The sequence below is a fragment of the Streptomyces sp. NPDC048416 genome (genome assembly GCF_043200435.1).
Classification (GTDB): Bacteria; Actinomycetota; Actinomycetes; order Streptomycetales; family Streptomycetaceae; genus Streptomyces.
Map to the genome: position 1 here is coordinate 113,741 of NZ_JBICXU010000012.1, position 54,990 is coordinate 168,730.

At 70.4% G+C, this 54,990-nt stretch carries 55 protein-coding genes and 2 pseudogenes (2 of these 57 only partly in view); 37 read left to right on the plus strand and 20 right to left on the minus strand.

Going from position 1 to position 54,990, the window contains the following annotated elements:
- Both ACGFW5_RS17910 and ACGFW5_RS17915 read left to right on the plus strand, forming a co-directional pair.
- On the plus strand, positions 1–375 hold the 3' portion of the coding sequence (locus ACGFW5_RS17910) for a carboxymuconolactone decarboxylase family protein (protein WP_393835182.1). Its footprint begins 231 nt before the window's first position; the window shows 375 of its 606 coding nt (coding positions 232–606); the start codon falls outside the window, past its left edge; the stop codon is at positions 373–375.
- 156 nt (positions 376–531) lie between these two features.
- Positions 532–1,068, plus strand: a complete 537-nt coding sequence (locus tag ACGFW5_RS17915) for an isochorismatase family cysteine hydrolase (RefSeq protein ID WP_393835183.1) — start codon at positions 532–534, stop codon at positions 1,066–1,068.
- A 114-nt stretch (positions 1,069–1,182) separates the two neighbouring features.
- Here the strand turns inward: ACGFW5_RS17915 and ACGFW5_RS17920 are convergent, their stop codons facing one another.
- Positions 1,183–1,878 carry an SDR family NAD(P)-dependent oxidoreductase gene (locus tag ACGFW5_RS17920; protein WP_393835184.1) on the minus strand — a complete coding sequence of 232 codons (696 nt, stop codon included), beginning with the start codon at positions 1,876–1,878 and terminating at the stop codon, positions 1,183–1,185.
- A gap of 207 nt (positions 1,879–2,085) precedes the next feature.
- On the opposite strand from ACGFW5_RS17920, the gene ACGFW5_RS17925 reads away from it, so the two are divergent.
- The 3 genes from ACGFW5_RS17925 to ACGFW5_RS17935 all read left to right on the plus strand — a co-directional run bounded on the left by ACGFW5_RS17925 (position 2,086) and on the right by ACGFW5_RS17935 (position 4,168).
- Positions 2,086–2,685: a TetR/AcrR family transcriptional regulator gene (locus ACGFW5_RS17925; protein WP_393835185.1), complete on the plus strand. Its 600-nt coding sequence runs from the start codon at positions 2,086–2,088 to the stop codon at positions 2,683–2,685.
- A 121-nt stretch (positions 2,686–2,806) separates the two neighbouring features.
- Positions 2,807–3,745, plus strand: coding sequence for an immunity 49 family protein (locus ACGFW5_RS17930; protein ID WP_393835186.1), 939 nt, complete (start codon positions 2,807–2,809; stop codon positions 3,743–3,745).
- 84 nt (positions 3,746–3,829) lie between these two features.
- Complete coding sequence (locus tag ACGFW5_RS17935; RefSeq protein WP_393835187.1) at positions 3,830–4,168, plus strand: cyclic-phosphate processing receiver domain-containing protein; 339 nt, start codon at positions 3,830–3,832, stop codon at positions 4,166–4,168.
- A 175-nt stretch (positions 4,169–4,343) separates the two neighbouring features.
- On the opposite strand, the gene ACGFW5_RS17940 is transcribed toward ACGFW5_RS17935, so the two are convergent.
- From ACGFW5_RS17940 to ACGFW5_RS17950, 3 genes are all read right to left on the minus strand, one after another.
- Positions 4,344–5,534 (minus strand): MFS transporter, encoded by a 1,191-nt coding sequence (locus ACGFW5_RS17940; RefSeq protein ID WP_393835188.1) that lies wholly within the window; start codon positions 5,532–5,534, stop codon positions 4,344–4,346.
- An 84-nt stretch (positions 5,535–5,618) separates the two neighbouring features.
- Positions 5,619–7,196, minus strand: coding sequence for a glycine betaine/L-proline transporter ProP (proP, locus tag ACGFW5_RS17945; RefSeq protein ID WP_393835272.1), 1,578 nt, complete (start codon positions 7,194–7,196; stop codon positions 5,619–5,621).
- A gap of 361 nt (positions 7,197–7,557) precedes the next feature.
- On the minus strand, positions 7,558–8,409 hold the full coding sequence (locus ACGFW5_RS17950; RefSeq protein WP_393835189.1) for a LysR family transcriptional regulator: 852 nt from the start codon (positions 8,407–8,409) through the stop codon (positions 7,558–7,560).
- A gap of 80 nt (positions 8,410–8,489) precedes the next feature.
- Between ACGFW5_RS17950 and ACGFW5_RS17955 the strand changes: the two genes are divergently transcribed.
- Positions 8,490–9,014: a cupin domain-containing protein gene (locus tag ACGFW5_RS17955; RefSeq protein ID WP_393835190.1), complete on the plus strand. Its 525-nt coding sequence runs from the start codon at positions 8,490–8,492 to the stop codon at positions 9,012–9,014.
- A 139-nt stretch (positions 9,015–9,153) separates the two neighbouring features.
- The gene (locus ACGFW5_RS17960) at positions 9,154–9,516 is read left to right on the plus strand and encodes a DoxX family protein (RefSeq protein ID WP_393835191.1); all 363 of its coding nucleotides are present in this window, start codon (positions 9,154–9,156) and stop codon (positions 9,514–9,516) included.
- A 202-nt stretch (positions 9,517–9,718) separates the two neighbouring features.
- Here the strand turns inward: ACGFW5_RS17960 and ACGFW5_RS17965 are convergent.
- The 3 genes and pseudogenes from ACGFW5_RS17965 to ACGFW5_RS17975 all read right to left on the minus strand — a co-directional run bounded on the left by ACGFW5_RS17965 (position 9,719) and on the right by ACGFW5_RS17975 (position 12,759).
- Positions 9,719–10,362 (minus strand): annotated as a pseudogene (locus tag ACGFW5_RS17965) (dihydrofolate reductase family protein).
- A 271-nt stretch (positions 10,363–10,633) separates the two neighbouring features.
- Positions 10,634–11,518, minus strand: a complete 885-nt coding sequence (locus ACGFW5_RS17970) for an NAD(P)H-binding protein (RefSeq protein WP_393835273.1) — start codon at positions 11,516–11,518, stop codon at positions 10,634–10,636.
- Positions 11,519–11,703: 185 nt separating this feature from the next.
- Complete coding sequence (locus tag ACGFW5_RS17975; RefSeq protein WP_393835192.1) at positions 11,704–12,759, minus strand: YncE family protein; 1,056 nt, start codon at positions 12,757–12,759, stop codon at positions 11,704–11,706.
- A gap of 142 nt (positions 12,760–12,901) precedes the next feature.
- Between ACGFW5_RS17975 and ACGFW5_RS17980 the strand changes: the two genes are divergently transcribed.
- The 4 genes from ACGFW5_RS17980 to ACGFW5_RS17995 all read left to right on the plus strand — a co-directional run bounded on the left by ACGFW5_RS17980 (position 12,902) and on the right by ACGFW5_RS17995 (position 16,671).
- A complete protein-coding gene (locus tag ACGFW5_RS17980; RefSeq protein ID WP_393835193.1) occupies positions 12,902–13,792 on the plus strand; it encodes a LysR family transcriptional regulator in 891 nt (296 codons plus the stop codon).
- Positions 13,793–14,015: 223 nt separating this feature from the next.
- Positions 14,016–14,756: a class I SAM-dependent methyltransferase gene (locus tag ACGFW5_RS17985; RefSeq protein WP_393835194.1), complete on the plus strand. Its 741-nt coding sequence runs from the start codon at positions 14,016–14,018 to the stop codon at positions 14,754–14,756.
- Between the two features lie 185 nt (positions 14,757–14,941).
- Complete coding sequence (locus tag ACGFW5_RS17990) at positions 14,942–15,811, plus strand: 4Fe-4S domain-containing protein (protein WP_393835195.1); 870 nt, start codon at positions 14,942–14,944, stop codon at positions 15,809–15,811.
- Between the two features lie 98 nt (positions 15,812–15,909).
- Entirely contained in the window at positions 15,910–16,671 is a 762-nt protein-coding gene (locus ACGFW5_RS17995; protein WP_393835196.1) for a maleylpyruvate isomerase family mycothiol-dependent enzyme, read from the plus strand.
- 53 nt (positions 16,672–16,724) lie between these two features.
- Here ACGFW5_RS17995 and ACGFW5_RS18000 read toward each other — a convergent pair whose 3' ends face one another.
- Positions 16,725–17,627: an NADP-dependent oxidoreductase gene (locus ACGFW5_RS18000; RefSeq protein ID WP_393835197.1), complete on the minus strand. Its 903-nt coding sequence runs from the start codon at positions 17,625–17,627 to the stop codon at positions 16,725–16,727.
- Between the two features lie 489 nt (positions 17,628–18,116).
- Between ACGFW5_RS18000 and ACGFW5_RS18005 the strand changes: the two genes are divergently transcribed.
- From ACGFW5_RS18005 to ACGFW5_RS18015, 3 genes are all read left to right on the plus strand, one after another.
- Positions 18,117–18,395, plus strand: a complete 279-nt coding sequence (locus tag ACGFW5_RS18005; protein ID WP_393835198.1) for a polyprenyl synthetase — start codon at positions 18,117–18,119, stop codon at positions 18,393–18,395.
- Positions 18,388–19,440: a polyprenyl synthetase family protein gene (locus ACGFW5_RS18010; protein ID WP_393835199.1), complete on the plus strand. Its 1,053-nt coding sequence runs from the start codon at positions 18,388–18,390 to the stop codon at positions 19,438–19,440. Before ACGFW5_RS18005 ends, ACGFW5_RS18010 begins: the two co-directional genes overlap by 8 nt.
- Positions 19,441–19,557: 117 nt before the next feature.
- Complete coding sequence (locus tag ACGFW5_RS18015) at positions 19,558–20,718, plus strand: oxygenase MpaB family protein (RefSeq protein WP_393835200.1); 1,161 nt, start codon at positions 19,558–19,560, stop codon at positions 20,716–20,718.
- A gap of 104 nt (positions 20,719–20,822) precedes the next feature.
- Here ACGFW5_RS18015 and ACGFW5_RS18020 read toward each other — a convergent pair.
- Positions 20,823–21,410 (minus strand): annotated as a pseudogene (locus ACGFW5_RS18020) (histidine phosphatase family protein).
- 162 nt (positions 21,411–21,572) lie between these two features.
- Here ACGFW5_RS18020 and ACGFW5_RS18025 point away from each other — a divergent pair.
- Positions 21,573–21,896, plus strand: coding sequence for a hypothetical protein (locus ACGFW5_RS18025; RefSeq protein ID WP_393835201.1), 324 nt, complete (start codon positions 21,573–21,575; stop codon positions 21,894–21,896).
- 85 nt (positions 21,897–21,981) lie between these two features.
- Here ACGFW5_RS18025 and ACGFW5_RS18030 read toward each other — a convergent pair whose 3' ends face one another.
- Positions 21,982–22,869 (minus strand): helix-turn-helix transcriptional regulator, encoded by an 888-nt coding sequence (locus ACGFW5_RS18030; protein WP_393835202.1) that lies wholly within the window; start codon positions 22,867–22,869, stop codon positions 21,982–21,984.
- A gap of 139 nt (positions 22,870–23,008) precedes the next feature.
- Here ACGFW5_RS18030 and ACGFW5_RS18035 point away from each other — a divergent pair, with 139 nt between their 5' ends.
- Positions 23,009–23,788: an NAD(P)H-dependent oxidoreductase gene (locus ACGFW5_RS18035; RefSeq protein WP_393835203.1), complete on the plus strand. Its 780-nt coding sequence runs from the start codon at positions 23,009–23,011 to the stop codon at positions 23,786–23,788.
- 367 nt (positions 23,789–24,155) lie between these two features.
- Positions 24,156–24,599, plus strand: a complete 444-nt coding sequence (locus tag ACGFW5_RS18040; RefSeq protein ID WP_393835204.1) for a hypothetical protein — start codon at positions 24,156–24,158, stop codon at positions 24,597–24,599.
- Between the two features lie 315 nt (positions 24,600–24,914).
- Here the strand turns inward: ACGFW5_RS18040 and ACGFW5_RS18045 are convergent, their stop codons facing one another.
- Both ACGFW5_RS18045 and ACGFW5_RS18050 read right to left on the minus strand, forming a co-directional pair.
- Entirely contained in the window at positions 24,915–25,715 is an 801-nt protein-coding gene (locus ACGFW5_RS18045) for an inositol monophosphatase family protein (protein WP_393835205.1), read from the minus strand.
- Between the two features lie 172 nt (positions 25,716–25,887).
- Positions 25,888–26,373, minus strand: coding sequence for a hypothetical protein (locus ACGFW5_RS18050; RefSeq protein WP_393835206.1), 486 nt, complete (start codon positions 26,371–26,373; stop codon positions 25,888–25,890).
- A gap of 355 nt (positions 26,374–26,728) precedes the next feature.
- On the opposite strand from ACGFW5_RS18050, the gene ACGFW5_RS18055 reads away from it, so the two are divergent.
- Positions 26,729–28,354, plus strand: coding sequence for an alpha/beta hydrolase (locus ACGFW5_RS18055; RefSeq protein WP_393835207.1), 1,626 nt, complete (start codon positions 26,729–26,731; stop codon positions 28,352–28,354).
- Between the two features lie 296 nt (positions 28,355–28,650).
- On the opposite strand, the gene ACGFW5_RS18060 is transcribed toward ACGFW5_RS18055, so the two are convergent.
- Positions 28,651–29,433: a methyltransferase domain-containing protein gene (locus ACGFW5_RS18060; protein WP_393835208.1), complete on the minus strand. Its 783-nt coding sequence runs from the start codon at positions 29,431–29,433 to the stop codon at positions 28,651–28,653.
- 350 nt (positions 29,434–29,783) lie between these two features.
- Between ACGFW5_RS18060 and ACGFW5_RS18065 the strand changes: the two genes are divergently transcribed.
- From ACGFW5_RS18065 to ACGFW5_RS18095, 7 genes are all read left to right on the plus strand, one after another.
- Positions 29,784–30,227 (plus strand): hypothetical protein, encoded by a 444-nt coding sequence (locus ACGFW5_RS18065; protein WP_393835209.1) that lies wholly within the window; start codon positions 29,784–29,786, stop codon positions 30,225–30,227.
- A gap of 503 nt (positions 30,228–30,730) precedes the next feature.
- Positions 30,731–32,143 (plus strand): family 2B encapsulin nanocompartment shell protein, encoded by a 1,413-nt coding sequence (locus ACGFW5_RS18070; protein WP_393835210.1) that lies wholly within the window; start codon positions 30,731–30,733, stop codon positions 32,141–32,143.
- Positions 32,144–32,730: 587 nt separating this feature from the next.
- Entirely contained in the window at positions 32,731–34,080 is a 1,350-nt protein-coding gene (locus ACGFW5_RS18075) for a family 2 encapsulin nanocompartment cargo protein terpene cyclase (protein ID WP_393835211.1), read from the plus strand.
- 16 nt (positions 34,081–34,096) lie between these two features.
- Positions 34,097–34,975 carry a geranyl diphosphate 2-C-methyltransferase gene (locus tag ACGFW5_RS18080; RefSeq protein WP_393835212.1) on the plus strand — a complete coding sequence of 293 codons (879 nt, stop codon included), beginning with the start codon at positions 34,097–34,099 and terminating at the stop codon, positions 34,973–34,975.
- A 369-nt stretch (positions 34,976–35,344) separates the two neighbouring features.
- A complete protein-coding gene (locus tag ACGFW5_RS18085; protein ID WP_393835213.1) occupies positions 35,345–36,151 on the plus strand; it encodes a SigB/SigF/SigG family RNA polymerase sigma factor in 807 nt (268 codons plus the stop codon).
- 113 nt (positions 36,152–36,264) lie between these two features.
- Positions 36,265–36,909 (plus strand): GNAT family N-acetyltransferase, encoded by a 645-nt coding sequence (locus ACGFW5_RS18090; protein WP_393835214.1) that lies wholly within the window; start codon positions 36,265–36,267, stop codon positions 36,907–36,909.
- A gap of 106 nt (positions 36,910–37,015) precedes the next feature.
- The gene (locus tag ACGFW5_RS18095; protein ID WP_393835215.1) at positions 37,016–38,044 is read left to right on the plus strand and encodes a ScbA/BarX family gamma-butyrolactone biosynthesis protein; all 1,029 of its coding nucleotides are present in this window, start codon (positions 37,016–37,018) and stop codon (positions 38,042–38,044) included.
- A gap of 56 nt (positions 38,045–38,100) precedes the next feature.
- Here the strand turns inward: ACGFW5_RS18095 and ACGFW5_RS18100 are convergent, their stop codons facing one another.
- A complete protein-coding gene (locus ACGFW5_RS18100) occupies positions 38,101–38,970 on the minus strand; it encodes an NAD(P)H-binding protein (RefSeq protein WP_393835274.1) in 870 nt (289 codons plus the stop codon).
- A 170-nt stretch (positions 38,971–39,140) separates the two neighbouring features.
- Between ACGFW5_RS18100 and ACGFW5_RS18105 the strand changes: the two genes are divergently transcribed.
- From ACGFW5_RS18105 to ACGFW5_RS18115, 3 genes are all read left to right on the plus strand, one after another.
- Complete coding sequence (locus tag ACGFW5_RS18105; protein WP_393835216.1) at positions 39,141–39,842, plus strand: ScbR family autoregulator-binding transcription factor; 702 nt, start codon at positions 39,141–39,143, stop codon at positions 39,840–39,842.
- Between the two features lie 177 nt (positions 39,843–40,019).
- On the plus strand, positions 40,020–40,775 hold the full coding sequence (locus tag ACGFW5_RS18110; RefSeq protein ID WP_393835217.1) for a TetR/AcrR family transcriptional regulator: 756 nt from the start codon (positions 40,020–40,022) through the stop codon (positions 40,773–40,775).
- Between the two features lie 301 nt (positions 40,776–41,076).
- Entirely contained in the window at positions 41,077–41,703 is a 627-nt protein-coding gene (locus tag ACGFW5_RS18115; protein ID WP_393835218.1) for a ScbR family autoregulator-binding transcription factor, read from the plus strand.
- 75 nt (positions 41,704–41,778) lie between these two features.
- Here ACGFW5_RS18115 and ACGFW5_RS18120 read toward each other — a convergent pair whose 3' ends face one another.
- From ACGFW5_RS18120 to ACGFW5_RS18135, 4 genes are all read right to left on the minus strand, one after another.
- Positions 41,779–42,426: a ScbR family autoregulator-binding transcription factor gene (locus ACGFW5_RS18120; RefSeq protein ID WP_393835219.1), complete on the minus strand. Its 648-nt coding sequence runs from the start codon at positions 42,424–42,426 to the stop codon at positions 41,779–41,781.
- A 219-nt stretch (positions 42,427–42,645) separates the two neighbouring features.
- Positions 42,646–43,137 carry a hypothetical protein gene (locus ACGFW5_RS18125; RefSeq protein WP_393835220.1) on the minus strand — a complete coding sequence of 164 codons (492 nt, stop codon included), beginning with the start codon at positions 43,135–43,137 and terminating at the stop codon, positions 42,646–42,648.
- Positions 43,134–45,620, minus strand: a complete 2,487-nt coding sequence (locus tag ACGFW5_RS18130) for a molybdopterin oxidoreductase family protein (protein ID WP_393835221.1) — start codon at positions 45,618–45,620, stop codon at positions 43,134–43,136. Before ACGFW5_RS18130 ends, ACGFW5_RS18125 begins: the two co-directional genes overlap by 4 nt.
- 192 nt (positions 45,621–45,812) lie before the next feature.
- Complete coding sequence (locus tag ACGFW5_RS18135) at positions 45,813–46,172, minus strand: DUF6479 family protein (RefSeq protein WP_393835222.1); 360 nt, start codon at positions 46,170–46,172, stop codon at positions 45,813–45,815.
- 385 nt (positions 46,173–46,557) lie between these two features.
- On the opposite strand from ACGFW5_RS18135, the gene ACGFW5_RS18140 reads away from it, so the two are divergent.
- Positions 46,558–47,058 (plus strand): ATP-binding protein, encoded by a 501-nt coding sequence (locus tag ACGFW5_RS18140; RefSeq protein WP_393835223.1) that lies wholly within the window; start codon positions 46,558–46,560, stop codon positions 47,056–47,058.
- A gap of 148 nt (positions 47,059–47,206) precedes the next feature.
- Here ACGFW5_RS18140 and ACGFW5_RS18145 read toward each other — a convergent pair whose 3' ends face one another.
- Positions 47,207–48,085 (minus strand): SigB/SigF/SigG family RNA polymerase sigma factor, encoded by an 879-nt coding sequence (locus ACGFW5_RS18145; RefSeq protein ID WP_393835224.1) that lies wholly within the window; start codon positions 48,083–48,085, stop codon positions 47,207–47,209.
- A 142-nt stretch (positions 48,086–48,227) separates the two neighbouring features.
- Between ACGFW5_RS18145 and ACGFW5_RS18150 the strand changes: the two genes are divergently transcribed.
- From ACGFW5_RS18150 to ACGFW5_RS18175, 6 genes are all read left to right on the plus strand, one after another.
- Entirely contained in the window at positions 48,228–48,695 is a 468-nt protein-coding gene (locus ACGFW5_RS18150; protein ID WP_393835225.1) for an ATP-binding protein, read from the plus strand.
- Positions 48,692–49,702: an iron-containing redox enzyme family protein gene (locus ACGFW5_RS18155; protein WP_393835226.1), complete on the plus strand. Its 1,011-nt coding sequence runs from the start codon at positions 48,692–48,694 to the stop codon at positions 49,700–49,702. The genes ACGFW5_RS18150 and ACGFW5_RS18155 overlap by 4 nt, the downstream gene beginning before the upstream one ends.
- Positions 49,703–49,763: 61 nt before the next feature.
- Positions 49,764–50,417 (plus strand): HemK2/MTQ2 family protein methyltransferase, encoded by a 654-nt coding sequence (locus tag ACGFW5_RS18160; protein ID WP_393835227.1) that lies wholly within the window; start codon positions 49,764–49,766, stop codon positions 50,415–50,417.
- Entirely contained in the window at positions 50,398–50,601 is a 204-nt protein-coding gene (locus tag ACGFW5_RS18165) for a CDGSH iron-sulfur domain-containing protein (protein ID WP_393835228.1), read from the plus strand. Before ACGFW5_RS18160 ends, ACGFW5_RS18165 begins: the two co-directional genes overlap by 20 nt.
- A gap of 142 nt (positions 50,602–50,743) precedes the next feature.
- Positions 50,744–51,403, plus strand: a complete 660-nt coding sequence (locus tag ACGFW5_RS18170; protein WP_393835229.1) for a diguanylate cyclase — start codon at positions 50,744–50,746, stop codon at positions 51,401–51,403.
- Positions 51,400–52,392: an SMP-30/gluconolactonase/LRE family protein gene (locus tag ACGFW5_RS18175; RefSeq protein ID WP_393835230.1), complete on the plus strand. Its 993-nt coding sequence runs from the start codon at positions 51,400–51,402 to the stop codon at positions 52,390–52,392. The genes ACGFW5_RS18170 and ACGFW5_RS18175 overlap by 4 nt, the downstream gene beginning before the upstream one ends.
- A gap of 359 nt (positions 52,393–52,751) precedes the next feature.
- On the opposite strand, the gene ACGFW5_RS18180 is transcribed toward ACGFW5_RS18175, so the two are convergent.
- Entirely contained in the window at positions 52,752–52,913 is a 162-nt protein-coding gene (locus tag ACGFW5_RS18180) for a hydrophobic protein (protein WP_393835231.1), read from the minus strand.
- A 397-nt stretch (positions 52,914–53,310) separates the two neighbouring features.
- On the opposite strand from ACGFW5_RS18180, the gene ACGFW5_RS18185 reads away from it, so the two are divergent.
- Together ACGFW5_RS18185 and ACGFW5_RS18190 are read left to right on the plus strand one after the other, a co-directional pair.
- Positions 53,311–53,634, plus strand: a complete 324-nt coding sequence (locus tag ACGFW5_RS18185; RefSeq protein WP_393835232.1) for a plasmid stabilization protein — start codon at positions 53,311–53,313, stop codon at positions 53,632–53,634.
- A gap of 276 nt (positions 53,635–53,910) precedes the next feature.
- Positions 53,911–54,990 carry the 5' portion of a flavin monoamine oxidase family protein gene (locus tag ACGFW5_RS18190; protein ID WP_393835233.1) on the plus strand. The gene runs 933 nt beyond the window's last position, so 1,080 of the gene's 2,013 nt are visible here — the first part of the coding sequence; it begins with the start codon at positions 53,911–53,913; its stop codon lies off the right edge, out of view.

The following is a 54,990-nucleotide window of genomic DNA, read 5'->3' on the forward strand; positions in this document are numbered from 1 at the left end:
GGCTGCGAGTACGAATGGGGCGTGCACGTCGCGCGGTTCGCGGCGCGCGCCGGCCTCACCGACGAACAGGTCAGCTCGCTGACACACGGCACGAGCGCGGATCCCTGCTGGTCGGACGAGCGCGACCGCCTGCTCATCGACACCGCGGACGCGCTGCACGTCGGCCACGACATAGGGGACGGATTGTGGGCGCGGCTCAGCCCCGTGTTCTCGACGGCGGAAATCCTCGACCTGCTCATGCTGTGCGGCTGGTATCACGCCATCAGCTTCACCGCCCGCGCCACGAGGCTCGCGCCCGAACCCGGCGCACCTCGATTCCGCGACGTCGAGCCGGTGGGTGGCCCGCCACGGGGTGACTCCCGAGGTGCCGAGTGATCTGCGCACGGGGGTAAAAGGACCCCCGAACGACCGCGCCCTCGGCAGTGCACCGCACGTCGGCGGATCGCGGGGACGGGACGCAGCCGCGCGCGGCCCGTGCACGCGAGCCTTCCGACAGGCGGCACCGAGGTGACTGGATGCAAGGTGGAAGGTATGGGAAAGACCGCTGTCATCGTCATTGACATGATCAACACGTATGACCACAAGGACGCCGATCTGCTGCTCCCGGCCGCGCGGGAGGTGCTGCCCTCCATCGTGGAACTCCTCGACCGGGCGCGCCGCCGCGACGTCCCCGTCATCTACGTCAATGACAACTTCGGGCAGTGGAGGTCCCACCACGGGGAGCTTCTGGAGACCGCCCTGGCCGGGCCGCACGCCGATCTCGTACGCCCGCTCAGCCCGGACAAGGACTCGTTGTTCGTGCTGAAGGCACGGCATTCCATCTTCTACGAGACCCCGCTCAGCTATCTGCTCCAGGACCAGGACATCACGCATGTGGTGCTCTGTGGGCAGGTCACCGAGCAGTGCATCCTGTACTCGGCGCTCGACGCCCACATCCGCCACCTCCAGGTCACCGTGCCCCGCGATGCGGTCGCCCATATCCATGAGGACCTGGCCGACGCGGCTCTCCTGATGATGGAGCGCAACATGGAAGCTCATGTTCCGCTCATGCGCGAACTGCGGCTGTGACCGTGACTGTGGCTGTGGCTGTGGCTGTGACGATCGAAGGCGTAACGAACGGGGCGCCGAGCTGACGGCAGCGATGACGACGCCCTGCCGCCCGGCCCTCGCACACCCCCTGACCTACCACGGCACCACCTCGCCGTGGCGATCCAGGAATTGCAGGCCTGGCGCGCCGGCTTGCGCTTCCAGTACGTCGACGAGGGCGGGAATGCTGTCCTGAGGCAGCAGGGGCGCGTCCGGCCCGCCGAGCCGGGTCCGGTTGTGACCGGGGCCCATGAGCAACTTGGTGTGGCCGTCGCCGTCATGACGCGTGGCGTAACTGCGCATCAGCTGATTGAGGGCGGCCTTGCTTGCCTTGTAGAGCTCGTACCCGCCCTCGGTGTTGCGGGAGACACTGCCCTGCTCGGAGGACATGACCGCCACGGTCCCGCCGGGCGCGACAAGTCCGCGCAGCGCTTCGAGGACGCGCAGGGGACTCAGCGCGTTGGTGGTCATCACCTCGGTGAACATGTCCGTCGGAACCGCGTCTATGGGCACGTCGCCCCGGTCGATGGCCGCATTGACGAAGAGCAGATCGAGTCGCGTGCCGTCCAGGCGCTCGCACAGAGCGGCCAGCTGACCGGGGCTCGTCATGTGCAGCGTTTCGACCTCCAGTTGGCCGTTCGAGCAGGCGGCGCTCGCTCGCAGTTCGCCGTCGTCCTGGCGCGCGGTGGCGACGACTTGCCAGCCACGACGAGTGAGTTCACCGGCAAGGACGAGGCCGAGACCGCGCGAGGCTCCGATGACGAGAGCTCGGCGTTGGGGCGCAGTAGGCACGCTCACTCCTTGATGTCGAAGCACGTTGTTGAGGACCGTTGTTGAGGACCGTTGTTGAAGAACGGCACCGAACAAAGGTGTTGAAGAACGGCGCCGAAAAACGGCACCGAACAACGACGTCGGGAACCATGTCGGCTCATTCAGATTAGACGAGACGTTGCGTCTAGGCAATGACCCGCGAGCCCGCCGCCGGGTAAGGTTTCGCGCATGCCCGCCGCCAGCCCTCAGTCCCGCAGGCCGCGCTCCGGCAACCGGCGCGACGAATCAGCCCGCCAGGCCGTGCTGCATGCCGCAGACGATCTGCTCGTCGAGCACGGCTTCAGCGGCCTGACCATCGAAGCGATCGCCCGTCACGCCGGCGTCGCGAAGCAGACCATCTACCGCTGGTGGCCGTCGAAGGTCGACATCCTCCTGGACACGCTCATCGAAGACAGCGAGAAGCGCTTTCCCGTCCCGACCGGCCGGCCCACGGTGGAGAGCGTTCGTGGCTATCTGCGCGGTTTCGAACGCTTCCTGGCGGACGACCCCGCAGGCAAGGTTCTGCTCACGCTCATCGCCCAGTCGCAGCACGATGCCGCTACCGCCAAGGACTTCCGTGAGCGCTACCTCGGTCCACGCCGCGACCAGGAACGGGCGTTGCTCGCGCGCGGAATCGAAGCCGGCGCGTTCGCGCCCGAACTCGGCCCCGACGCAACGATGGACGCCCTCGTCGGCCCGATCGTCTACTGCGCCCTGACCGGGGCGACCGTCCCCGGCGACCTGGTGGACACCCTCATCGAGCGGCTGCTGCGCCCCCGCCAGAACTGAGCGCCGGTGCAGCCGTACGGCGCTGGACAGTCGGGTGACCCTGTTTTCTCCCTCCCCAGCCAAGTGGGGGGGGAGGGAGGCTTCGAAGGGGTTGTCAGAGGCGGGTGCCAGAATGGCGGGCATGATCAGCAAGGACGTGACACGTCATGACGTGACGGAGCAACGGATCGAGCAGGCGCTCCAGGACATGGAGAGCCGGGTCTTCGACTTCTGGCACGACCAGCAGTACGACGGAAGCGTGTCCCTGCGGTATGGCCTGATCCAGCTGGAGGGCGAGCTCCTGGATCACACCGGCGCGCGCACCCTGGAGGACCCGGCGCTGCGCAGTCCTGAAGCGCGCACCGTCCTGCTCACCGCGGCGGAGTGCGCCCTTCAGTCCCTGGCCCTGGGGTGCTTCCCGGACGGCGACTGGGAGGTCGAGCTCTTCCTCGCCGACAGAACGCTCAGCAGCGACGACCTCTGCTATGACGAGAGGTGGGAACCGGACAGCATGTCCACCTCGGCGCGGGACTGGACACGCGCCTTCAGTACCTGCGTCGTCAGTGGCCTGGTGTGGCAGCACGGCCGGGTGATCGGCCCGATGCTGCGCAACGATTTTGCGCCGGCGATCCGCGACGGGGTGCCGTACTCACAGCGTCAGTCGACGTCCGGATCGGCGGACCTGGCCGAGATGGACGCGCTCTGCGCATACCTGCACGACGTGGACGTGCCGGCGTCCTCGTGGGCCGCTTCCGGCCCCTCCCCCCTGCGCAGGCCCGCACCTGCGGAACGCGCAGGTGCGTCGCGCCAACTCGACGCCGCGGGCCCCCTCACTCCGGACCAGCGGCTGTTGCGCGTCCTGCTCGACGACGATCAGGACGCCTTCGAACGGGCCCTGGAAAAGCGCCTCTTGGAGCATCGCGCGAACATCGACCCCGATCCGGCCCCGCACACACTGTTCCCCCTGGGAAGCATCACGCTTGCCGCACTCGCCACCCTGGCACACGGCTGGCAGCTCTCCGTCCAGTCCGACTACCTCCCCACTTCGCTCCTGTGCGCGCCCGCGGAGGTGACGCCCTGAGGAAGGGGATCCGGACCACAGCAGGTGAGTGGAGGTGCACAAAAGGCTTTGGCTCCGCGAATGAGGCGGCCTCATGATGGCCGGGTGAATGAGAACCCGGCCGCGCCCGCCCCCGTCGTGCTCGGCATCGACGACCTGCGGGTGCTCCCCCGAGCCACCCGGGTCGCCCGCACCAGCGCCCAGGGCATCGAGCTCCTGCGAGAACATCGTGAGAGCTACATCGACGAGCTCTGGCTCGACCACGATCTCGGCGGCGACGACAGCATCATGCCCGTGGTGACGCTGCTGGAAGAAGCCGCGTTCCACGGACGGCCCTTCCGGATCGGCGCCGTCCTCGTGCACAGCGCCAACCCCATCGGCGCGGCCGCGGTCGTGCGGTCGCTCGCCTACTGGAACTATCCAGTCCGGCGGGCGACGGCGTAGCCCGGGCAACAGAACCCAGAGCCTTCCGGTGCAGGACGCCGACGCAGGGCCGGATTCTCCACCACCACGTCCCACGCGATCCGGCCCGACGGCTCCCAACCAGCCGCATCCAGCTGGATCTGAACCTCGCCCCATGACAGGCGAAACGCGGGATCGCCGTGCTCGCGCGGGAACCTCACGCCCGCTCCCCCACCGGCCTGCGCAGCAAGTAGACCCCGGACGTACAGGCCAGCACGGCCATGCACGCGATGAACACCAGCCCTGCTCCCTCCAGGCCGATCGGCGCCACCAGCACCCCGACGCCGATCACCGGCACCGAGATGCCCGCGTACGCCACCACGAAGAGGGTGGAGATCACGGCGGCGCGGTGTTCCGCCGGGGACGCCTCGGCCACCGTGGACAAGGCCCCGCGGAAGGCGAGTCCCTGCCCGCAGCCGCCGAGCAGCGCGCTCAACACCATCAATGACAGCGAGTCCCAGCGGAGCGCGGCCGCGAGCAACGCGAGGCCGGCCAGAAGGGCGGCGCAGCCCAAGGGCAGTGACCGGCGCAGTCCGACGCGGCCGACGGCCAACTGCCCACCGGTGGAGGCAAAGAAGGCCAGCGCCACGACCAGCCCGCTCGCGGCATGGTTGCGCACGTTCAAGGACTGCGCCAAGAACGCCGGACTCACCGAGGTGAACACCCCGAACAGTGCGAACCCCACGAACGCCGCGATCGCCGCCGGTACGAACACCGGCCGCACCTGGGCGGGCAGACTCGGGCGCTGCGTCCGTACGCTGCGCAGCGGCTCCGGGTCTCGTACGGTCTCCGGGAGCTTCAGCAGGAGGGCGGCCGAGCCGGCCGCCAGCGCCAGATGCACGGCGAACGGCAAGGTCAGTGGCCAGGCCGCGTACTGGGCGAGCACTCCGGCGAGCAGAGGGCCACAGCCGAGGCCGCCCATGTTGGCGGCCGTCGCCACGAGCGTGGCCCGGGACGCACCGCCGCGGGGCGCGAGGTCCATCACGTACGCGGTGGCGGCTCCGGTGAACAATCCGGCCGACAGCCCCGACAGCAGCCGGCCTGCGTACAGCCAGCCGAGCCCGGACGCGCAGAGGAAGCAGACCGCGCTCGCCGCGGCGAATCCCAGACCCCCCAGCAGTACCGGACGTCTGCCCACGGAGTCGGACACGTTGCCCGTCAGCAGAAGCACGCCGATGACGCCGAAGGCATACACGGCGTACACGATGGTGACCGTGAGCTCGGAGAACCCGAACTTGTCCTGGTAGAGACCGTACAGCGGGGTCGGCAGTGTGGTACCGGCCATGCATACGGCGAACACCGTCCCACTGAGCAGAGACGGCCACCAGCCACGAAGATCACGGTCCATGGCACCGAAGGTAACTCCGCGAGCCGCCATCGTTGCGCCCCGCATGCCTGGCGCGCCGCGCCGATGTCCTGCCCGCCGTGCGCGTCAGTCCCGCCGGTCCTTGCGGTCGCGCCGGTCCTTGCGGTCGCGCCCGTCGGAGCGGTGCGGCAGGTGCGGCAGGTGTCCTTGGCGCAACTGGAGCCATACGTCACGCGCGCGGCGCCCCGCGTGGGTACGGCTCCGCGCCACCATCTCGCGGGCCTCCGCCTCGGATTCGACCATGGCCGACGATCCGCGCAGTGGCTTGCCCGCGGTCTCACGCAGGAACAGGGCCGAGATCACTCCGATCACACCCGCCGCCATGAGGTAGTAGGCCGGCACGAGTTCGTTGCCGGTCGTGTTCACCAGAGCGGAGGCCACCAGCGGGGTCGTTCCGCCGAACAGGGACACCGAGAAGTTGAACGCGAGCGACAGTCCGCCGTACCGCAGATGCGTCGGGAAGAGGGCCGGCAGCGTCGCCGCGCTCGTTCCGGCGAAGCACACCAGGAACAGGCCGAGGATGGCGCAGCCGATGGCGGGCAGGATGATGCCGCCCTGGCGGATGAGCTGGAAGACGGGCACCGAGAAGATCACCATCGCGGCCCCGGCCCACAGGAACAGGGGCCGCCGTCCGTAGCGGTCGGAGGACCGGCCGACGGCGGTGATGGTGAGGACGACGAGCACCATCGTGCCGAGGACCAGGAGCTGGGCGGTGAGTTCGGATTCGCCGAGGGTGGTGCTCATGTAGGTGGGCAGGTAGGACGTCACCATGTAGTTGGTGACGTTGTAGAGCAGTACGAGGCCGATGCACACCAGCATGGCCTGCCAGTGGTGGGTGAAGACCTCCTTGAGACGGCCCTTCCCCGACATGCGGGCCTGTTCCAGGCGCTCGTTCTCCTCGGGGGTGGCGCCGCTCCGCGTCGCCGCCTGCCGTCCCCGTTCCTCCGCTTCCTGGAACGCGGGTGTCTCGTCGAGCTTGAGCCGCATGTAGAGGCCGATGAGCCCGAGCGGCCCTGCGACGTAGAAGGGGATCCGCCAGCCCCAGCTCACCATCTGATCCTCCGTCAGGAGGCCGGTGAGGACGGTGACCATGCCGGAGCCGAGTGAGTATCCGATGAAGGTGCCGAAGTCGAGCCAGCTGCCAAGGAAGCCGCGCATCCGGTCGGGCGAGTACTCGGCGATGTAGGTGGTGGCTCCGGCGTACTCACCGCCGGTCGAGAAGCCCTGGACCAGTCGGCACACCAGGAGCAGCACCGGCGCGGCCAGGCCGATCGACTTGTATCCCGGCAGGAATCCCACGGCGAAGGTGCTGATCGCCATCATGATCATGGTGACGGCGAGCACCTTCTGGCGCCCGACGCGGTCCCCGAGCGGTCCGAAGACCAGTCCCCCGATCGGGCGGACCAGGAACGCCGCGGCGAACGTCGCGAACGTCGAGATGACCTGGGCGCCCGGTGAACTCGACGGGAAGAAGACCTTGCCGAGTGTGGCGGCGACATAGGCGTAGACACCGAAGTCGAACCATTCCATGGTGTTGCCGAGCGCGGCCGCGGACACGGCGCGGCGCACGGCGGGTTTGTCGGCCACCTTGACGTCGTCGGGGTGCAGCGACTTCTTGCGACGGCGCAGCAACGCCCGCACCATACGTTCGGTCTGCACGCTTCCCGAACCGAATCCGCGGCCCCGGTGGCCCGGCTGTGCGGGCCCCCGCCTGTTTGATTTCATGTGTACCTGTGCGTCGTCGGTGGTTCCGCGCCATGCGAGGTGCGAGGTGCGGGTTGCTGCTGCCGGAGCGCCGGCACCGGGATGCGGTGCGCGGCGTTCGTGCGTCAACTTTCGCTGCTGCCCCACTGTGCGCGGTGCATGCGAGAACGCGGCGTGTCGCCCGGTCCCGGCGCACGGGCGGTACTGCTCGCCGGCGAAGCGCCCCGAGAGTGTCGCGAACCGTACGCGGGTCGTGGCACGGCGGCACGGACAGCGGGAACGCCGTGCCGTCGCCAGGCGTTCAGTCGCGGTAGGCGGCTTCGGCGATCTGGACGAACGAGCGGAGCAAGGGGTTGGTGTCGCCCTCGCGCCACGCCACCACGACACGGCTCGGCGCCATGTCGGCCAGCGGGACCACGGTGAGGCCTCGACCGGGCCGGTGGTTCAGGAGCGTGAGGCCGACCGTGCCGTTCCACAGAACGGCCTGCCGGCATTCCTGGACGGCGCGTACGACGGGTCCCTCGCGGGGCTCGCCGCCGTTCCAGTACGACTGCCAGAGCGGATCGGTTCCGGCCGGGAAGACGAACCAGCCGCGGTCGGCGAGGTCGGCCAGGGTCAGATGCTCCCGCCGGGCCAGCGGATCGTCGGCGCGCAGCAGCGCGCCCACCGGGTCGGCGCGCAACTCGTGCACGCACAGACCGGTTTCGTCGAACGGCCTGCGGGTCAGGGCGACGTCGACAAGGCCTGCGTGCAGCCCGCAGGTGGGATCGGTCAGGCCGGTCTCGTGGATGCGGATCTCCACACCGGGGTGTCGTCGACGGTAGGCGCCGGCCAGCCGGGCCGCGCCCGCATCGGTGCTGTCTCCCAGGATGCCGACGGTGAGGGTGGCCGCTCCGGCCGCCGCGGCCATGCGCACCCGGGCGCGCTCGGCGTGCGCGAGCAGGGCGCGCGCCTCTTCGAGGAGTACCGTTCCCGCGGCGGTCAGCGCGACTCCGGAGGACGACCGGTCGAACAGCAGGGCGCCCGCCTCGGTTTCCAGCTGCTTGATGGCGCGGCTCAGCGGCGGCTGACTCATGTGCAGCCGGGCGGCGGCCCGGCCGAAGTGCAGTTCTTCGGCCACCGCCACGAAATACCGCAGCGTACGGAGCTCCATGCTGCGACGATACCCATCCGGTATCGGCGTCGGCCAACAGGTCTTGGACGCGCGCCGGGCCCCGGCGTTGCAATCGATCCATGACTGACCCATCGAAGAGCCACCAGCCCGCCGTCGACCCCGGCGTATTCGTGGTAGGCCCGGGTGACGGCGAGACGATCGTCCTGGGCACCACGCGCCTGCGCATCCTTGAGGACGGCAGCAACACCGGACATCGTCTCGGCCTCGCGGAATCCGTCCTCGCGCCGCATACGCCGGGCCCGCCGCAGCACCGCCATGCCCAGCACGACGAAGGTTTCTACGTCATCTCCGGCGCCGTGCGCTTCACGGTCGGGGACAGCGACCACGACGCCGTGGCCGGCACCTTCGTCCTGGTCCCGCCCGGAGCCCCGCACACGTTCGCCAACGTCACGGACCAACCGGCCGTCATGCTCAGCACGTTCACACCCGACCTCTATGTGCAGTACTTCCGCGACCTCCAGGACATGATCGCCGGCGGCCGGGCCATGACCCACGAGGCGACCCTCCAGACCATGAGCAGGTACGCCACCGAGCCGGCGACGGATTCCGCCGACGGCTCGCAGGGGCGCGGGCGCGTCGGCTGACGACGGCGGACGCATGCCGGCCGGGCAAATCCCGGCCTCCCCACGACGGCCGTGCCGCTGCAAGACACGGCATGAGTTCCATGCCGCCTACCGACGCGGCCGGGCCGTCGACCCCACCTGCTCACCATGAAGGGACATCGTGAACGTCGCCTACTGGATCCTGGCCGGTCCGCTTGCCCTCTTCTACCTCTACTCGGGCGGCATCAAAACCGTCCAGGACCGTGCACGGCTCCGGCCGATGATGGCCTGGGTGGACGCCATGCCGATGCCCGCCGTGCGGACGATCGGGGCGATCGAGGTGTGCGGCGCGATCGGCCTGGTCCTCCCGCCGCTGACCGGCACCGCCCCTTGGCTCGCCCTCGCGGCAGCCATCGGGTTCGAGGCCTTGCAGACCGCGGCGATCGGAGTGCATCTGAGCCGCGGGGAACGCGAGATAGCCCTCAACCTGACGCTTCTTGCCGTGGGAGCGATGGTGATCTGGACGGCCACGACATGGCTGTGACGTCGTACAGGACGATGGCCCGGGGGGTTCGTGGCTCTCATCCGTAGGAAGGCGATGCATACGGGCCGGTCGTCGTGGTTCTGCCCCGGGCGGAGGGATCCAGCCTCATTTGGCGGCCGCCACCGGGGTGGTGCGTCCCTACGACAGCCCAAGGGCCGGCCCCGGCAACGGGAAAGCTGCCGGGGTCGGCCCTGAGAGTCCGTCACTTGCGCCAGAACAGATGGTGCGCCACCCCGCTCGGGCTGGGCACCACCTCCAAGTGGAACCGGTCCAGCAACTCGTCGGGGGACTCCCACAGCCGTACTCCCCTCCCGAACTTCACCGGTGAGACCGCCACATGCAGGGTGTCGACGAGGTCGGCGTCGAGGAATTCCCGGATGGTGGTGGCTCCGCCGCCGAGCCGTACGTCCTTGCCCTGCGCCGCTTCGCGTGCCTGCTGGAGGACCGTGACCGGGTCGCCGTCGACGAAGTGGAACGTGGTGTCGGAGAGCGTGATGGAGGGACGCTTGTGGTGGGTCATGACGAACACCGGCGTACGGAACGGCGGCTCGTCGCCCCACCAGCCGCACCACTCGTGGTCCTGCCAGGGCCCGCGCTGGGGCCCGAACTTGTTGCGGCCCATGATCTCGGCACCGATGTTCCGGGCGTAGTCCCGCGTGATGTAGTCGTCAAGGCCCCGGCTCCCCCCGGGCTCGGTGCGCATGGGCCAGCTCGCGGTGGCGCCGGCCCAGGCGAACAGCTGCCCGGGATCGACATGGCCGAAAGGCCGCTCAAGGGTCTGGTCCTCCCCCGCGCGATTCCGTCGCTCGACACGTTGAAGTTCTGCACTCGCAGTAGCTGAGCCACGTGTTCCCTACCTCCTGTGATGACGATGACGGTGAGGAGACTTTCCGGGCCGGACAAACTCATCGCCGCGTCGGACGCCGGAAAGGGGGCTCCCGGCGTCGATGACGCTCGGCCGGCGGGTCCGGTCCGTGTCCGCTCACATACTGCCGTCAGAAGGGAACAACGGCATTCGGGGTGTCCGTGGCGCGCGGGGTCGAGCACGGACGGCAGGCGCCGGGGTCGTCGGGCAGCCGATGGGGGGCCCGACTTGCCCGGGCGTGCCGGCTCCGGTTCAGGCCCCTATGGCCGGCTTCAGGACCTCCTCGCACCACTGCCGGAACGTCGTCGGTGTCGTCGACTCGTGCGTGCGCGGCACGGCCTTGTCCATGCCCTGGTTCTTGGCATCGAACATGTCGACCATGGCCTGTGCCATCGCCTCGCTCGTACCGAAACCGGTCAGGCGTTCCTTGAGAGCGGCGCCGGGCGTCTGCCGGTAGCCGATCTCCGTGCCGAGGACGTCGGAGAGGGTGCGAGCCATCTCGATGGGCGTCAGGTCCTCGGGGCCGAGGCAGGCGACCTCGCCGGATCCGCGCCACGAGTCGTCGAGGAGCAGGCGCGCCGAGGTGGCGGCGATGTCGCGCGCGGCGACGACGGGCGTCTTCAGGCCGGGATCGGACATCAGCGAGAACATGCCCTGCTCCTTCATCGCACGGACCTGGTGGAGCAGGTTGTGCATGAACGAGGGGCAGGTGACCGCTCGGTAGGGGACGCCCGAGGCGCCGATCAGGTCATCCATCGCAAGGGAGGCGGTCACCAGCCCTGCCTGCGCGGCCATCGGCGTGCCCCGGCCCAGTGCCGAGATGCCCACCACGCGCTGGACACCGTGGCGTACGAACGCCTCGCAGGCCGGCCGGGTGAAGTCGACGTACGCGGCGAGGGCGCTCGATCCGGCCGGGTCGCCCGGCGCGAGCCAGAACACCGCATCGGCGCCCTCGCATGCCCGGTCGATGACGGCGGGGTCGCCGTGCGAGCCTTCGACGATCTCGGCCCTTTCCCGTACCTGGGGCGCAAGCCGCTCGGCATCGCGGACGACGAGACGCAGGGGCACGTCACGGCCGAGCAGGTCGTCGACGAGCTCGCGTCCGATGGTGCTGGTGGGGGCGGTGATGACGTACATGGGGATCCTTCTGTTGCGAATGGTGCGGTGGGTGTCCCGGGTGTCGTGGATGGCACGAGGGGGGTGGGTGTCGCGGGCGTGGTAGATGTCGCGAGGGCCGTGGGCGTCGCCTGCGTCGGAGATGGCGTGAGGGCCGCGGGCGTCGTAGATGGCGCGAGGGTCGAGAGCGTCGTGGGCGTCGTGGTTCACGCGGCGCGCGGGATGTACGCGAGCCCGTGGGCGCCCGCCTCGTCGAGCATGGCGATGTCGAGGCGGCCCAGACTGTGCATCGTGTCCAGGGCGATGACGTCGACGGTGGAGGAGGCGACGCAGGCCACGTATCCGATGCGGCCGTCCGGTGAGGAGGTGATGGTCAACGGGCAGAGCCCGACGTCCAGTTGGCCCAGCTGTTCATGGGTCTGGGTGGAGAACACCGTGAGGCGGCCCGGCGCGTGGCGGCCCAGCGCGGACTCGGCGTCGAACACGCCGCGCATCTCGCCCACGAGCAGCTTTCCCGTCGACGTCACGTGCACCGGCAGGACGATGTCCTCGGTGGGCAGCGTGGTGACGAGGGCATGGGTGGCGGCGTCGAACACCCGGATGCCGGTGGGCTGGCGCTGGGCGGCGCCTGCGTCGAAGGAACCGCCGTACGGCGCCGCGACGTAGACGAGCGACCCATCGGGCGCGACGGCGATTCCCTCGCTGCCCGGCACGTCGACCTTCGCGGTGAGCACCCCCCGCTCCAGGTCGACGACCGAGACGAAAGGCGCCTCCTTGTTGGCCGCGTAACCGGTCTTTCCCGAGGGGTCGATGACGAACCAGTGCGGGCCCGGCGCGTCCGTGTCGATGCGGCCGAGCGGGCGCCGGGTCTCCGTGTCGATCACCACGATGCCACCGGGCCGGTCCTTCGAGCCCTCGACGCTGACGTAGAGGCGACCGCGCGCGGTGTCCAACGCCAGTCCGTGCGGGCCGTGTTCGGGAGCGAGGTCGATGATCTCGACGACACGGCGGGTGTCGGGGTCGATGACGGTCAGCTCGGTGCGCCGGCCGCTGTTCGCGTGGTAGTAGCCCGATTCGTACGCGGTCGTGCACCACAACAACCGCTGGGTGGGGTCGAAGCACAACTCGTGCGGCGACGACGGCACTTCGACCGTGGCGAGGTGGCGGTCCGAAGCGGCGTCGAAGAACGACACGGTCGCTCCGCTCTGACTGACCACCGCGAGAACGTCGCCTTCACGACCGGCGCGCGGGGACTGCGGCATGGAAACTCCTACCTGGAATTGATGGGGCGTCAGGCATTCGCTCCGACCCCTCCACTCTCGCCGCAGAGCCCGCGCCACAACAATGCAAAGATAGACAGCCAATAGTTGACTCAGATGGAAACCGGCAGTTCAGGAGCCCCTGATGGACCTCAACCTGTTGCGCGTCCTGCACGCCCTGCTCCAGGAGAACAGCGTGACCCGCGCCGCCGAACGCCTCGGCACCTCGCCCGCGGCGGTCAGCCGCACCCTGGCGAGGCTCCGCCGCACCGTCGGGGATCCGCTGCTGGTGCGCGCGGGACAGGGCATGGTCCCCACGCCTCGCGCCCTTGAACTACGGGACGAGGTGGGCGCGTTGCTGCGCAGTTGCGACAACGTGCTGCGGCCGGGCGCCGGTTTCGAGCCCGTACACCTCCGGCGCACCTTCACACTCCAGGCAGCGGACCTGCTCCTGGTGGGGCTGGCCGGCACACTGATCGACCGGATGCACGCGGAGGCTCCGCACGTGGACGTGGTCTTCCTGCCGGAAGCCGTCGAGGGCGGCCCCGCGCTGCGGCAGGGCTCGGTGGACGTGGAGCTGGGCGTGCTCGGGCACCTGGATCCGGAGATCCAGACGCGGCCGCTCGCCCGCATGCCGCTGGTCGGTGTCGCCCGCAGTGGCCATCCGCTCTTCGACCGGCCGGTCGACGCCCGCCGGTTCGCCTCGGTCGACCACATCGGCATCTCCCGACTCGGCAAGCGCCTGGGGCCCATCGACAGTGCGCTCGGTGAGCTGGGGCTGCGGCGCCGGGTCGCCGTCGTGGTGCCCAGTCACACCAGCGCGATGCTGCTGGCGCGCGAGAGCGATCTCATCGCACTCACGCTGCCGGGCTGGCTGCCCGACGCCACCTCCGCCCTCGGGCTGCGCACCTTCCCCATCCCCCTCGATCTCGCCCCTCTCGACCTCGGCATGGCCTGGCACCCACGCAACTCGGGCGACCCGGGACACCGTTGGTTCCGCGACCACGTCGCGGCGTCGGTGTCGACATCACGATGAGCACACGGTGAGCAAGAAGGAGCGCGAGTACACCTGTCGTCGGGGCGGCGCACCTGGCGACCCCATCCGCTCTCGTCCTCCGCGAGAACTCCCTTGATCTGCAAGCGGGTCGACGCTGCCGCCTGGCCGTGGTCGACGACAGGACACCAGTGAACCGGCGAACCTGCCCGGTCGCCGCGCCATCGTGTTGACCATCCCCGGCAGGCAGTGCTTGAGTCGGCGCGTGGACAGCATCTCTGCCAACCGGCGGTTCTGGAACGAGTTCAGCAGCGCCTACCAGCACAAGCACGACCCGCAGATCGGCGCGACACCCCGGCTGTGGGGCACGTACGCCATTCCCGATGCGCGCCTGCACGCCCTGGGTGACGTCACCGGCAAGCGCGTCCTCGAACTCGGCTGCGGCGCCGGCCAGTGGTCCAGGGCGCTCGCCGCCGAGGGCGCCACCGTGGTCGGGCTCGACCTGTCCGAAACCCAGCTCGCCGCGGCAGCTCGCGCGATGGGAGCGGCCCGCTACCCGCTGGTGCAAGGCGCCGCCGAACACCTCCCGTTCGCCGACGACAGCTTCGACCTCGTGTTCTGTGACTACGGTGGGCTCAGCTGGGCGCCCCCGCGCCTGGCCGTCCCGCAGGCCGCTCGCATCCTGCGCCGCGGTGGGCGGCTGGTGTTCAACGTCGCCAGCCCCTGGTTCGAAGCCTGCTACGACGAAGCCGCCGGCTGCGCCACCACGACGCTGCACCGCGACTACTTCGGGCTGGACACCATCGCCGAAGACCAGGGAGCGGTCAGCTACCAGCTCACCTACGGCGACTGGATCAGGGTCCTGTGCGGCGCAGGTCTCGTCATCGACGACCTCATCGAGCCGCGGCCCGAACCCGAAGCAGCCAACGGCTACAACCAAACCGACCCACCTGACTGGGCACACCGCTGGCCGGCAGAAATGCTCTGGGTGACCCACAAACCGTAAGCCCCCCAATCCGTAGGACCCACAAACCGCATGGTCTTCCCAACTGGGCAAACCGGCCGAAGCATCGAGGCGGGGTGTTGTGATCGGCCGGCGCCTGGCACCCTTCCCAGCGGGGCCGGCCGAGCCACCCGGCGGGCAGCAGGCGCGGTCCCGGCCCGTTCGGCCCTCGCGGAAGGAGCTCAGCCATGGACGGCTGGTACGTGGACGACCGGTGCACCAACTGCGACGTGGCCCGGCAGTTCGCGCCCGACCTGATCGGCGAGGTCGAGGGGAGGTCCGAGGTCCTGCGCGCGCCGGGTGACACGAGTGAGAGCCGGCGTTTCCACGCCGCCGTCTTCGCCTGCCCGACACGCTCGATACGCCCGGCGTCCGGGCGGCCGGACAGCGCGCTCGATCCCTTCCCGATGGCGCTGGACGACGGCGTCCTGATCTGCGGGCACAACTCCAGGCGCACGGCCGGGGCGAACTCCTATCTGCTGCTGCGGCCCTCCGGCACGGCCATGATGATCGACACGCCCCGCTGGAGCCGTGAACTCGCCGAGCGGTACTCGGCGTCGGGCCGGATCACCGATGTGCTGCTCACCCACCGCGACCACGCCGCGCACGGACGCCAGTACGCGGACCACTTCGGTGCGTCCCTGTGGATCCACGAGGGAGACCTCGACGCGGCGCCGGACGCCGACCAGGTGATCCGGGGGCTCGATCCGGTACGGATCGCCGACGGCGTCACCGCCCATCCCCTGCCCGGCCACACCCGAGGGAGCGTGCTCTACCTCGCCGACGACCGGTACTGCTTCAGCGGTGACAGCTTCTACTGGTCACGAGCCGCCAACGATCTGGAGGTCGCGGACAGCGTGACCTGGTATTCCATCGAGGAGTTGGCCGCCTCACTGACGAGGACCGCCGACCTCGTGCGCTTCGAGTGGGTCCTGCCCGGTCACGGCGACCGCCACCGCCTGCACGCCGACGAAATGGCCCAGCGGCTGCGGGCGTTGACGCAACGCACCCAACTGCTGCGCCCCCGGCCGATCGACTTCACGGCGATTCGCTGGTGAAGGAAGCCAGGCACACGCACACCTCGGCCCCGCCACCCTGTCGGGACACCACCCAAATTGGGGTGCGGTCGGCCGAGTTGGGGTGGTAGGGAAGTCATATGAGAGAGAGTCTTGAGTTTTCCGCTCTGCTGCACCTGCTCGACGAGCGGTCGGCCGCGTTCCGCAGCGCGGTTGCCGCCGCACCCAGCCTTGACGCGCCGGTGCCGTCCTGCCCCGAGTGGACGTTGTTCGATCTGGTGCAGCACCTGGGTACGGGTCAGCGCTGGTGGGCCGCGATCGTCGCCGCCGGACCGGCCGAGGGCCCGCCGGCCAAGGATGCCGCGGAGGCGCCGCGCGAGCTCACGGCGCTGCTGGCCTGGTACGCCGAGTCGCACGAGCTGCTGCTGCGTGCGCTGCGCGAGGCCGGCCCGGAGCGCGAATGCTGGACATGGTGGAGCGCGGGCGTGTCGCCGGCGAACGCCTGGGGCGTCGCCCGGCGCCGGGTGCACGAGGTGCTGGTGCACACCTACGACGCCCAGCTCGCCGCGGGCGCCGTGCAGCCGATGCCGGTGGACGTCGCGATCGACGGCGTGGCCGAGTTTCTCGACACCTGCAACTCCACCCCGGCGGCCTGGCCGCACAAAGCCGCCACCATCCACTACCACGCCACCGAGGGCCGCTCCTGGCTCCTCACGCTGGACGGCACCGGCGCCTGGCCCGCGCCCCTCACGGACAACGCCGCGCCGCCCTCCGCTTCGGCCACGGGCACGGCCGAGCAGCTGCTCCTCTTCGTCTGGGGCCGCCTCACACTGAGCGACCTGAAGATCGAGGGCGACCAGCAGGTCTTCGAGCATCTGATCGCCTGGGAGCCCGAGGAGTAGCCGGTCAATACCGTCGGCGGACGGCCGGGTGGGCCCATCAACTCGCCCGCTCGTCAGCCGATCAGCAGCACGATCTTCCCGCGTACGTGCCCGTCCTCTCCCGCGCGGTGGGCGTCAGCGACCTCCGCGAGAGGGAAGGTCCGGATCGGCGGCGGCGAGAAGAGTCCGGCGTCGATCAGGTCGCCCATCTCGGCGAGCGCGTGGACCGCTCGGCCGTCTTCCCCGCGGCTGAAAGCCACTCCGTGCCGCTGGGCCCCGGCGAAGTCGGCGACGGTCACGACGTGCGCGGCGCCGTTCGCGAGTCCGATGAGTTCGGGCAGGATGCCGCTCCCTGCGACATCGAGGGCTCGGTCGACACCGGCGGGCGCGAGAGCCCGGACCCGCTCGACGAAGCCCTCGCCGTAGGCGACCGGCTCTGCCCCCAGCGACCGTAGATAGTCGTGGTTCGCCCGGCCCGCACTGCCGATCACGCGGGCGCCGCGCGCCACGGCGAACTGAACGGCGGCGCTGCCGACGCTTCCTGAGGCGCCATTGATGAGCAGGGTGCAGTCACGCACGACACCGAGCCGGTCGAGTGCGCGGGTGGCCGTCTCGATGGCGGCCGGCAGCGCGGCGGCGACCGGGAAGCCGAGCGACGGCGGGATGGGTGCGTAGTGGGACAGGACCGCCAGCTCCGCCTGGGCCGCCCCCTCCATGGAGAAGCCGAAGACGGGGTCACCGACGGCCACGTCCGTGACGCCGTCGCCGAGTTCGTCGACCAGGCCCGCCGCCTCGTACCCCATGGTCTGCGGCAGCGCTTCGTCCATCAGGCCCTGGCGTTTCTTCCAGTCGCTCGCGTTGACGCCCGCCGCGCGCACCGCGATGCGGACCTGCCCCGGACCCGGACGCGGATCGGGCAGATCCACGATCTCAAGGACCTGTGGACCTCCGAACTCGCTGAAACGGACGGCCTTCATGATGCGCTCCGATCTGGGCCCGGGCAGCGTGCGACGGGGGTGGGATGCGGACCGCCCGTGCGACCCCGCTCGCGTTCACCGCGCAACCCGTGCGTGATCTTATAAGTGCGCCGACGGGCACGCCCAGGGAACGTCCGCCCTCACTTCCCCTCGTAGGTGTCGGTGATCCAGGCGCTGCCCGACCTGCCCTCCATCCGATCACCGCGGGCCGGTACCGCGGTCGTCTCCAACTCCCCTGCCAACCACGGCATTTCGGGAGCGGGTCGTCCGCAAGCACCTCGTCGGCGAAGTGAGCCGCCGTCCGCGCCGGTCCACGCCCGGCGTCCAGCCCGCCGGGCGAACGCCCCCCGTGATCCGCACGGAAGAACGATGTGATCACTCAATCGTGAGTTCCCGCGTCCTCGCGTCCGCCGTGACGCCATGCTCGGCGGCACGGTGTGGCGATGGGACGGGCGCCGGACGGGCGGGCGATGAGTGGAGGACGTTGGCATGACGCAGCAACCTGGACGGCGCGGAGGCCTGGACCAGCAGGCGGTGCTGCTGGCCGCCGGACTGGCCGACCTGGCGGTGAGTACGGCGATCACGGCCCTCGGCACGGTACGCGGACTGCTGCGCCGCTCGGACGCCGCGGATCTGGCGACGGAGGCCGAGCACGACCTCATGGCGCGTGGCCGCCTGTTCCTCGACCGGTACACCGACGTACCCCCGCCGCACCTGGAAGTCCTGGCCCAGCACGTCCTGGCCCGAAGGGCCGGGGACGGTGTCTGACCGGTGGGAGCCCGCCGCGTTCAAGTCCCGTGTGGACGAGGTGCTGCACGGGTTCGTCGCCCACGAAGCAGACCGGTTCGCGGCGATCGATCCGCTTCTGGACCCCGTGGCGGAGCAGCTGGAGACGACGCTCGCGGAGGGCAAACGCCTGCGAGCGGCGTTCTGTTACTGGGGTTGGCGCGCGGCGGGTCAGCCCGACAGCGACGCGCTGGTGCGGGCCGCGGCCTCCATGGAACTGGTGCACGCCGCAGCGGTCGTCCACGACGACCTCATCGACGACAGTCCGCTGCGCCATGGACGCCCCAGCGCACACATCGCCCTGCGCGCCGCCGTCGAGCGAGCCCCGCGTGCGAACGCGGCGGCGAGGTCGCTGGCGATGCTGGTCGGAGACCTGTTGATGGCGCTTGCCGGGCAGTTGTTCGCCACCAGCGGGCTGCCGGCCGCATATCTGGCGAGGGCCCGCCCCCTGTGGTGGGTGATGGCGCGCGAACTGATCGCGGGCGAGTGCCTGGAGATCCTGCGCACCGGAGCCGACCCGGACACCACGGCGTCGCTGAAGGTGATCCGCTACAAGACCGCCAAGTACACCGTCGAGCAGCCCCTGTTGATCGGGGGCGCCCTCGCCGGGGCCGGTACGCGGTTGCGCGAGGGCTACTGCGCGTACGGACTGCCGCTCGGCGAGGCCTTCCAGCTGCGGGACGATCTGCTCGGCCTCTTCGGCGACCCGGAACACACCGGCAAGGCCAACGCCGACGATGTGCGGGGCCAGCGGCCCACGGCTCTCCTGGCGGAGACCTGGCGGCTCGCCGACGGTGAGCAGCGGGAGCTGCTGCGCGCCCTTCTGGGCAGATCCGACCTCGACGGGGAGGGCCTGGACACGGTCCGCGCGACGATGCGCCGCATCGGGGCCCCCGACCGCGTCGAGAACATGATCACCGCACGCGTCGAAGAAGCCCTGGACGTCCTGCACGGCCTGGACGTTCCGCCCCGCGCCGCGGGCGCCCTGACGGCACTCGCGCACTCGGCGGCGATCCGCGTGTCCTGACCACCCGTCACAGCGGGCCCGCCCGCCCCATCCGTTCCCTTCCCCGCCGCCGCGTTCCTTCCCGCCAGCCCGGGCGGACCGCGCGGAAGTCGACGTGCAGACAAAAGGAGCCCCGCCATGAAAGACACCCAGGCATCCATGGACGCCCTGAGGCAGGCCGGTGACGAACTCGCCGACGCCACCGTCGCCGAGCTGTTCGAGCGCGGGGAGGTGGGCACGTTCAACACCCTGATGCGCTACGTCTCCACCGCCGGCGCTCCGCTGCCGGACGGCCTGCCCGCCGTGGCGCGGGAGTACCTTGCGGCCACGAGCGTCCCACCCGCCTGGGTGGACTGGGGCGAGATGGAGAAGGCCCGGCTGTTCTTCATCGACAACAATGTGCACATCTCCACCGCACTGTCCTTCGCCTCCATGCCCGCCTGCTACGTCGTTCCGCATGTGGCGAAGTTGTTGTCGGCCACGCATGGGCTGAAGTACCCGTCCAAGAGAATGGCGGAGACCGGCCAGTTCACCGTCTACCTGATGCAGCCGGATGCCTTCGAGGCCGGCAGCCGTTTCATCCCCGCGGCGCAGAAGGTGCGCCTCCTGCACGCCTCCATCCGCCACCACCTCAAGCGCGAGAACCAGTGGGACACCGCCGCGTTCGGCACGCCGATCTGCCAGGAGGACATGATCGGCGGGCAGATGTTCTTCTCGCTGGTCGTCCTGGACAGCCTGCACCGCCTCGGCATCCACATGTCGACGGAGGGCGCGGAGGCCTATTACTACGCGTGGCGTGTGGTGGGCGCCATGCTCGGCATCGACCAGGACGCCGTACCGGCGACCCTGGAGGAGGCGCGTCGTTTCCTCGACCTGTACATGATCCGGCACATGGGCCCGTCCGATGAGGGCGCGGAGCTGACCCGCCAACTCATCGACCTCTACGAGGAGATCGTCCCCGGCACCTTCTTCGACCCGATCGTCTCCGCCCTCATCCGCCATCTCGTCGGCGACACCTGCGCGGATTGGCTCCAGGTCCCCCGTACCCCCTGGGACACCGTCGTCAAGGCGGTCCCCCACCTCCTGGGCGTCCTGGAAACCATCGAGGACCGTTCCCCGCTCGGCGCCTGGGCACTGGACCGCCTCGGCCACCTCACCGCCGTGTTCGAGCTGTCCTCCCTCACCCGCGGACGCGTCATGCACTACGCCATCCCGGAACAGCTGAAGAAGGACTACGGCATCTCCAACACGGTCCCCCGCACACACCGCTGGACCCCGCCTGCGGCAACGGTCGGCTGACGCGTCCCCGCGGCGCGTTGGGGAGTTGGGCAATCAGGGTGCGAGACGTCCGGGGGCGGAGCGGCCGACTGCCATGGCGCACACCCCCCGCCGCGTGACTTCGGCTACGGGACATTCCAGGCGGAGATGCACGGCTGCCCGTCCTCGATGGCCAGGAAGCTGAGGGTGCCTGGATGCGGGTGGCCGAGCAACCGTGCGGCCTACGCGTCGAGACCAAGCCAACGAACGGCGAGGACGCGTGCCGGATGACCATGGGCGACGACAGCGACGTCCCCCTCGTCCACCATCGGCCGGATCCGGTCGAGCACCGCGTCCGTACGCGCGGCCACCTGCCGAAGCTCCTCACCGGGGTGAGCGGCGTCGCCCGGAACCACACCGTGCAGCCACAGGTCCCAGCCCGCGCTCCGCTCCCGGATCTGCGTCGCGGTCAGGCCCTCATATTCGCCGTAGTCCCACTCCAGCAGATCAGGGTCGGGCCTGACGCCAGTCAGCCCTGCCGGCTCGGCGGTCCGTATGGCACGGCTCAACGGGCTGCTGAACACGCCGACCAGCCGGCACCGGGCCAACCTCGGCGCGAGCGCCCGAGCCGCCACCTCACCGGCCTCGGTCAACGGAACGTCGGTACGGCCGGCATGCCGACCCGACAGACTCCACTCGGTCTGCCCATGCCTGATCAAGATCAGTTCCCCCATGGCCGACCACGTTGTCCGACGAGGCGACCGGCCCCGTTCATACGTCAAGCCGGCCTCGGCGAAGGCGAGTTCAACCTCCGCTGTTCGCCCATGCCGCACGAGTAACCTTCCTCGGATTCCGCGGGATCGGCATGCAGTTGACAAGCCCGGTGGGAGGGCGTGATGACAAGTCCGCATCAAGGTGGCCTCGTACGTCATCCGCCGCTTGAGGACGACGTACGCACCACCGACCAGGGGTGGGCACGGGTCGACGGCCCCGGCGGACTGTTCGGCCCCGCGACAGTGCGCTGGTATCCGACCGTGCAATGGTTCAACGGGGAGGGCTTTGCCGACCTGCTTCGTTCGACGTCGCTGTACCGGAGGCTCGGTCACGACGTCCGTGAACCCCTGCTAGACGCCATCGCCGAGCGCATTCGCACGCACATGGGCGACCGGGTCTCGCGTCGTTACCTGAGCGTCCTGCGGGTCGGGCAACGGTCCAAGTGAACCCAGGGGCGGCCCAGAGTGGGCCGAGGTCCGGAAAGCCGTAGTGCTGAGGTAATTCCGGCGTTGGGCGGGCTGGGCGTTGGCGTTACTCGCGGGAGTTCCTCGCGGGGATTACCCGTGGGGAACTCCCGCGGACCTGAGCGTTCACGGCGGGACGTGCGTCGGCGCTGTCGGCGCCGAGGGCTGCCAGCAGGCGCAACCCGTCCTCGGCGGGGCCGCCTGGGGCCGCGGACAGGACCAGCAGCTCCCTGCCCGGCGCGTCGGGCAGGGCGAAGTTCTCCTGGTGCAGTTCGAGGAGTCCGACCAGCGGATGGCGGTACGCCCTGCGTCCATGGGTGCGGGCACGTACGTCCGCGCGGGCCCAGAGGCGGCGGAACCGCTCGCTGCCCATCGCCAACTCACCGATGAGGGACGCCAGTCGGGGGTCGTCGGGGTATTGGCCCGCCGCCAGGCGCAGGTGCCCGACCACATCGCGCGTGCATGTCTCCCAGTCCGCGTACAGGCGGCGCTCGGCCTCTTCGAGGAAGATGTGCCGGGCGGTGTTCAGGCCCGGCAGCGCCCGGCCGAAGAGCAGCTGCGCGAGGCGGTTCCCGGCGAGCACGTCCAGCCGGTGGTCCATGATCAGCGCGGGTGCGTCGGTGACCAGGTCGAGGACGCGCAGCAGTTCCGGACGGACTCGGCCGCCCGGCGCCTTCGCGCGGCGCCTTCGCTGCCGCGCGAGCCGGTCGAGATGCCCACGTTCGGTCTCGTCGAGGCCGAGGACACGGGCGAGCGCGTCAAGGACCTGTTCGGAGGGCTGAGTCGCGCGCCCCTGCTCCAGACGTACGTAGTAGTCGACGCTGACCCCGGAAAGGTGCGCCACCTCCTCGCGACGCAGCCCTTCGACCCGGCGGCGACTGTCGGTGGGGATATCGACGGACGCCGGGTCGACCCGGGCACGCCGGGTCCGCAGGAAGCTCGCAAGGTCGTCCATGCCTCCCATTATGGCCGGGGCAGTGGCCGTGAAGGTGGTACTGCCATTCCCAGGAAGTCCGGTCCGGTGGTTGAACCGCCCCTGCACGCCGGACGCTTCGGCGTCCAGGATCGAAGGCATCCGACCCCGAGGAGTTCTCATGAAGACGCTGATCGTCCACGCCCACCCGGAGCCCAAGTCGCTCAACAGCTCGCTGAAGGACCTCGCGGTGTCCACGCTGGAGAACGCCGGGCACGAGGTACGGGTGAGTGACCTGTACGCGATGAACTGGAAGGCGGTCGTGGACGCGACCGATTACGGCCCCGCCGCATCGAGCCCGCTCCAGGTCGCCCGGGACTCGGGCCGGGCCTTCGACACCGGGACACTCAGCCCGGACGTCCGCGCCGAGCAGGAGAAGCTGCTGTGGGCCGACACGATCATCTTCCAGTTCCCGCTGTGGTGGTACACGATGCCGGCCATCCTCAAGGGCTGGGTGGACCGGGTGTTCACCTTCCACTTCGCGTACGGCGTCGGCGAACACAGCGACACCAAGTACGGAGAGCGCTTCGGCGAGGGAACTCTCGCGGGCAGGCGAGCCCTGCTGTCGGTGACGGTCGGCGGCCCCGAGTCGCACTACGGCGCCCGCGGAATCAACGGGCCCATCGACGATCTGCTGTTCCCGATCCACCACGGCATCCTTTACTACCCGGGCCTTGAGGTGCTGCCGCCGTTCGTGCTGCACGGCGCCGACCGGATGACCGCCGAGGACTACCCGGGCGTCGCCAAGGCGTGGCAACAGCGCCTGCACACCCTGGAGTCGACCGACCCGATCCCGTTCCGGCGGCAGAACTTCGGTGATTACGCGATCCCGTCGCTGCACCTGAAGGAGGGCCTTGAGCCCGCGGGCCGGACGGGTTTCGGGCTGCACACGCGCGGCTGACCGCCGCCGCCAGTGCGTCTTCGAGGGAAGGGGCCGGCGCGTTGTAATCGCCCTGCGGCGTGGTTCCCGCCCGTGGGGCGGCCTCGGTGTGGGGATCTAGCTCGGTTTGCAGGTGTGGCAAGGGCTGCGGCTGCCGGTGCGGTTGCGGCAACCGCAGCTGCTGCGGTGGAGGCGCATCCCCCGGGCCCGGGGGATGCGTCGCAGCCCGTGTGGAATCGGTGGGTTTTGTCGTAGGTCTGTAACGGGGCGATCGGGACGCAACGGACGGCTCCGCCACCTCATCTGGCTAGTCAGCACGGTGCACCGGGCGTCGTTGCGAAGGGGCCGGTCTCCCCTTGCGCGGGGAGACCCATGGAAGGGGAAGTCCATGACCAGGACGAAGAAGACCGGGATGAAGGCGCGGGGCCGCCGGATGGCGGTGGTCGGTGCGATGGGTCTGGCCACCGGCGCGCTGGGGCTGTCCTCAGTGACTCTGGCCGCCGCGCCGACCTTGGCCAAGGGGGCTGTGGAGATCACGGCACCGCGCACTGCCCAAGTCGGCAAAACCATCGACGTCAAGGCGCACGGCGGTGACGACAGCGCCGGTTATCTGCACCAGCTGTGCCTGGAGGAGAACGGCTTCGGCGAGGGATGGCACCAGGAGACATGCAGCGCCGCCGTCAAGGGTGACGCGAAAGTCACGGCACAGGGCACCTCCGCGCGCCGCGGCGACCTGCGGTTCCGTGCGGTCCTGTACGGCTTGACCAGCAAGCACGACCAGAAGCCGGTGCGCTTGCACACCTCCGATGTGGTGACGGTGCACGTCCGCTGAGCGCGGGCGCGGCCGTGGGCAGCCGGCGCGACCGCTGCCCACGACCGCGCGGTACTGCGCCCGTTGCGCGATGCCCGTCCTCGGCCTTCCGGATGCCCGTCCTCGGCCTTCCGAACGTCGCTTCCGGCGGGGGCGTCGCACGAGGCGGCCCGCCCCCGCATGATGGCGGGCCCTGCCCCACGCATCATCCGACCGGCAGCGAGCCCGCAGCAGCCCCCCGCCCGGGGACGACACCCCCGGACCATGGAGTCGCGTACCGCACCACGCTCCGGATCGTCGTCATCCTCCGGCTCCGGACAGGACGTCGAACCGGACTCAGTCGCTCCGTCGCCCGACGATCGACATCAGCAGTCCATGGGTGTCGGCATCGGCGGCCACCACAAGTCCGCGGCCCTCGGGGCCGGTTGGGGCCCCGTCGATCCCGGTGACCACGCAACCCGCGGCTCGGCACAGGGCGATTCCGGCTGCGAAGTGCACGCTCCCGGACAGGTCGCCGCCATCAGTGATGTACGCCGCCCGCTTGCCCGCCGCGACCCAGGCCAGGGCCAGCGTCGTGGACACCACGCGCGGCCGGAACCGTTCGACGAACGCGGCATCGGACAGCACATCCACGGCACGGAACCCGGGGGCGCCCGGGAAGGGGGGATCCAGGTTGACGTCCACCAACTGAGTGGCCCGCGTGGGGGACAGCCGCGTGTCGGAGCCGTCGTGCCGGACCCAGGCGCTCTCACCATCGGTGAAGAAGACCTCGCCACTGAACGGGTCGGCCACGGCCGCCGGCCCCTCGCGCAGCGCCACATTGACAGCCACCAGCATGTTGCCGACGGCGTAGTTCAACGTGCCGCACAGGGGGTCCACCAGCCATTCGCGCGCCGCGCCCGCGACGCCCTGCCGCCCGCCCTCTTCGCCGAGCACGGCGTCGCCTGGCCGGGCGCCGCGGATGACGCCGAGGATCGCCCGCTCCGCTTCCACGTCGGCGGCGGTGGCGAAGTCCCCTGCGCCCTTGTCGATACGCGTGAGTTGCCTGCCGTAGAGGCTGCGCACCACGTCCGCGCCGGCACGTGCCGCGGCTATCGCTACTTCGGTGTCATCAAGGTCCGCGAGTGAGGCGATCACGTCACGCAGACTACCCGCGACCTCGCCGGCCGCATCGGCCGCATCGGCCCATCGGCCGCCCGAGCCCGCACAGCGTGCGCCGTCACCATCGCCGTCACCGCTGTCACCGTCTTCGTCGCCGGCCAGGCGATCGACTGGCCGGCCAGCCGACCGAAGGAGGCATGTGTGCTGTTCACAGCTCCGCAGCCCGACCGCGCACCAAGAGGTTCTGCGTCCCGAGGCCGATGGCCAGGTACGCGTACAAGGAGACGGCGCCCAGCAGTCCCACGCCTTCCGCGTGGTCGATCCACAGCCCCAGGCCGAGGTGGGTGGCCGCGGAGGCCACCCAGAGGGCGCTCGTGACCGGCGTTCCCTTGCGCATCACCCCGTCCTGCGGATCACGCCAGACCCGTACGGTCCGCGCCCGGGCCACCCCGAATCCCGCCGCTACAGCGAGACTTGCCAACAGGAGGAGGAGGGGCAACACGGTCAGGGACCGATCCCTGACGACCGATGCGACACCGAATCCGATGGCCACGACCCCCAGGACCGCCAGGACCACCGGCGCGACCAGCGAGCCGTTGCGCCGCACCGGCCGGGTGCGTAACTGCCGCCTCACGACCAGTGCGACGACCACCCCGGCCATGACAAGTGTGGCCTCACCGTTCGATCCCTGCATGTGTCCACTCCCCCATCGTGATGCACGGTGCCCGAGCTGTAGCGCCTGCCGATGATCGCCCACCGCGCGGGAACGTCCACCTTAGGGGCACGGCAGGGAGGGCCGGCCGAGGGCGGCCCTCGCAGATGCCGACCGCACTCGTACGCGTACCGAAACCCTGACCCGCGCCCCGGACACGCACCCCGCACCACACCCCGCGCCGAGACCCCCACACCACACCAGACCCACACCCACCCCCGCCACACCCCGGTAGCCGATCCGAGGTGACCCGCCCTCACACCGCCCTCGATCACAGCTTGGTAACGTCCCGTCACTCCTCTAGCTGTAACATTTCACATATCACATGATGCCTTCCATGAGAAAAGTCCTGGCTCTGCTCTCGGCAGCCGCAGCCGTCATAGCCCTCACCAGTACGTCCGCAGGCGCCACGCCCGGCGCCGCCGCCCAGGAGGACACCGGGCAGGGAAAGCTCGTATGGAGCTCCTGCGACGACGCGACCACGCCTGCGCTCCAATGCGCGATGCTCGACGTGCCGGTGGACTACGCCCATCCGAACGGCCGCAAGATCAAGATCAAGGTGAACCGGCTCCCCGCCACCGCGCCCAAGAGCAAGCAGCAGGGGCCGATCCTGCTCAACCCCGGCGGCCCGGGGGATTCCGGGCTCTGGATGCCGGCGTACATCGCCGGTCAGATCCCCAAGGACGTCGCCTCGACCTACGACTGGATCGGCTTCGACCCGCGCGGGACCAACGGCAGCGAGCCCCATGTCGTCTGCGACGCCCACTACTTCGACGGCGAGCGGCCCGACTACCAGGTGAGCCAGGGCACTTCGAAGGCATGGCTGGCGAAAGCGGCGGGCTACGCCGCCGACTGCGCGGCCGACTGGTCCTGGCTCATGCCGCACATGACCACGGTCGACAGCGCACGGGACATGGACAGCATCAGGCGGGCACTGGGAGCTCCCAAGATCAATTTCTACGGCGGCTCCTGGGGCACCTCGCTGGGCTCGACGTACGGCCAGCTCTTCCCGTCCCACGTCCGGCGCATGGTCCTGGACAGCATCGTCGGCCCCACCATCAGCTGGTACGACCACAACATCCTCCAGGACAAGGAGCACCAGCGCCGCTTCGACGCCTTCGCGGCCTGGACGGCCAAGGCCGACTCCGTCTACCACCTGGGTACGGACGCCGCCGCCGTCGAGAAGGCGTACCAGCAGGTCGAGGCGGGCCTGCGGAGCACCCCTGTCGACGCCGCGCCGGCGCCGGGCAAGATCGGCCCCGCCGAGTTCGAGGACACCTTCTACGGCGGTGGCTACAACTTCCTGCGCTGGCCCCGGATGGCCACCGTGCTCTCGGCGTACCTCACCCATCACGACACCCAGCCCCTGAACGAGGCGTACAACCGCTACGCGGCTCCGGGCGGCGACGACGGTACGTTCCCGGCGTACAACGCGGCGCAGTGCACCGAGAACGCCTGGCCGCGTGACTGGGACTTCTGGCAGAAGGACCAGGCCAAGGTCAACGCATCGGCGCCCTTCTACACCTACAACAACATGTGGTTCAACGCCGCCTGCATGTTCTGGCCCCACCAGGGCGACACGGCGGGCCGCATGAAGATCACCGGTAAGGGCCTTCCGCCCGTGCTGCTCTTCCAGGCCACCGAGGACGCGGCCACCCCGTACGAGGGCGGGCTCGCCATGCATGACGCGCTGCCCGGTTCGAAGCTGGTCGTCCAGAACGGCGGCAGCTTCCACGAGATCCTGTTCCACGGCGACGCCTGCCTGGACGACACCTTCACCGACTACCTTCGCGACGGCACCCTGCCCAAGGGTCACGGTCGCATCGCCAAGACGTGCGCCCCCGAGCCCGAGCCCGCCCCCAGCTATGTGGCCTCGCAGCCCTCCCTCAAGGCGAAGGGCGCCACTCCCACCACTGCCCTGCCGGCCACCGACCCGGAAGCCGTCCACGGCGTCCTGCGGTAGTCGACGCCTCAACCCCCTTCAGCGCGACGGCCGTTGAGACCCGCTCAACGGCCGTCGGACCGATCCCCGGGCCATCGCGACAGTCACACACAGGCGTGATGGCGTTCATGCCTGACCGAGAACGCGAATCCGTGACCGCGCACTGCCCCCACTGGCCCGCCGGACCAGAGCGGGGACGGCACTGTCGTCCTGGTAGGCATCGGTTCCACCCAGCGACATGCAGCGGTTATGGTGCGCCACCGGCTTCGTGCTCCAGTCGCATCGAACTGGGGAAGCACCCGCCAGGGGCGGTCGAGTCAACGGGAACAGATCACGCTGACGAGAGTGAACGATGCGTAGAACGGCCCCTGGGAAAGGCCGGCAAACCAGCGATCGCCTCGGCTTCGGTCAATGTGGTCCTCGGCGATGGCTTTTCCCATATTGCGGCCGAGGCCCAGCATGTGGTCCGCCTCATGGAAGTCACGGAACACCGGCGTCGTGGCGAGCACAGTCTCGACATGGAAGCCTGCCTGCACGGCGAGGCGTGCGAGGCTGCGCCCGACGGTCGCATTGCGGACCACTTCTGCGGTGGTGTAGCGGGTGAAGGCGCGGCTCGTCTCCAGATCCTCAGCGTCGACGATCAAGGTGTCCCAGTCAGGTTCAGCAAGCCCGATCCGGGCGCCTGGCCGGGTTGCGCGATGAAGTTGCGCAAGTGCGTCTGCGGGGTCGGCGACATGCATGAGCACTCGGTCGATCTTGGCCCGGTCCACCGTGCCCGGCTCGACGGGCAGGTCATGCACGTCTCCTTCCCGAATCTGCACCCGTTGCAGCCCGTGCGTGCGTTCGCGAGCCTGCCTGAGCATGGCCGGGTCGCGGTCCACGCCGATTACGGTGCCACTGCCACCGACACGTTCTGCCAGCGCCGGCAGATCGGTGCCAGGGCCACACCCCGCGTCCAGGACGGTCTGGCCCGCCCGGACGTCCAACAGGTCCAGCATCTGCTGTTTGTACGCACGGCCCGCGTCACCGGCAGCGGCCCGCAACATGTACGAAGCCTGGTCGGGACGGGGTGCTCCAAGAGTCGATGACATGCGGGCCATTCAAACACTGCGGTCTCCCTCTGATGTCGCTGTCGCGCGTTCTGGCTCGACTCCTGTGACCCGGCCACGCCGAGTGGCGCCGCAGCTTCTCCGGGTGGCCCGGTCGCATCGGCTGCGTGGGTCCAACCTGTGGCTGCCCACTGGCGTGCCGAGCGCCGCACGAAGGGTTGCTCGCCGGATGGAGGTCCGCCGGTTCGCCCGCGGTGACTCGGGGTGCGTACGCCGGACCTCCGTCATGCAACGACGCGGCCCCCGCCCACAGTCGCCGAGCCCGGCCCGGCCGCGGGGGCCCGAGGGGTCGTCGTACGGCGCGTGCGAGCATGGGGGTGCCGCATCGGACAGGGGGACTCATGGGCACGCAAGCCACCGGCACATCCGACGACACCCGCTTCACCTTCCACTCCTGGCATCCGGTCGCGGCGGGGTGTGTGCTCGGCGCGCTCGCGCTCTGGGAGCGCTGGCAGGCGTCCCAGGGAGGCCGCCGGTACGTGTTGTGTCATCACTCGGCGCGCTTGGACCATCTCACCCTGATCGCTCTGGTGCTGATCGCGGTCGCCCTCGTGGTGTCCCTGGCGGGTGCGATCGCGGCCGACTCCCGTCGCGCCGGGGCCTCCGGCAAGCTCGTCGCCGGCTGCCTGGTGGCCGTGCTCGCTCTCGTGGTGGCCGCCGACACGGTGGATACGGCCGGTGAACGGCTGGCGGGGCGGCTCACGACGGCGGAGCCGTTCGAGCCCAGCACCTGCGACTACGCCCCGCAGGACTACTCGGCCACTCCGGGCTGGTTCACGTGGTGACGGGCCATCAGTTCTCGCGTCGGGAACCCGTGCGGGAATAGTCGGGAACCCGTGCGGGCAGAGGGGGACCCGCAAGCCACGCTGAGGGTGCACGGCGTCAACAGCGCGACCTACGTGGGGAGTTGGATACGCGGGCTGCTTCCCGCATCGGGCAATCGCGTCGTGAGCGGGCCCGCGCCGTCGGCGTGAGCTGAGCCCGGAGCGCAGTCGCAACTCACGATGTCCGGGCAGCAGGGGCGTGATCGCGAAGGGGGCGGCGTGCGTTCCCGCGCCGGAGCGCCCTCAAGCGCGCCCGCTGCTCGCTTCGTTCATGTCTACTCCGTCTGCGCGCAAAAAAAAGACCCGCCGCATGTTTGGAGCGACTGAAGCCGCTTTCCAGGTTTTTCGAACAGAGCGTTCCGCTATGCACCGTCCGGGGAATGGGCGGTTCCCCTTTCCTCTGTCACGCTGAAGCCGCAGCATGCCAAGGCGAAATGCCAGGATGAATACGCGATAGGGGAGCTATGTCGGTCGATACGGGTGCGGAGACGGCCGAGACCGCCCCAAGTGGGCAGCAGAGTCTCGGAACGGCCGCCGCGCGGAACTTGGCGACCACCACCAAGTCCGCTCCGCAGATGCAGGAGATCAGCTCACGCTGGCTGCTGCGGACGCTGCCGTGGGTTCCCGTGCAGGGTGGCACGTACCGGGTCAACAGGCGGTTGACCTACACCGTCGGGGACGGACGGGTCGAGTTCATCCAGACCGGCGGCCACGTGCAGGTCATCCCCGCCGAGCTCGGCGAGCTCCCCGCACTGCGCGACTACGACGACGTCGAGGCCCTGACCGAGCTGGCGAATCGTTGCACGCAGCGGGAGTTCGCCGCAGGGGCGGTCATCGCCAGTGCCGGCGCCGCGACGGACCGGGTGTATCTGCTGGCCCACGGCCGGGTGGGAAAGGTGGGTGCCGGCCCCTACGGTGACGAGACGGAGCTGGGATTCCTCGCGGACGGCGCCTACTTCGGCGACCGGGCCCTGGTGGACGCCGAGGCCGAGTGGGAGTACACCGTCCGCGCCACGACGGCCTGCACGGTGCTTGAGCTCACCCGGGCCGACGTCCTCAACCTCGCCGAACGCACCGAGAGCCTGAACCGCCAACTCGCCGCGTGGTCCGAGCAGCCGGAGCGAGCGACCAACAAGTACGGCGAAGCGGCGATCGACCTGTCGGCCGGCCACGTCGGTGAAGCCGTCATCCCGCACACGTACGTCGACTACGAGAGCGCACCCCGCCAGTACGAACTCTCCGTGGCACAGACCGTCCTGAAGGTCCACAGCCGCGTCGCCGACCTGTACAACCAGCCGATGAACCAGACCGAGCACCAGCTCAGGCTGACGGTCGAGGCGCTGCGCGAGCGCCAGGAGTACGAGCTCGTCAACAATCGCGAGTTCGGCCTGCTCAGCAACTGCGACTACGGACAGCGGATCCAGCCGCACGACGGTGTGCCGAGCCCCGACGACATGGACGAACTGCTCTCGCGTCGGCGCGGCTCCAAGCTCTTCCTCGCCCACCCCCGCGCCATCGCCGCCTTCGGACGCGAGTGCAACAAGCGCGGCCTGGTACCCGAGTCCGTGGACGTCGACGGACACCGGCTGCCGGCGTGGCGCGGCGTGCCGATCTACCCCTGCGGGAAGATCCCCCTCAGTGAGGCGCGTACGACGTCGATCATCTGCATGCGTACCGGCGAGGACCAGCAGGGCGTCATCGGCCTGCGGCAGACGGGCCTCCCGGACGAGATCGAGCCGGGTCTTTCCGTGCGGTTCATGGGCATCGACGAGCAGGCGATCATCTCCTACCTGGTCACGGCGTACTACTCCGCCGCGATCCTGGTGCCGGACGCGCTCGGCGTCCTGGAGAACGTGGAAGTCAGCCGCTGGCGCTGACGCGTCCGCAACGCCCCTCGGCCCCTTCCCTTCACCGTGCCGGCAGCGCGGTACGACCGAGACGCGCCGCACCTCGTTGCCCTGCGCCGGTCCGGATGTGAAGGGGCCGCCGCTCCCGGGTCCGGCGGATGCCGGGCCCGGCGATGTCGGCCGTGCCGGGCCCCCGTGCCGGGCACACCCCGCCGAAGCCGTCATGGACGCTTTGGAGTGTGCTCAGTCCTGCTGGGCACCTCTTCGGGCTGCCCGTGCCCTGCGGCGGGCCGGGCGACATACCGGGTGCGCGGTTACGGGCCCACGCGCCTCAGCTCCTGAAGCCGGCCTCACGCTGTCGCGCCCCCGTCACGGGCACGCCGCGCATGAGGGTCACCATGATGGTCAAGTGACGCTGGGTCAGGGTGAGTTGGGGCAGCCGGGCCCCGGAACTGGAGCGACCGCCGGGCTCCGCGAAGGGCCGACATGTCGCCCCGCTCTCCGGCGGGCCGGCGCCGGCCCAAGACGCCGCAGGGCACGGCGACGCGAAAGCCCGGCTCTCCTTCCGGGTGCCAGGGCGCGCGCTCGGAACACTTCGCCTCACTCAAGGAGCAAGGATGCCCGTTCCCGACCTCAGTCCGGGGCCGTCCCACATGATCCCGCACGGCTCGGTGGCAGAACCCGTCACGCCTGATGTCGCCGACGTCGCGTGTGCGCCGCTCACGGTCGAAACGCTGGTCGCGGTCGAAGCACCGGTCACGGTCGAGGCGCCGGTCCCGCCTCCCGGTGCGCCTGCGGACTCCACCCAGGGTCGTGAAACCCCGTCCTCCTCGGCGCCCGAGGGCACAGGCGTCGATCCGGTGCAGGAGGGCCGGCCGCCCGCGGGCCCGGTCATCGGCCCCGAGGTGCTGGAACGTGTCCTGCGCGGCCCGAACGGCCTGGGCACGAGCGGCCTGCGCCTGGCGCCGCGCGCCGAACCTGCGGCGTCCGCCACCGCGGTGCCTGGGCTCTACCACCACGCGGTGGCGGAGCCCGACCCGGTGCGTGTGGCGGAGGTGAGCCGCAGGATCAAGGACTGGGCGGTCCACGAGGTCGAGCTGTATCCGCCGGAGTGGGAGGACCAGTTCGACGGATTCGCGCTGGGCCGGTACATGGTCGCCTGCCATCCCGACGCACCCACCATTGATCACCTGATGATCGCGACGCGGCTCATGGCCGCGGAGAACGCGGTCGACGACTGCTACTGCGAGGACCATGGCGGTTCGCCCGTGGGTCTCGGCGGACGCCTTCTGCTGGCGCACACCGCCCTCGACCCGCTCCACACCACACGGGAACACCAGTCGCCCTGGGCGCAGTCCCTGCTCAGCGACGCCCCGCGGCGCGCCTACCGCTCCGCCATGGACTACCTGGTGCAGGCCGCCAGCGCCTCGCAGGCGGACCGCTACCGCCACGACATGGCCCGCCTGCACCTGGGCTACCTCGCCGAGGCGGCCTGGGCGCAGACGGAGTACATGCCCGAGGTCTGGGAGTACCTGGCGATGCGGCAGTTCAACAACTTCCGTCCGTGCCCCACCATCACGGACACGGTCGGAGGCTACGAACTGCCCGCGGACCTCCATGCGCGGCCCGCCATGCAGAGGGTCATCGCGCTCGCTTCCAACGCCACCACCATCGTCAACGACCTGTACTCCTACACCAAGGAACTCACCGCCCCCGGTGTGCATCTGAACCTGCCCGTGGTGATCGCCGAACACGACAAGTGCGGTGCCCGCGAGGCGTACCTCAAAGCGGTCGAGGTCCACAACGAGCTCATGCACGAGTTCGAGGCCGAGGCCCTGGCGCTCGCCGCGTCCTGCCCCGCCCCACAGGTGATCCGGTTCCTGCGCGGGGTGGCGGCCTGGGTCGACGGCAACCACCACTGGCACCAGACGAACACCTACCGCTACACCCTGCCCGACTTCTGGTAAACGAAGGGGACCCACCGTGTCCACCAATGTCGAAACCACCACCAGCGCCGCGGCCATCCCCGCACCGGCCACGCCCTACCAGGACGACATCGCCCGCTACTGGGACCACGAGGCCCGGCCGGTCAATCTGCGCCTCGGCGACGTCGACGGCCTCTACCACCACCACTACGGCATCGGGGACGTCGACCAGTCCGCGCTCGCGGGGCCAGGCGCCGCCGACCGGGAGTCGAAGCTCGTCGCCGAGCTCCACCGTCTGGAGTCCGCCCAGTCGGACCTGCTCCTTGACCACTTGGGCCCCATCGGGCAGGGCGCCACCCTGGTGGACGCCGGCTGCGGCCGCGGCGGCTCCATGGTCATGGCCCACCAGCGCTTCCAGTGCAAGGTCGAGGGCGTCACGCTCTCCGCCAAGCAGGCCGACTTCGCCAACCAGCGGGCCCGCGACCTCGGCATCGACAGCTCCGTCCGAGCCCGCGTCCGCAACATGCTCGACATGCCGTTCGCGACGGGGCAGGTGGCCGGCTCGTGGAACAACGAGTCGAGCATGTACGTCGACCTGCACGACCTCTTCGCCGAGCACTCCCGCATCCTCACCCCCGGCGGCCGGTACGTGACCATCACCGGTTGCTGGAACCCGGCCTACGGCCAGCCCTCCAAGTGGGTGTCGCAGATCAACGCGCACTTCGAGTGCAACATCCACTCGCGTCGCGAATACCTGCGGGCCATGGCCGACAACCGGCTTGTCCCGCAGGCGATCATCGACCTGACCCCGGCGACACTGCCGTACTGGGAGCTCCGGGCCACCTCGTCCCTGGTCACGGGCATCGAGGAGGCGTTCATCAACTCCTACAAGGACGGGTCCTTCCAGTACGTCCTCATCGCGGCCGACCGCGTCTGAGCCAGACGGTCCTGGCGGCCCCCGTCGTGGGGCCGGTGCTTCACAGAGCTCCTGGTGGACGGTGTGCCCTCGCGGTGCGCCGGGCCACCAGGAGCTCGGCGTTTCACGAACACCCCGTCGGGGGCCCCCTGTTGCGCGTACGACGGTGGCGAAAGCCCGCGTCCGGCGGGCGACCCCACGGCGAAAGACCGGCGGCCCGGACGTGGACGCCGTTTACGGGACGGGGTTGGGGGCAGGCGCGGTTCGTGCTTCGGACCGTAGGCACGCCCGCGGGACCCGCACGCCCTCGGCGCGTCAGGTCCTGACGCGGCTCGGGGAGGGCCCGGCGGTCAGTCATGACGACCGTTCCCGACGCCCAAGGAGCTCTCCATGCCCGCTACCGCCCAGCGCCGCAAGCGGAACCATCACGACGCTCCCGACACCGCGACCGCCTTCGCACGCCTGGAGACCCTTGGTGCGGGGCCCGAACGCGACGCCCTGCGCGATGAACTCGTGGTCCGGTGGATGCCGATGGCCCAGCGCCTTGCGGGCAAGTACCGCAACCGCGGTGCGGAGATCGAGGATCTGTGTCAGGTCGCGGCGATGGGCCTGGTCAAGGCCGTGGACCGGTACGAGGCCGCGCGGGGCGCGTTCGAGGCGTACGCGATACCCACCATCAACGGGGAACTCAAGCGGCACTTCCGCGACTCCCTGTGGGCGGTCCACGTTCCGCGCCGGGTGCAGGAACTCCGCAACAAGGTGCGCACCGCGCGTCGTGACCTCAAGGACGCACAGCCCGGCGAGCCCAGCATCGCGGAACTCGCCGCCCACTGTGGCCTCGACGAGCAGGAAGTCCGCGACGGGCTGGAAGCCATCGACTCGTTCAGGACCCTCTCGCTGGACGCCGAGTCCCGCCCCGACGGCGGCGACGGGGACGGGCTGTCCCTCGCCGACAGTCTCGGCTCGACCGAACCCGGCTTCGACACGGTCCTGGAGCGCGAGGCGGTCAGGCCCGCCCTGAGGGCGCTGCCGGAGCGCGAGTCCCGGATCCTGTACATGCGCTTCTTCCACGACATGACGCAGCATCAGATCGCCACGGAACTCGGCATCTCGCAGATGCATGTCTCCCGCCTGATCAGCCGCACCTGTTCCCGCGTCCGCAGCCAGGCCTTGGCCGAACACCGTGAAGCGGCCTGACCCCGCACTCGGGGGTCGACGCACCGTGACTGGTTTCCGCGCACCCGATCCCCCGCAGTGGTCTCCTCGTAATCGAGTGGAGGCTTGAGCCGACCGTCGGTAAAGATCGCGTCATGCCCATCTTCCTGAAGACCGAGCGGCTGGTGCTGCGTCCCTTCACCGGCACCGACGCCGACGTCGACCGCCTCTTCGCCCTGGACAACGACCCCGATGTGATGCGCTTCATCAACGGCGGGCGCCCCACGACGCGCGAGGCGATCCGGACGCGGACCCTCCCCCGTCTCCGCCATGACTGTCCCTGCTGGGAGGACCGCGGTTACTGGGCCGCGGAGGAGCGCTCCAGCGGGACCTTCCTGGGCTGGTTCGAGTTCTGCCCCCTCGACGACGACAGCCCGGCCGTCGTCGAACTCGGCTATCGGCTCAACAAGGCGGCCTGGGGCCGGGGTTACGCCACGGAGGGCTCCCGAGCGCTGGTCGACAAGGGGTTCACCGACCTCGGGGTGGAGCGGGTCACCGCGAACACCATGACGGTGAACACCGGGTCCCGGCGCGTGATGGAGAAGGTAGGGCTGCGGTTCCTGCGGAGCTTCACCGGGGACTGGCCTGACGCGATCCCGGGGTCCGAGCACGGCGAAGTCGAGTACCAACTGACCAGGGCGGACTGGCAGTCGGTTCCCCGTGGCGCCGGGCAGGCCCCGGAGGAGAACGCAGCCGACGCGGCTCTCTTCGGGCGAGGCGCACCCGGTCAAGACTGGTAATTAAACCGGGCGGTATGTACCTTCGAGCCTGCGAGAGGCGTGCCGGCAGCGCACGCTCGGCGACGCGCACCCTCTCGCCTCGCCGAAAGCGGACTCTGGGGGCGTCATGTCAACGAGTGCATTCCGGTTCCACGCACCGCTGGACCCGGCGAGCGCCGTCGAGGGCACGAAGTCAGCCGGGCCCGCCATGCTCCGCCGTCCGCGCCTGACCACGACGGTGCCCCAGGAGTATGTGCACCGTGCCGCGGTCGCCGAGGTTCTGCTCACCGGTTGGGAGCAGCTGGACGGCACCCGGTTCCGCATCACCGCGCAGCTGCCGCGGAGTCACAGTTTCTATCCGCCCGTCGGCGGGACCCACTACGACCCGCTGATGGTGACCGAGGCGATCCGTCAGGCCGGTGCTCTGCTCGCACACGCGGGATTCGACGTGCCGCTCGGCCATCAGTTCCTGATGAAGGACATGACGGTGTCCGTGCGGCCCGAGTACCTGCGCGTGGGCGACACACCCGCGGCTCTCGACATGGACGTCACGTGCAGCGACGTGAAGTGGCGTCGGCAGGCGTTCGCCGGGACCCGCTACGACGCGGTGATCCGGCGCGACGGAGAGACGGTGGCGACCGGCGGTGCCACGTACACGTGCATGTCTCCGCAGGTGTACCGGCGGGTCCGCGGTGGGCGGCGGGAGTTCGGCGGCCGGATGGCGCCGGAGCTGACCGCTCCCCTCGCGCCGCGGCTCGTGGGCCGGGTGTCGCCCTTCGACGTCGTCCTCTCCCCCGCACTCTCCCCCGGTCTCTCCCCGGCGGCGGAGGCCGGCTGTTGGCGGCTGCGGCTTGACACCCATCACCCCATACTCTTCGACCACCCGGTCGACCACGTGCCGGGGATGGTCCTGCTGGAGGCCGCCCGGCAGGCCGCGACCGTGGTGCTGCGGCGTTCGCATGCGCGGCATTCGGCGCTGTTGCCCGTACACATCGAGAGCGAGTTCCTGCGCTACACCGAGTGGGACGCCCCCTGCGTCATCGAGGCCTGCCGGGTCCCGGACGGTCAGCGGGAGGACGCGGTCCTGGTGACCGGCGTACAGAACGGCGAACAGGCCTTCAGCTGCCTCATCACCGCGTCGGCCGCACACATTTGACGGCGTGTCAGGTCTGATCGGCGCCACCCCCCTCCTCCCCGTCGAGGCCGGCCGTGTCACTCGCTTCGCGCCGAGGGACTTCCCGCCGAGAAAGCCGCGGCGTGGTCGATGGACCAGGTGGCGAAGGACCGGGCGGGTTGCCCGGTGACGGTCACCAGGGTGGGATCCACTGCCGCCTTGGCGCCCTCCAGCTGACGCCGGGCACTGTGCAGGAGCGCTGCGGCGACGGGCTCGGGATGGCGCCGCGTCCAGGCGGCGACGGCCTCGTCCGCGGAAAGCTCCTCGAAGCGCAGCGCGACGCCCAGCGCGCGGGCGAGCAGGCGGGTCTGCTGGATGGCGGTGACCGGCTCGGGGCCGGTCAGCGTGTACGAGCGGGAGTGGTGTCCGGTCCCGGTGAGTGCCTGCACGGCGGCGTCGGCCACGTCGCGAGGGTCGACGCAGGCGTTGGCAGAGCTGCCGTACAGCGCGCGCACCACACCGTCGGAGCGTATGGCGGGCGCCCAGGACAGGGTGTTGGACATGAAGGAGCGGGGGCGGAGCAGCGTCCAGGCCATGCCGCTCGAACGGACCAGTCGTTCGTTGGCGCGCTGCCAGGAGGTGATGAGGTCGTCGGCCTGCGGGTCCTGGACCGCGGCCGCCGAGAGCTTCACGATGTGCTGGACACCGGCGGCGCGGGCGGCCGCCAGGAACCGCGCGTCGTCGTCGCCCGCCACGCGGGTGGTGACCAGGAAGGCGCTTCGCACCCCGCGCAGGGCGCGGTCGAGGGAGGCACGGTCACCGTAATCGCCCTGGACGACCTCGGTCCGATGGTGGGTCGTGACAACGCGGGGCGGGGTCCGCGTGAGGGCGCGTACGTCCAGGTCCGCGGGGAGGCGGTCGAGAACCTGCCGGCCCACCGTGCCGGTCGCTCCGGTGATGAGGATCATCGGCGTCACGCCCCCGTGCGAAGGGTCGTCGCTTTCAGGATTCTGGTCATGTTCTCCTCCAAAATGGCTCAGCATGTGTCGAGGCCTGCCAACTGCCGGGCGGTAAGATACGAACCTGACGGTTTCTTTGCATGGACCTCCAGGGGGTTCATCGACCCGGAGCGAGGACAGTGGCCAAGCAGGACAGGGCAATCCGTACGCGGCGGTCGATCCTCGAAGCGGCGGCCAAGGTGTTCGAAGAGCATGGCTACCAGGCCGCCACCATCTCCGAGATCCTGAACGTCGCGGGTGTCACCAAGGGCGCACTGTACTTCCACTTCCAGTCCAAGGAGCACCTGGCCCTGGGGCTGCTCGACGAGCAGGACGAGGGACTGACCGTTCCTCCCCGGTCGTGCAAGGTCCAGGAAGTCGTCGATGTCATCGTGCTGTTCACCCATCGGCTGCGGACGAGCCGGATGGTGCGCGCCAGTGTGCATCTGACGCTGGATCAGCAGGCGTCGGGCCTGGACCGCAGCGGACCGTTCCTGGCGTGGGGCGAGATGATGCGCGGCCTGCTGCGGGAGGCCCAGCAGCAGGGTGAGCTCCTGCCGCACGTGGTGACGGACGAGACGGCGGACGTACTGGTGGGCTCGTACGCCGGGATCCAGGCCATGTCGCACGCGCTGAGCGACTATCAGGACCTCGGGCAGCGGGTGACCACGCTGCTGCGGCACATTCTGCCGAGCGTGGTGATCTCCTCCGTGCTGACCTCGGTCGACCTGTCCGCCGAACGCGGTGCGCACGTGTATGCCGAGGCGCAGCGGAATCTGGCCCGGGCGCAGGTGGAGTCCGATGAGCACGCCGAGAGCGGCCTCACGGCGGCGGCAGGCTGACACTGACCCGGAGCCCGAGGCCCCCGGCAGAAAGCGCATCGTCTCCCGTGCGGGATGTACGCTGACGCGAACGGTGTACGCACCGAGTACGCACCGACCGACAGCGTGCGCTCGCTGCCAGAGCGCTTCGCTGAAGCTCTTTCCTCGCGCAGGTCGCGAGACGATGAAGGAGGCGGAATGCCTGGCGCCGAGCAGCGGCCCATTCCATCGGTGTGGGTCCGTCCCCGCGAGCGGCGCGAGCAGCCGGCTCTGAGCCGCGAGTACATCGTCGCGGAGGCCGTACGTCTGCTGGACGCGGAGGGAATCGCCGCGCTCAGCATGCGCAAGCTCGGCACCCGGCTCGACGCGGGAGCCACCTCGCTCTACCGCCATGTGGCCAACAAGGACGAGCTCATCGAGCTGGTCGTGGACGAGGTGTACGGCGAGCCGGCCGAGCCTGACACCGACCGGACCGCGCACTGGCGCGAGACCACGGTGCTGCGCGCCCACGCCCTGAGGGCGATGATCCTTCGGCACCCCTGGATCGCCTCCGTACTCGGCGAGGTCGGCGTCGCCCACCTCGGCCCCAACGTGATGCGCCTGTCGGACCGCATGATCGCGACCTTCGAGGAAGCCGGATTCCCGCTCGGCGAGGCGGACCACGCGGTGCGCGCGCTCTTCGCGTACGTCACGGGGACGGCGATCAGCGAGGCGGCGTGGCTGACGATGCTCACCCGCGTGGGAGAGACCGAGCAGGAGTGGGTCAAACGCCTGTGGCCGGCGGCCGAACAGGCCGCACAGGACTATCCGCGGCTGCGGAAGGGGTACGCCGACCAGCGGGGCAAGGATCCGAAGGCTGCGCGGGACGAGAACTTCGCGTACGGGCTCGATCGCTTCCTTGACGGGCTGGAGGCCCGCCTCGCCCACACGGCCACGGGCCCGCCAACTCCCTAGCGGGCGCGCCCGGTTCGGCGCCTCGGCGAGGGGGCTCTCAGGGCGACAGGGTCCTTCGACGGATCGGCTCATGGATGAGCTGAGGGATCGGCTGAGGGGTCGGCCCCGGTGGCTGCGCACCCGCTGCCGACCTCGGGAAACCGCGCGCACGGTTTGATATTCTCCTGGGGCCGGCCGGCAGAAGCGGTGTTTCCGCTCAGGCCGGGCGCCGGTGGTGGGCTTGCAGCGGCTGCACCTGACGGCGACCCGCCGTTCGGCGCACGGCTGCCCCAATGCCCCCACGCAGTGACGGAGCGCCTTGATGGCCGTACAGGAACGCGCGTTACGCACGCGCAACGCGTTGATCGAGGCCGCCGCCGCCCTGTTCGACCGGGACGGATTCGAGACGGTGTCACTCGCCGCGATCAGCGCCCATGCCGGGGTGAGCAATGGCGCGCTCCACTTCCATTTCGCGAGCAAGGCCGCCTTGGCCGACGCGGTCCGCGAAGCGGCTGCGCGCCGGCTGCGGCGGATCACCGAGGACGGTCCGGCGCGGCGGGGAGCGCTACAGACATTGGTCGACGCCAGCCACGCACTGGCACGGGGTTTCCAGGACGACGTGGTGTTGCGGGCGGGGTTCGACCTGGAGGAAGACCCGGACTCGTCGCGCGTGGGCGGGGATCTGCACCGGGAGTGGCAGAGCTGGGTGGAGGCGGCGTTCGCGCGGGCCGACCGGGAGGGAGCGCTGATGCGGGGCGTCTCGGCGCAGGACGCGGCGCTCATGGTGGTGGGGGCGATGACCGGATTCGAGGAGCTGGGCGGGCAGGACGCACGGTGGCTTTCGTCGGCCACACTGACAGGATTCTGGGCGCTGCTGCTTCCGCGCCTCGCGCACGGACCGGTCCTCGACCAGCTGGTCGCCTCGGGCACCGCGCCCGAGGCTCACTGAGCAGCGCGGCGCCCCCGCGAGCTGCCGCTCAACTCCCTTGCGGAGCCCACGGGTTCGCCTCGCGAGGCGTTCCGCTCAGGCGGTCGCCGCGAGGAACCCGGGCTCGGCTGCCGCGCCGTTCGGCGTGACCGTCACCGCTTGGCCGAGCGCCGGGGCGGCCAGGCACGGGATGACGAGCTGCCAGAACCCGGTGAGCGAAGGCGGGGAGACCCAGCGCGCGTCCTTGCGGCCGAGCAGGCCGAAGCCGGTCGTCGCCGCGAGGATGGTGGCGAGCGCCGCCGTCGGATCCACGTGCTCGGCGAGCAGGTCCTCCTCGCGGGCTCGCGCCAGCAACTGCCGTACGCACACCTGCCATTCCCGCCGCAGATCCACCTGGCTTGAGCGGCCCGGATCGCTGCTCAGCCGGAGGCCCGCACGCGCGACGACATCGTGGTGCAGCCGGTCGGCCAGGGCGTGCGAGATCTGGACGAGTCGCTGAAGGGCGTTCATTCCCGGGCGTTGGGCCGCCCAGGCGGCGCGGCGCAGGCTCGTGGCCGCCGCCATCTCCACGGCGGACGCGACCGCCGACTTGTTCTCGAAGTGGAAGTGGAGGGCGCCGAGGCTGACTCCCGCATGCGTGCTGATGCCGGCCAGCCTGGCCCGTGCGTATCCGTGTTGCTCGAAGGACTCGGCGGCGGAGTGGATCAGCGCCTGACGGGTGCGCACGGCACGTTCCTGTTGCATACCGGGGCTCCTCGGTACCTGGGCTGGCTGCTGGGCATTATCAAACCAGCTTCGCGGTTTTTCGACCACCACTAAGGATGCCTCCGGCATGTGCAGGATTGTTCGGGCCGGGGCACGGCGGCGGCGGACAGCGGCAGGCGTCGGTCACGAGCCGGGGGCGCCGTCTCATGACCGGCGCCGGTCGCTCGCCATGCCGCCTGGGTTACAGGGCCGCCCGGGTCACAGACTGGTCAGCACCTGCGGGGAGAGGATTTTGATCATGGTGTTGGTCCAGCGCATCTGACGCAGCGTCTGCGGATGGCAGGACGAGGCGAGTTCGAGAAGAGTGGCGTCCCGCGTTGCCTGAGCCGCCTGGGCCAGCATCTCCCAGTTCAGCGAGTTCTCCGATGCGGCCAGGTGCAGTTCCCGCAGGTCGCGCAGCAGGAGCAGCCCCGGCTCGGGGCGGCGCCCCAGGGCCTGCGCCGTCTTCGCCCTGAGGGTCCCAAGGACGCCGGTCCCGGAGGAGTCGGGCGGCCCGTCCAGGTCGACGTCGTAGCCGCGGGCGGTCTTCGCGAGCCGGGCCACGTGCTCGCGCGACCAGCCGGCCAGGTCGATGGCGACGCGGTGGACCTCGTGCTCGGTACGGTGACGTTCGGCTACCGCCAGCAGTTCCTCGGCCAAGTGGTGCTCGCCCTGGTGTGTGCTGCGCAGGACGATCTGGATGCCCTTCACGTGCCGCTCCCTTCGCGCCTGTCGCCGTCGTCATCCCGTGTCTGGGTCGCGTGCGCGGACGGTCCTCCCACGGTCGGAGCGGTGGGGGCGGCTCCGACGGGCGCGGATGCGGCGGTGGTGGGCGCCACCACGGCGCCGTCCCCGCGTTCCACGAGGCGCAGGGCCGCGGCGGCCGTCTTGAACAGGGGCTGCTTCGAGACGGGGTCCCAGTCGGTGATCGTCGTCTCGTTGGCGGCCCGGCCCGGGGTGCCGTCGCCTGGCCCGTGACCCGCCGGCGTGTCCCAATAGCCGTAGTGGAAGGGCACGAACAGCAGGCCGGGCCGGATGCCGGTGATCCGCAGCCGTGCGCGCAGCGCGCCGCGCGCGGTGCTCACCTCCATCAAGTCGCCCTCGTGCAGGCCCAGTTGGTTCGCGTCCTCGGCGGAGGCCTCCACCCACACATCCGGCGCGGCGGCATTGAGCTGTGGGGCGCGTCCCGTCTTCGTACGGGTGTGGAAGTGGTAGATGGTCCGTCCGGTGGTGAGCTGGAAGGGGTGGTCGTCGCTCGGCATCTCGTGCGGCGGCAGATAGCCGGCCGCTTTCAACAGGCCCTTGCCGTCCGGGTTCAGCGACCGGTATTCGACGACCGCGGTGGACGCGCCGGTCACCAGGTCCCTGCCGTAGGACTCGCACATGTCGGGGTGGGCCCAGCTGATCTTGTCGCGGTAGAGGCGGTCGGTGCCCTCGGGGAACTCGTCGTTGCAGGGCCACTGGATTCCGCTGGCGCCGCGCAGTTTGCCGTACGTGAGGCCCGTGTAGTCGCACGGCCGTCCCGCGCTGCACCGCTTCCAGGCCTCGAAGGCCGACTCGGGGTCGTGCCAGGTGACCAGGGGCCCGCCGTCCTTGTCCTGGAAGCCCATGCGGGAGGCGTAGTCGAGGAAGATGTCCAGGTCCGGCTTGGCCTCGCCCGGTGGTTCGACCGCCTTGTCCGACAGATGTACGGTCCGGTCGGCGTTGGTGAACGTGCCGGTCTTCTCCCCCCAGGTGGCCGCGGGCAGTACCACGTCGGCCAGTTGGGCCGTCTCGGTCAGGAAGAGGTCCTGGACCACGACGAACAGGTCGTCCCGGGCGAGGACGGAGCGGATGCGGGCGAGCTCGGGCAGGGAGACCGCGGGGTTGGTGCCGCTGATCCAGAGCATGCGGATCGAGCCCTGTTCGGCGTAACGGAACATCTGCATGGCGTGGGTCGGCGGACCGTAGTGCGGGATGGTGTCCGGCTCCACGTTCCACACCTTGGCCAGATCGGCGACGTGGTCGTCGTTCTCCCAGTTGCGAAAGCCCGGCAGATCGCCGTTGGCGCCGCATTCGCGGGTGTTCTGCGCGGTGGGCTGCCCGTTCATCTGCAGGACTCCGGCGCCGGGACGGCCGAGCATCCCGCGGATCATGTGCAGGTTGTTGACCTGTACGGCGGCGGCCGTCGCCTGGTGGGACTGGTAGACGCCCTGCAACACCGTGGACAGCAGGCGCTGGGCGCCGCCGAGGATGTCGGCCGCCTGCCTGATGTGGTCGGCCGGTACGTCACAGATCTCCGCGGCCCACTGCGGGGTGCAGTCCTTGACCCGTTCCTTCAGCTCGTCGAAGCCCACGGTGTGGGAGTCGATGTACTCCTGATCGATGCGACCGGTCCGGATGATCTCGTGCAGGAGCGCGTTGAGCAGCGCCAGGTTCGTTCCGCCGCGCGGCGCGAGATGCACGGAGGCCAGGCGCGCCGCCGGGGTGGGCCTCGGGTCGACGCACACGAGCCGGGGCGGGTCGCTGCCTTCCAGACGGTCCAGGACGCGCATCCACTGCACCGGTTGAGTCTCGGCGAGGTTGTGGCCGAACAGGGCGATGACGTCGGCATGGTCGATGTCGTCGAAACTGCCCGGCTGCCCGTCGCAGCCGAAGGATTCCTTCAGCGCCTCGGCCGCGGTGGAGGTGCACAGACGGGTGTTGCCGTCGAGGTGGTTGGTGCCGATCCCGCCCCGGGCGAGCACGGCGAGCGTGTAGTACTCCTCCAGGAACAGCTGGCCGCTGGTGTAGAAGCCGATCGAACCCGGCCCCCGCCGGTCGAGGAGGTCCTTGGACCGGGAGACCACCCGGCTTATCGCGGTGTCCCAGTCGCACTCGACGAGTCGGCCGCCCTCGCGGACCAAAGGACGCGTCAGGCGGTCCCGGGAGCTGTTGGCCTGCCATCCGAACAGGTCCTTCGGCCCGAGCCGCCCGTGGTTGACGCGGTCCGACACACGGCCGCGGACGCCGACCATGTGGCCGTCCTTGACCGCGATGTCCATGGCGTCTCCGTCGGAGTGCAGAATCGAGGCGGCCTGTACCCACCGCTGCACTTCTGCGGGTTCAACCCCTTCGGCGAGGTACGTGTCGACACGTGCCGGCCACGCCTCACCCCGTCCGTACGGAGTGCGGCCGCCCCATGGCTCCGCGATCCGGTCCGCCGATGCGTCCATGCCCACCTCCCAGTGCCACGACCGACACCCGGTGCGGCGACCGTTCATCGGTACCCGTGGCCGAAGGGTTGTAACGGCGGCGCCGCTCGGACCGTCCCATGGTGTGAGCCCGCCGAGCAGCGCCGGGCGGGCCGGCAGAGCGGCGGCGCCTGCGGCGTGTCCGGGCTCGGGCGGCGGGCGGCGCATCGCTTCCTACGCCGACGGACCGCCGCTGCCGAACGCCCCGCTCTGCCCCTCGTCGGGCGGCGCCTGGTCCTCGGCGCGGCGGGTGCCCTGGTTGCCGAAGCCCGGCAGCTGGTGCGGGGTGAGCCGGTGGTCGCTGCGGGGGACCTCGGCGGGCTCACGGCGTTCACGGACCTCGCCCACCGGGCCCGACTCCGGCAGCCGCGGCTGCTCGCCGGGGCGGGGCGGTGCCGCGCGGCGGGCCTGGCGGCGCCGCCCCCACCACACGGCACCGATCAACAACGCCACCAGCACCACGCCGACAGCGAGCGGAACCACGCCGATCACCAGGCCGTGGTCGAGGGCCAGTTGCATGCTGAGACACGTCATCCGGTGCGGGTACCCCAGCGGTCTCCGTGAAACGTCGACGGGTGCCGGGCCCGGCCCGCACGCCGTCCGAGCCGGCGGCCCACTGCGGGGAAGTGTTGGTCTTTCCCCCGGCCAGGCCACTAGAGCGGCGACTATTGGGCACCCTCCCTACAGGTCTCCCCCACGCGGCGTGGATCTTCATCCGCGGCGGCCGCGTGGGATTCCAGCAGCAGTCGAGAAGGCAGGTGGCCCCCATGTCGGCGGCGACGACCGGCAACGGACAGGGCGCGTACGGCGGGCGTTTCTCCGTCGCCGCGCGGCTCGTGCCCGGTGTCCGGATGTCCGAGAGCGCAAGGGCGCATCAGGTGTGCTGTGCCCACACCGATCCATGGGAGGCGGTGGTCGCGTGGGTACGGAAGTAGCGGAGAGCGTGATGAGCGGCACGGGCCTGTCCGGGCGGAGCCAGATCCGCCGGCTGAGGCTGTTCGGAGTGGCCGGTGTGGTCTCCCGCTGCCGGGATTTCACCGCCGTGGCCCTGGACGACTGGGGATGGACGTCGTCGGCCGACCCGGCGGACGCCGAGCGGGTGGACGATGTGCTGCTCCTCGTGTCCGAAGTCGTCACGAACGCGTGCCTGCACGCGGCCGGCCCCCGCGAGCTCGTCCTGCGCCACAGGGACGGGCACCTTCGGGTCGAGGTCACCGACGCCAGCTCCGCCGCCCCCGTACGCCGTCCCCGCGCACCCTCGGTGCCCGGCGGGCACGGTCTGATGCTGCTCGACCGGCTCGCCGCCAGGTGGGGCTCGGCGGCCGCGGCCGAGGGGGCAGGCAAGACGGTGTGGCTCGAAGTCGTCCTGCCTTCCAGTGCCGCCCGCGATGCCGCCCGCAGCGGCGTCCGCGCGAGGTAGCGCACTCGGCCCGTCGGCCCGCGTGGCCAGTGTCCCCGCGTCGCCGCTGCGCGGTCGGGATTGCCCCCCGCTCCGACCGTCGGCGCGACTCCCCCAAGCCGCCGGTCCGGCCGCCGGTCCTTGTTCGACATTCGCCGGTCCGTCTTCGTCAATGCGGCCGTCCGTCTGCGTCCCCGTCTTCGAGGAGGCCGGCACGCAGCCGGTCCATGATCTGGGCCAGGACGCGCGAGACATGCATCTGCGAGAGGCCGACCCTCGCCCCTATCTCGGACTGCGTCAGCTCCTGGCCGAAACGCAGCGACAGAATGGTGCGTTCGCGGTCCGTCAGGGCGGCGATCAGCGGTTTGAGGGAGTCTAGGCACTCGATGACGTCGAACGAGGGCTCCTCCACGCCCAGGGTCCGGAGGACGGCGGTGGCCCCGCTGTCCTCGTCGGCGAGGTCGAGCGAGCGGGCCGTGTAGGCGTTCGCGGCCTGCTCGCCCTCGGCCACTTCGGCCTCGGTGATCCCCAGGCGGGCGGCCAGTTCTCGCGTCGTGGGTGGCCGGCCCAGCTCCTGCCCGAGTCCGTCGGCGGCCCCGGCCAGCCGCAGGCGCAGTTCCTGAAGGCGGCGTGGCACCTGGACGGCCCAGCTGGTGTCCCGGAAGAAGCGCTTCATCTCTCCGGTGATCGTCGGCAGCGCGAAGGAGGCGAACTCCACTTCGCGCGCCGGCTCGAAGCGGTTGATCGCCTTGATGAGGCCGATGGTGCCGACCTGAAGGATGTCCTCCGCCGGCTCGGCGCGGTTGCGGAAGAGGCGCGCGGCGAATCTGACCAGGCTCAGATTCAGCTCGACCAGCGTGTTGCGGACGCAGGCGTGTTCCGGAGTGCCCTCGTCGAGCTCCGCGAGCCGTCGCAGCAGCGTTTCGGACAGGGCGCGTGCGTCGGCGGTGCTGAGGTCCTGGGGGCGGGGCACCTCGGGGATGCCGCCCAGGGCCCTGCGCCGTACGACGGGCGGCGGCGCCTGCGGGACCCGGCTGACGGTGGGCATGGGGGCTCCTTCGACGGGGCGGGCCCGTACGCCCCCGACGACAGGGCCCGTCATCCGCGCACTCTCATTCTTTTATGCCCTGATTGGCGGCGTTTAATGCCAAAAGGCGCATCAGCCGTGCCTGTCGGGGCAGGCGACTTTCATGAAAGGTGGGCATGCCACGAAGCACGCGTCGCGGAGCCGCCGGTTCCCGCTGGCCGGGGAACCGGGGGTGGTGACGCGGTGCCGCGATCTCACACGTCAGGCCATCGACGAGTGGTTCGGGCCCCGCGGGCCGAAGGAGAGCGTGGCCGTGCAGGACGCGCTGCTCCTGGTCTCCGAGGTCGCCACCAACGCCTGCGTACACGGCGGTGAGCCCTACGAACTCCGCCTCGACCGCGTGGGCGACCGACTCCTGGTGCAGATCAGCGACCGCAGCCCCCGGCGCCCGAGCCCGCACGGCCCGCACCGGCCCGCACGCTCGTCGGGGCACGGCCTGTATCTGCTGCGGCGGCTCTCGGCGGCATGGGGCTGGGTGCCCCGCGGACGCGGCAAGACCGTGTGGTTCGAGCTCCGCATCGCCGACCCCGCTGTTGCACCCGGCGGATCACCGGGTAGGCGTGGACCATGACGACGAGCAAGAACCGAAGCCCCGACCTGCCCGATGCCCGCGGCGAGCTGTCCGCGGCCATCATCGGCCGCCTGCGCGGCGACACGGCCCGGCTCCCCGGCGAGGCGTCCGTCGCCCGCGCCACCGCGTACGGCGACGATCTGCAGCTGGCCCTGTACGTCGGCTACGAACTGCACTACCGGGGCTTCGCCGAGGTCGACGACGCCCTTGAGTGGGATCCCGCGCTGATCGAGCTGCGGGGCCTCATGGAGGACCGCTTCCTCGACGCGCTGCGCCAGGACGCGGTGCGCGATCACGACGTCGACGACGCCTTCGCGGAACTCCTCGTCGAGCCGGTCCACGGCACCGGAGTGTCCTACTTCCTCCAGGACGAGGGCGAGCTCTGGCGGCTGCGCGAGTACGCCGCCCAGCGCTCGCTGTACCACCTCAAGGAGGCCGATCCGCACGCCTGGGTGCTGCCCCGTCTGTGGGGGCGGGCGAAGGCGGGAATGGCGGCCGTGGAGTTCGACGAGTTCGGCGGCGGCAGGGCCGAGCGGGTGCACGCCCGTCTCTTCGCCGATCTGATGGACGACCTAGGGCTCGACACGACGTACGGCCGCTACGTGGACGCCGGATCGGCGCAGATGCTCGCCACGGTCAACCTCATGTCGCTCCTCGGGTTGCGGCGCGCCCTGCGCGGGGCGCTGCTCGGCCACTTCGCCACCCTGGAGGTCACCTCCTCCCCCTCGTCGCGGCGCATGGCGCTGGCGATGAAGCGGGCCGGCGCGGGACCGGCCGCGGAGTTCTTCTACACCGAGCACGTGGAGGCCGACGCGGTGCACGAGCAGGTCGTACGGCACGAAGTCATCGGTGGCCTCCTGGAGGAGGAGCCGGAGCTGGCCCAGGACGTCGTGTTCGGCGTCGACGCCACCGTCTTCCTGGAGGACAGGTTCGCGGACCATCTTCTGGGGCATTGGCAGGCACAGAAGTCGTCGCTGCGGTTCCCGCTTCCCCAGCAGCCCCAATGATTCTCACTGTTAAACATAAATTAGTGCGGATCTATCACGAATTGTCGGGTACTCGGGGCGCGTGAACCTATTCGCTCTCCCCGGCGTCTACGACCCGCAGGACGACACCGACCTGCTGGCCGACGCGTTGCACGACGAAGCGTTGCCTCCGGGCGCCGAGGTCCTCGACATCGGCACCGGCACCGGCGCGATCGCCCTCACGGCCGCCCGCCTCGGCGCCCGGGTCACCGCGGTCGACATCTCCTGGCGTGCCGTGCTCAGCACCCGCCTCAACGCACGACTGGCCGGGCTGCCGGTCCGCGTCGTACGAGGGAACCTCCTCACACCACTGGCGGGACGCTCCTTCGACCTCATTCTGAGCAACCCGCCCTACGTCCCCGCGCTCTCCCCCACGGCCCCCGAGCGCGGCCCCGCCCGGGCCTGGGACGCGGGTCACGACGGCCGGCTCCTGCTCCGCCGCATCTGCCAGGAGGCACCTGCGCTGCTGCGGCCGGGCGGCGTACTCCTCATCGTCCATTCGGCTCTCAGCGACCCGCAGGCGACCCTGCTCGAACTGCGGGAGCGGGGCCTGAAGGCCGCGGTGGCCGACCGCCGGTTCATTCCGTTCGGCCCGGTCCTGCGGTCCCGGCGCGCCTGGCTTGCGGAGCAGGGGCTGATAGGCGACGACGACACGATGGAAGAGCTGGTGGTCATCCGTGCCGAACGACCCGTCTGACAACGCCCGGCGCATCCAGATGCAGCGCGAGGGGCCGCTGCTCGTCGAGGGCCCCGTCGAGGTCGTCCTTGAGGACGGCACCACCGCCGTCTCGGACCGCTGCATGGTCGCGCTGTGCACCTGTAGGCGCAGCCGGTGCTATCCGTGGTGCGACACCAGTCACCGGCGCCGCAGCCGGGACTGACCCGGCGCCACGCGCCCGGCCCCGGTACAAGGCCCCGCCGCGGAGCCATCTGTGCCCGCATCCGAAAGGCGGGCCCGTCCGCCGCGGGGGAGGCTTGCCCGTACGAGAAGGACCCCGCCGAGCCCCGACGAGAAGGGTTGCCATGCCGACTCCCGCCACCTCCTCCCCGCTGGCCGTACCGGTGCGTGCCTGGGCCCGCTGGCGGCGCGGGCGCGACCTTGCGATCTCCGCGCCGGCCTCCGGTGTCGAGGCCGCCAACCGCCGGTTCCTGCTCTACGGAGTGCTGCCGTTGTGGGTGGCTCCGGGCGTCGCGGACTGGTGGATGCACCGGCGTACGAAGATCGAGGAGACGTCCGGGGCCCGAGAGTCGGCCGTGCACGCGCTGATGATGACCGAGGCGGGCATTCCCGTCGCCGTGGGTCTCCTGGCGAAGGTCAACCCGCTGGTCCTTTCCCTCATGGGCGGCGCGGCGCTCGCCCATGGCGCGACCGCCCTGTACGACGTCAGCTTCGCGACCGGGCGCCGCGAGGTCCGGCCGGTGGAGCAGCACATCCACAGCTTCCTCGAAGTGCTGCCCCTGACGGCGATGGCGTTCGTCGCCTGTCTGCATCCCGAGGCCGTTCGCGCGGCGGTGCGGGGCGGGCCCGGCCCCGACGACTGGAAGCTGTTGCCCAAGGAACACCCGCTGCCCGCCCGCTATCTCGCGGCCCTGGGTGTGACCATCGCGCTCGGCGTGGGCCTCCCCTACGCCGAGGAGATGAAGCGCTGCCTGCGGGCCCGTCGCCTGCGGCGCGCCGCATGAGGCGCGGCGCCGTGGGAGCGGCCACGACACGGCCCGGACCCACGCCGTTACCACGGCCTCGTCGCGTCGAGTTGGGCGGCGCGGGCCCCGAGGACGTCGTCTTCGACGGCGCCGGGCGGGTGGTGACCGGTGTGGCGGACGGCCGGGTGCTGCGCATCGTCCTTCCCACGGGCGACCGCCCCGCCGGGATCGAGCAGGTGGGCCACACCCGGGGGCGGCCCCTCGGGCTCGAAGTCCTGCCCGACGGGCGTCTGTTGGTGTGCGACGCCGAGCGGGGGCTGCTTCGGCTCGACCCGGACGGCGAGCAGCGGCCGGAGGTGCTGGCCGACTCGGTGGCCGGGGCGCCCTTGCGTTTTTGCAGCAACGCGGTGGCGGCCGCCGACGGCACGGTCTATTTCACGGTGTCCAGCCGCCGTCACGGTCTCGACGACTGGCTGTGCGACATCCTGGAGCATGAACCCACGGGCCTGCTGGTGCGGCTGACGCCGGGGGCCGAGCCCCAGGTGCTCCTGGATGGGCTGCAATTCGCCAACGGCGTGGCGCTCGCACCCGACGAGTCGTACGTGATGGTGGCCGAGACCGGAGCGTGGCGGCTCACCAGGCTGTGGCTGAGCGGCCCGGACGCGGGCCGCCACGACATCCTGGCCGACGCGCTTCCGGGCTTCCCCGACAACGTGTCCCGCAGCCCGGCCGGTGGATTCTGGGTCGCGCTCGCCGGGCCCCGCACGCCGCCGCTCGCATGGCTGCACCGCGCCGCGCCCGGCGTCCGCCGCGCGGTGGCCGGCGCGGCCCGGCACCTGCCGACGCCGCCGGCCTCGGGTGCGCGCGTGATCGAGGTCGACGAGCGGGGCCGGGTGGTCCGCGAACTGCGGGGCGCCGGGCGGCGGTTCCGCATGACGACGTCGGTCGGCGAACACGGGGGACGCCTGGTCATGGGCAGTCTGATGGAGCACGCCATCGCCTGGTGCGACTTGCCCGCCCCCGCCTGAGACCGGCCCCGTGCCGCCCGGCCGACCCGGCGGGACACCCATCGCGGCCACGTTCTGCAATGCCGACTGGGACACACATCGTGCGTACCGGCCGAGACCCACCTTGCGGCCACCGTTCCGCAGTACCGCCCGAGACACACGACCGGGGCCACCGCCCCGCAGTACCGGCCGAGACACACGACCGGGGCCACCGCCCCGCAGTACCGGCCCAGACACACGACCGGGGCCGCTCAGGACACGTGTCCCGAGCGGCCCCGCCGTTTTGTCCTTCAGCGTCGGCGTCCCGGGTGGCTGCCTTCTCCCGGCCCGGCGCTTCCGCACCTGCGCGGCCTCACTAAACGAGGCGCGCACCCTTCCACCTACCAGCGATACCAGCGGCCCGATCCGCCCTTCGGCCGGGCGACGAACCCGATGAGCCACAGGATCAGAACGACGATCGCGACCCACCACAGGACTTTCACCGCGAACCCGATACCGAAGAGAATCAGGGCCAGCAGCAGAACGAGAAGCAAGGGAACCATGGGAACCACCTCCAGGTCTTCATGTGCCCGCATCGCATTTCCTCATTCATCGTGGCGCACGGATCGCACCGGGGCGCGGCGCCGGCCCTTGCGCCGCGCCGACTGCTCCGCCCGTGAAGGCCCGTTCGGACGAGCCGTCCCCCGTGCCGTGGCGCGGGCCGCCCGCGCGCCGCGGCACACCGCTTCGCCGCGGTTCGGCGCGGTTCAGCGCGGTTCGGCGCGCAGGGCCGGGGTACGCGCGGCGTGCGGTCGTCCTGAACGCCGCCGGCACGGCCGAGCCCCTGCCGGTCCCTCATGGCGGCTCAGCCGTCGGGCCACCTCCCGATTGCGAAGTGGTCCCGGGCGGCACAGGGTGAGGGTGATCCCCCCAGATCACCGTGACAGCCAAGGAGATGACATGCCCAGCGGATCCAGCCCGAAGCGGGAACGTCAGTACGAGCACATCAAGGAGAGCGCCGAGGACCGCGGCGCGAGCAGCAAGCGCGCGAAGGAGATCGCGGCGCGGACCGTCAACAAGGAGCGGGCTCGTTCGGGTGAGTCCAAGACGGCCAGCAAGAGTTCCACCCAGGACATGTCGTCGTCCAAGCGTGGTGGCCAGCGCTCGCACAGCGGCTCGCAGGGGCCGACGTACGACCAGCTCTACTCGGAGGCGCAGCGCCGCAACGTCCACGGCCGCTCCAGCATGGACAAGGCACAGCTGAAGCGCGCCCTCGGCAAGTGACCGGACCGCCCGGTGCCCTCACCGGCGCACGTCCCGCCGCACTGCTACGCGGCCCCGCCCGGAGAACGGATGCGCCGCGGCGTTCGGGGCCCATCGCAGCCGCACCCGGCCGATGGGCCCCTTTTTCCGGCCCGTACGAGGTTCGAACGCCAGGCACGCCCCCTGACACACATGTCCGTGACGTGCCACCGGGCATGGCCCATTGGGGTTAAAGACGGGCGACGCGGTGAGCGTGCCCGGTACGGTGACCGGCGTACGGGGCTGCATGGTGAGGCTATGCACTCGCCTCAAGCGTCCGGGACTTCCTCTCGGCCCAATTCCCTGTCCCGGCGCGGTTTTACGGTCGCCACCGCCGCCACGGCCGCCGCGGTCGCCACGAGCGCGGCCGCGCCGACGGCCTCCGCCGCGACGGCGACGCCCGTCCTGGCCCCCACCGCGCCCGCGTCACTGTCCCAGCGCTGCGTGGAGGTCGCGCGGGCGCTGCTGATGCGCGGGCCGGACGGCCGTGACCTGATCCCGTCCTATCGGCAAGTCCTCGTGGGCAGTGGCCTGCCGCGGTCCGCCGCCGCGCCGAAGAAGGTCCTGGTGGTGGGCGCGGGGCCGGCCGGGCTCGTCACCACGCTGCTGCTGCGGCGCGCCGGGCACACGGTCACGCTCGTCGAGGCCAACGGCAACCGCGCGGGCGGCAGGATCAAGACGTTCAGGACCGGCGGCCACGAGCACGCCGAGCAGCCGTTCGCCGACCCGCGGCAGTACGCGGAGGCCGGGGCCATGCGGATCCCGCAGAGCCACCCCCTGGTCATGGCACTCATCGACCACCTGAAGGTGGCACGGCAGAAGTTCCGTCTCGTCGACGAGAACACCGACGGAAGCCCCGCGCAACGCACCTGGATCCAGGTCAACGGTCTCCGCGTCCGCCGGGTCGACTACGCGCGCAGTCCCCGACGCGTCAACCGTTCGTTCGGTGTTCCCCGGGCGCTGTGGGACGTACCTTCCAGCAAGATCCTCAGCAACGCCCTGGCGCCGGTCCGGGACGAGTTCAGCACGGTGGGGGCCGACGGGCGTCGGGTGGACAAGCCGGCCGAGGAGATGATCGCCGGGTGGGCGCGCGTCATCGAGCGTTTCGGTGACTGGTCCATGCGCCGTTTCCTGACCGAGTTCGCCAAGCTCGACGAGCCCACCATCAACTTGGTCGGCTGCCTCGAAGACCTCACTTCGCGTCTTCCCCTGTCGTTCATCCACAGCTTCCTCGATGCCGCTCTCATCAGCCCCGACACGACTTTCTGGGAGCTGCGCGGCGGCACCGCCTCGCTGCCGGATGCCCTGTTGAAGGAGGTCGAAGACTGTGTGCGCTTC

Excerpts from the sequence above, each read along its gene's own strand:
- ACGFW5_RS17915 (WP_393835183.1), top strand. The coding sequence starts at position 532 with ATGGGAAAGACCGCTGTCATCGTCATTGACATGATCAACACGTATGAC.
- ACGFW5_RS17925 (WP_393835185.1), top strand. The coding sequence starts at position 2,086 with ATGCCCGCCGCCAGCCCTCAGTCCCGCAGGCCGCGCTCCGGCAACCGG.
- ACGFW5_RS17930 (WP_393835186.1), top strand. The coding sequence starts at position 2,807 with ATGATCAGCAAGGACGTGACACGTCATGACGTGACGGAGCAACGGATC.
- ACGFW5_RS17940 (WP_393835188.1), bottom strand. The coding sequence starts at position 5,534 with ATGGACCGTGATCTTCGTGGCTGGTGGCCGTCTCTGCTCAGTGGGACG.
- proP (WP_393835272.1), bottom strand. The coding sequence starts at position 7,196 with ATGGTGCGGGCGTTGCTGCGCCGTCGCAAGAAGTCGCTGCACCCCGAC.
- ACGFW5_RS17950 (WP_393835189.1), bottom strand. The coding sequence starts at position 8,409 with ATGGAGCTCCGTACGCTGCGGTATTTCGTGGCGGTGGCCGAAGAACTG.
- ACGFW5_RS17955 (WP_393835190.1), top strand. The coding sequence starts at position 8,490 with ATGACTGACCCATCGAAGAGCCACCAGCCCGCCGTCGACCCCGGCGTA.
- ACGFW5_RS17970 (WP_393835273.1), bottom strand. The coding sequence starts at position 11,518 with ATGTACGTCATCACCGCCCCCACCAGCACCATCGGACGCGAGCTCGTC.
- ACGFW5_RS17975 (WP_393835192.1), bottom strand. The coding sequence starts at position 12,759 with ATGCCGCAGTCCCCGCGCGCCGGTCGTGAAGGCGACGTTCTCGCGGTG.
- ACGFW5_RS17980 (WP_393835193.1), top strand. The coding sequence starts at position 12,902 with ATGGACCTCAACCTGTTGCGCGTCCTGCACGCCCTGCTCCAGGAGAAC.
- ACGFW5_RS17990 (WP_393835195.1), top strand. The coding sequence starts at position 14,942 with ATGGACGGCTGGTACGTGGACGACCGGTGCACCAACTGCGACGTGGCC.
- ACGFW5_RS17995 (WP_393835196.1), top strand. The coding sequence starts at position 15,910 with ATGAGAGAGAGTCTTGAGTTTTCCGCTCTGCTGCACCTGCTCGACGAG.
- ACGFW5_RS18000 (WP_393835197.1), bottom strand. The coding sequence starts at position 17,627 with ATGAAGGCCGTCCGTTTCAGCGAGTTCGGAGGTCCACAGGTCCTTGAG.
- ACGFW5_RS18005 (WP_393835198.1), top strand. The coding sequence starts at position 18,117 with ATGACGCAGCAACCTGGACGGCGCGGAGGCCTGGACCAGCAGGCGGTG.
- ACGFW5_RS18015 (WP_393835200.1), top strand. The coding sequence starts at position 19,558 with ATGAAAGACACCCAGGCATCCATGGACGCCCTGAGGCAGGCCGGTGAC.
- ACGFW5_RS18025 (WP_393835201.1), top strand. The coding sequence starts at position 21,573 with ATGACAAGTCCGCATCAAGGTGGCCTCGTACGTCATCCGCCGCTTGAG.
- ACGFW5_RS18030 (WP_393835202.1), bottom strand. The coding sequence starts at position 22,869 with ATGGACGACCTTGCGAGCTTCCTGCGGACCCGGCGTGCCCGGGTCGAC.
- ACGFW5_RS18035 (WP_393835203.1), top strand. The coding sequence starts at position 23,009 with ATGAAGACGCTGATCGTCCACGCCCACCCGGAGCCCAAGTCGCTCAAC.
- ACGFW5_RS18040 (WP_393835204.1), top strand. The coding sequence starts at position 24,156 with ATGACCAGGACGAAGAAGACCGGGATGAAGGCGCGGGGCCGCCGGATG.
- ACGFW5_RS18050 (WP_393835206.1), bottom strand. The coding sequence starts at position 26,373 with ATGCAGGGATCGAACGGTGAGGCCACACTTGTCATGGCCGGGGTGGTC.
- ACGFW5_RS18055 (WP_393835207.1), top strand. The coding sequence starts at position 26,729 with ATGAGAAAAGTCCTGGCTCTGCTCTCGGCAGCCGCAGCCGTCATAGCC.
- ACGFW5_RS18060 (WP_393835208.1), bottom strand. The coding sequence starts at position 29,433 with ATGGCCCGCATGTCATCGACTCTTGGAGCACCCCGTCCCGACCAGGCT.
- ACGFW5_RS18065 (WP_393835209.1), top strand. The coding sequence starts at position 29,784 with ATGGGCACGCAAGCCACCGGCACATCCGACGACACCCGCTTCACCTTC.
- ACGFW5_RS18070 (WP_393835210.1), top strand. The coding sequence starts at position 30,731 with ATGTCGGTCGATACGGGTGCGGAGACGGCCGAGACCGCCCCAAGTGGG.
- ACGFW5_RS18075 (WP_393835211.1), top strand. The coding sequence starts at position 32,731 with ATGCCCGTTCCCGACCTCAGTCCGGGGCCGTCCCACATGATCCCGCAC.
- ACGFW5_RS18085 (WP_393835213.1), top strand. The coding sequence starts at position 35,345 with ATGCCCGCTACCGCCCAGCGCCGCAAGCGGAACCATCACGACGCTCCC.
- ACGFW5_RS18090 (WP_393835214.1), top strand. The coding sequence starts at position 36,265 with ATGCCCATCTTCCTGAAGACCGAGCGGCTGGTGCTGCGTCCCTTCACC.
- ACGFW5_RS18095 (WP_393835215.1), top strand. The coding sequence starts at position 37,016 with ATGTCAACGAGTGCATTCCGGTTCCACGCACCGCTGGACCCGGCGAGC.
- ACGFW5_RS18100 (WP_393835274.1), bottom strand. The coding sequence starts at position 38,970 with ATGATCCTCATCACCGGAGCGACCGGCACGGTGGGCCGGCAGGTTCTC.
- ACGFW5_RS18110 (WP_393835217.1), top strand. The coding sequence starts at position 40,020 with ATGCCTGGCGCCGAGCAGCGGCCCATTCCATCGGTGTGGGTCCGTCCC.
- ACGFW5_RS18115 (WP_393835218.1), top strand. The coding sequence starts at position 41,077 with ATGGCCGTACAGGAACGCGCGTTACGCACGCGCAACGCGTTGATCGAG.
- ACGFW5_RS18120 (WP_393835219.1), bottom strand. The coding sequence starts at position 42,426 with ATGCAACAGGAACGTGCCGTGCGCACCCGTCAGGCGCTGATCCACTCC.
- ACGFW5_RS18130 (WP_393835221.1), bottom strand. The coding sequence starts at position 45,620 with ATGGACGCATCGGCGGACCGGATCGCGGAGCCATGGGGCGGCCGCACT.
- ACGFW5_RS18135 (WP_393835222.1), bottom strand. The coding sequence starts at position 46,172 with ATGACGTGTCTCAGCATGCAACTGGCCCTCGACCACGGCCTGGTGATC.
- ACGFW5_RS18145 (WP_393835224.1), bottom strand. The coding sequence starts at position 48,085 with ATGCCCACCGTCAGCCGGGTCCCGCAGGCGCCGCCGCCCGTCGTACGG.
- ACGFW5_RS18150 (WP_393835225.1), top strand. The coding sequence starts at position 48,228 with ATGAAAGGTGGGCATGCCACGAAGCACGCGTCGCGGAGCCGCCGGTTC.
- ACGFW5_RS18155 (WP_393835226.1), top strand. The coding sequence starts at position 48,692 with ATGACGACGAGCAAGAACCGAAGCCCCGACCTGCCCGATGCCCGCGGC.
- ACGFW5_RS18170 (WP_393835229.1), top strand. The coding sequence starts at position 50,744 with ATGCCGACTCCCGCCACCTCCTCCCCGCTGGCCGTACCGGTGCGTGCC.
- ACGFW5_RS18175 (WP_393835230.1), top strand. The coding sequence starts at position 51,400 with ATGAGGCGCGGCGCCGTGGGAGCGGCCACGACACGGCCCGGACCCACG.
- ACGFW5_RS18180 (WP_393835231.1), bottom strand. The coding sequence starts at position 52,913 with ATGGTTCCCTTGCTTCTCGTTCTGCTGCTGGCCCTGATTCTCTTCGGT.
- ACGFW5_RS18185 (WP_393835232.1), top strand. The coding sequence starts at position 53,311 with ATGCCCAGCGGATCCAGCCCGAAGCGGGAACGTCAGTACGAGCACATC.